The organism is Paenibacillus sp. 32352 (assembly GCF_002042965.1).
GTDB lineage: Bacteria > Bacillota > Bacilli > Paenibacillales > NBRC-103111 > Paenibacillus_S > Paenibacillus_S vulneris.
The window spans coordinates 57,672-115,342 of the sequence record NZ_MZNT01000012.1; the positions used below are offsets into that span (position 1 = coordinate 57,672).

General features: G+C 49.5%; 51 protein-coding genes (2 of these 51 cut by a window edge). 45 read left to right on the forward strand and 6 right to left on the reverse strand.

What is annotated here, in order from left to right:
- The 13 genes from B1728_RS25145 to B1728_RS25205 form a co-directional block, all read left to right on the forward strand.
- A protein-coding gene (locus B1728_RS25145; RefSeq protein WP_179136197.1) for an LLM class flavin-dependent oxidoreductase crosses the window boundary here: on the forward strand, positions 1–120 show its 3' end. 1,254 nt of this gene lie to the left of the window's left edge; the window shows 120 of its 1,374 coding nt (coding positions 1,255–1,374); its start codon lies beyond the left edge, outside the window; its stop codon occupies positions 118–120.
- A 30-nt stretch (positions 121–150) separates the two neighbouring features.
- The gene (locus B1728_RS25150) at positions 151–1,515 is read left to right on the forward strand and encodes an LLM class flavin-dependent oxidoreductase (protein WP_079913182.1); all 1,365 of its coding nucleotides are present in this window, start codon (positions 151–153) and stop codon (positions 1,513–1,515) included.
- Positions 1,516–1,823: 308 nt separating this feature from the next.
- Complete coding sequence (locus B1728_RS25155; RefSeq protein ID WP_256865493.1) at positions 1,824–3,020, forward strand: LLM class flavin-dependent oxidoreductase; 1,197 nt, start codon at positions 1,824–1,826, stop codon at positions 3,018–3,020.
- Between the two features lie 28 nt (positions 3,021–3,048).
- Positions 3,049–4,053, forward strand: coding sequence for an aldo/keto reductase (locus B1728_RS25160; protein ID WP_079913183.1), 1,005 nt, complete (start codon positions 3,049–3,051; stop codon positions 4,051–4,053).
- 96 nt (positions 4,054–4,149) lie between these two features.
- Positions 4,150–5,256 carry an ABC transporter ATP-binding protein gene (locus tag B1728_RS25165; RefSeq protein WP_079913184.1) on the forward strand — a complete coding sequence of 369 codons (1,107 nt, stop codon included), beginning with the start codon at positions 4,150–4,152 and terminating at the stop codon, positions 5,254–5,256.
- Between the two features lie 38 nt (positions 5,257–5,294).
- A complete protein-coding gene (locus B1728_RS25170) occupies positions 5,295–8,285 on the forward strand; it encodes an extracellular solute-binding protein (protein ID WP_256865494.1) in 2,991 nt (996 codons plus the stop codon).
- A complete protein-coding gene (locus B1728_RS25175; protein WP_079913185.1) occupies positions 8,275–9,276 on the forward strand; it encodes a carbohydrate ABC transporter permease in 1,002 nt (333 codons plus the stop codon). The genes B1728_RS25170 and B1728_RS25175 overlap by 11 nt, the downstream gene beginning before the upstream one ends.
- A gap of 80 nt (positions 9,277–9,356) precedes the next feature.
- Positions 9,357–10,193: a carbohydrate ABC transporter permease gene (locus B1728_RS25180; protein ID WP_256865513.1), complete on the forward strand. Its 837-nt coding sequence runs from the start codon at positions 9,357–9,359 to the stop codon at positions 10,191–10,193.
- Positions 10,194–10,213: 20 nt separating this feature from the next.
- The gene (locus tag B1728_RS25185) at positions 10,214–12,355 is read left to right on the forward strand and encodes a YIP1 family protein (protein ID WP_256865495.1); all 2,142 of its coding nucleotides are present in this window, start codon (positions 10,214–10,216) and stop codon (positions 12,353–12,355) included.
- Entirely contained in the window at positions 12,352–14,643 is a 2,292-nt protein-coding gene (locus B1728_RS25190) for a DUF5696 domain-containing protein (protein ID WP_079913187.1), read from the forward strand. Before B1728_RS25185 ends, B1728_RS25190 begins: the two co-directional genes overlap by 4 nt.
- Complete coding sequence (locus B1728_RS25195; RefSeq protein ID WP_079913188.1) at positions 14,640–15,506, forward strand: carbohydrate ABC transporter permease; 867 nt, start codon at positions 14,640–14,642, stop codon at positions 15,504–15,506. Before B1728_RS25190 ends, B1728_RS25195 begins: the two co-directional genes overlap by 4 nt.
- A gap of 40 nt (positions 15,507–15,546) precedes the next feature.
- Positions 15,547–16,518, forward strand: a complete 972-nt coding sequence (locus B1728_RS25200) for a carbohydrate ABC transporter permease (RefSeq protein WP_256865496.1) — start codon at positions 15,547–15,549, stop codon at positions 16,516–16,518.
- A gap of 176 nt (positions 16,519–16,694) precedes the next feature.
- Positions 16,695–18,038, forward strand: coding sequence for an ABC transporter substrate-binding protein (locus B1728_RS25205; protein WP_079913190.1), 1,344 nt, complete (start codon positions 16,695–16,697; stop codon positions 18,036–18,038).
- 49 nt (positions 18,039–18,087) lie between these two features.
- Here the strand turns inward: B1728_RS25205 and B1728_RS25210 are convergent, their stop codons facing one another.
- A complete protein-coding gene (locus tag B1728_RS25210; RefSeq protein ID WP_079913191.1) occupies positions 18,088–19,224 on the reverse strand; it encodes an NAD(P)-binding domain-containing protein in 1,137 nt (378 codons plus the stop codon).
- 18 nt (positions 19,225–19,242) lie between these two features.
- Positions 19,243–19,980, reverse strand: a complete 738-nt coding sequence (gene nfsA, locus B1728_RS25215) for an oxygen-insensitive NADPH nitroreductase (RefSeq protein ID WP_079913192.1) — start codon at positions 19,978–19,980, stop codon at positions 19,243–19,245.
- Positions 19,981–20,531: 551 nt separating this feature from the next.
- Here nfsA and B1728_RS25220 point away from each other — a divergent pair.
- Entirely contained in the window at positions 20,532–21,857 is a 1,326-nt protein-coding gene (locus tag B1728_RS25220) for an ABC transporter substrate-binding protein (protein WP_079913193.1), read from the forward strand.
- A 437-nt stretch (positions 21,858–22,294) separates the two neighbouring features.
- Here the strand turns inward: B1728_RS25220 and B1728_RS25225 are convergent, their stop codons facing one another.
- Positions 22,295–23,161: a helix-turn-helix domain-containing protein gene (locus B1728_RS25225; protein ID WP_079913194.1), complete on the reverse strand. Its 867-nt coding sequence runs from the start codon at positions 23,159–23,161 to the stop codon at positions 22,295–22,297.
- 270 nt (positions 23,162–23,431) lie between these two features.
- Here B1728_RS25225 and B1728_RS25230 point away from each other — a divergent pair, with 270 nt between their 5' ends.
- From B1728_RS25230 to B1728_RS25295, 14 genes are all read left to right on the forward strand, one after another.
- The gene (locus tag B1728_RS25230) at positions 23,432–24,424 is read left to right on the forward strand and encodes an aldose 1-epimerase (RefSeq protein WP_079913195.1); all 993 of its coding nucleotides are present in this window, start codon (positions 23,432–23,434) and stop codon (positions 24,422–24,424) included.
- A 108-nt stretch (positions 24,425–24,532) separates the two neighbouring features.
- Positions 24,533–25,630 carry a Gfo/Idh/MocA family protein gene (locus tag B1728_RS25235; RefSeq protein WP_179136210.1) on the forward strand — a complete coding sequence of 366 codons (1,098 nt, stop codon included), beginning with the start codon at positions 24,533–24,535 and terminating at the stop codon, positions 25,628–25,630.
- A gap of 21 nt (positions 25,631–25,651) precedes the next feature.
- Positions 25,652–26,554, forward strand: coding sequence for a sugar phosphate isomerase/epimerase family protein (locus B1728_RS25240; protein ID WP_079913197.1), 903 nt, complete (start codon positions 25,652–25,654; stop codon positions 26,552–26,554).
- Between the two features lie 88 nt (positions 26,555–26,642).
- Positions 26,643–27,743, forward strand: a complete 1,101-nt coding sequence (locus B1728_RS25245) for a fatty acid desaturase family protein (RefSeq protein WP_079913198.1) — start codon at positions 26,643–26,645, stop codon at positions 27,741–27,743.
- Positions 27,744–27,780: 37 nt separating this feature from the next.
- Positions 27,781–28,098: a MocE family 2Fe-2S type ferredoxin gene (locus B1728_RS25250; RefSeq protein WP_079913199.1), complete on the forward strand. Its 318-nt coding sequence runs from the start codon at positions 27,781–27,783 to the stop codon at positions 28,096–28,098.
- 121 nt (positions 28,099–28,219) lie between these two features.
- Positions 28,220–29,209 (forward strand): aldo/keto reductase, encoded by a 990-nt coding sequence (locus B1728_RS25255; protein ID WP_256865497.1) that lies wholly within the window; start codon positions 28,220–28,222, stop codon positions 29,207–29,209.
- A complete protein-coding gene (locus B1728_RS25260) occupies positions 29,187–30,071 on the forward strand; it encodes a creatininase family protein (protein WP_079913200.1) in 885 nt (294 codons plus the stop codon). Before B1728_RS25255 ends, B1728_RS25260 begins: the two co-directional genes overlap by 23 nt.
- 245 nt (positions 30,072–30,316) lie before the next feature.
- Positions 30,317–30,649: a winged helix-turn-helix transcriptional regulator gene (locus B1728_RS25265; RefSeq protein ID WP_079913201.1), complete on the forward strand. Its 333-nt coding sequence runs from the start codon at positions 30,317–30,319 to the stop codon at positions 30,647–30,649.
- Positions 30,650–30,979: 330 nt separating this feature from the next.
- Complete coding sequence (locus B1728_RS25270; RefSeq protein ID WP_079913202.1) at positions 30,980–31,708, forward strand: NAD(P)-dependent oxidoreductase; 729 nt, start codon at positions 30,980–30,982, stop codon at positions 31,706–31,708.
- A 14-nt stretch (positions 31,709–31,722) separates the two neighbouring features.
- Positions 31,723–32,181 (forward strand): DUF2269 family protein, encoded by a 459-nt coding sequence (locus B1728_RS25275; RefSeq protein ID WP_079913203.1) that lies wholly within the window; start codon positions 31,723–31,725, stop codon positions 32,179–32,181.
- Positions 32,182–32,270: 89 nt separating this feature from the next.
- Positions 32,271–32,669 (forward strand): DUF6843 domain-containing protein, encoded by a 399-nt coding sequence (locus B1728_RS25280; RefSeq protein WP_079913204.1) that lies wholly within the window; start codon positions 32,271–32,273, stop codon positions 32,667–32,669.
- A gap of 164 nt (positions 32,670–32,833) precedes the next feature.
- Complete coding sequence (locus tag B1728_RS25285) at positions 32,834–33,271, forward strand: MarR family winged helix-turn-helix transcriptional regulator (protein ID WP_483310996.1); 438 nt, start codon at positions 32,834–32,836, stop codon at positions 33,269–33,271.
- Positions 33,272–33,374: 103 nt separating this feature from the next.
- The gene (locus B1728_RS25290) at positions 33,375–34,358 is read left to right on the forward strand and encodes an aldo/keto reductase (protein WP_256865498.1); all 984 of its coding nucleotides are present in this window, start codon (positions 33,375–33,377) and stop codon (positions 34,356–34,358) included.
- Positions 34,359–34,392: 34 nt separating this feature from the next.
- Positions 34,393–35,265 carry an SDR family oxidoreductase gene (locus tag B1728_RS25295; protein ID WP_079913207.1) on the forward strand — a complete coding sequence of 291 codons (873 nt, stop codon included), beginning with the start codon at positions 34,393–34,395 and terminating at the stop codon, positions 35,263–35,265.
- A gap of 37 nt (positions 35,266–35,302) precedes the next feature.
- On the opposite strand, the gene B1728_RS25300 is transcribed toward B1728_RS25295, so the two are convergent.
- Positions 35,303–35,941, reverse strand: coding sequence for a hypothetical protein (locus B1728_RS25300; protein WP_079913208.1), 639 nt, complete (start codon positions 35,939–35,941; stop codon positions 35,303–35,305).
- A gap of 364 nt (positions 35,942–36,305) precedes the next feature.
- Between B1728_RS25300 and B1728_RS25305 the strand changes: the two genes are divergently transcribed.
- The 3 genes from B1728_RS25305 (at position 36,306) to B1728_RS25315 (ending at position 39,092) form a co-directional block, all read left to right on the forward strand.
- Complete coding sequence (locus B1728_RS25305) at positions 36,306–37,292, forward strand: S-layer homology domain-containing protein (RefSeq protein ID WP_144028008.1); 987 nt, start codon at positions 36,306–36,308, stop codon at positions 37,290–37,292.
- Between the two features lie 281 nt (positions 37,293–37,573).
- Positions 37,574–38,077 (forward strand): RNA polymerase sigma factor, encoded by a 504-nt coding sequence (locus tag B1728_RS25310; RefSeq protein WP_079913209.1) that lies wholly within the window; start codon positions 37,574–37,576, stop codon positions 38,075–38,077.
- On the forward strand, positions 38,070–39,092 hold the full coding sequence (locus B1728_RS25315) for a hypothetical protein (RefSeq protein WP_079913210.1): 1,023 nt from the start codon (positions 38,070–38,072) through the stop codon (positions 39,090–39,092). The genes B1728_RS25310 and B1728_RS25315 overlap by 8 nt, the downstream gene beginning before the upstream one ends.
- Positions 39,093–39,303: 211 nt before the next feature.
- On the opposite strand, the gene B1728_RS25320 is transcribed toward B1728_RS25315, so the two are convergent.
- Positions 39,304–40,965 carry a S41 family peptidase gene (locus tag B1728_RS25320; protein ID WP_179136199.1) on the reverse strand — a complete coding sequence of 554 codons (1,662 nt, stop codon included), beginning with the start codon at positions 40,963–40,965 and terminating at the stop codon, positions 39,304–39,306.
- A 271-nt stretch (positions 40,966–41,236) separates the two neighbouring features.
- On the opposite strand from B1728_RS25320, the gene B1728_RS25325 reads away from it, so the two are divergent.
- The 3 genes from B1728_RS25325 (at position 41,237) to B1728_RS25335 (ending at position 42,691) form a co-directional block, all read left to right on the forward strand.
- The gene (locus B1728_RS25325) at positions 41,237–41,626 is read left to right on the forward strand and encodes a hypothetical protein (RefSeq protein WP_079913212.1); all 390 of its coding nucleotides are present in this window, start codon (positions 41,237–41,239) and stop codon (positions 41,624–41,626) included.
- Between the two features lie 90 nt (positions 41,627–41,716).
- Positions 41,717–42,106, forward strand: a complete 390-nt coding sequence (locus B1728_RS25330; RefSeq protein ID WP_144028009.1) for a hypothetical protein — start codon at positions 41,717–41,719, stop codon at positions 42,104–42,106.
- Positions 42,107–42,283: 177 nt separating this feature from the next.
- The gene (locus tag B1728_RS25335; protein WP_079913214.1) at positions 42,284–42,691 is read left to right on the forward strand and encodes a hypothetical protein; all 408 of its coding nucleotides are present in this window, start codon (positions 42,284–42,286) and stop codon (positions 42,689–42,691) included.
- 139 nt (positions 42,692–42,830) lie between these two features.
- Here the strand turns inward: B1728_RS25335 and B1728_RS25340 are convergent, their stop codons facing one another.
- Entirely contained in the window at positions 42,831–44,471 is a 1,641-nt protein-coding gene (locus tag B1728_RS25340; protein WP_144028010.1) for an AraC family transcriptional regulator, read from the reverse strand.
- 143 nt (positions 44,472–44,614) lie between these two features.
- Here B1728_RS25340 and B1728_RS25345 point away from each other — a divergent pair, with 143 nt between their 5' ends.
- The 11 genes from B1728_RS25345 to B1728_RS25395 all read left to right on the forward strand — a co-directional run.
- Complete coding sequence (locus B1728_RS25345; protein ID WP_079913216.1) at positions 44,615–45,616, forward strand: ABC transporter substrate-binding protein; 1,002 nt, start codon at positions 44,615–44,617, stop codon at positions 45,614–45,616.
- 119 nt (positions 45,617–45,735) lie between these two features.
- A complete protein-coding gene (locus tag B1728_RS25350; RefSeq protein ID WP_306293548.1) occupies positions 45,736–46,698 on the forward strand; it encodes a FecCD family ABC transporter permease in 963 nt (320 codons plus the stop codon).
- Positions 46,695–47,750 (forward strand): FecCD family ABC transporter permease, encoded by a 1,056-nt coding sequence (locus B1728_RS25355; protein WP_079913217.1) that lies wholly within the window; start codon positions 46,695–46,697, stop codon positions 47,748–47,750. The genes B1728_RS25350 and B1728_RS25355 overlap by 4 nt, the downstream gene beginning before the upstream one ends.
- 20 nt (positions 47,751–47,770) lie before the next feature.
- On the forward strand, positions 47,771–48,613 hold the full coding sequence (locus B1728_RS25360) for an ABC transporter ATP-binding protein (RefSeq protein ID WP_079913218.1): 843 nt from the start codon (positions 47,771–47,773) through the stop codon (positions 48,611–48,613).
- A gap of 213 nt (positions 48,614–48,826) precedes the next feature.
- On the forward strand, positions 48,827–50,080 hold the full coding sequence (locus tag B1728_RS25365; RefSeq protein ID WP_079913219.1) for an MFS transporter: 1,254 nt from the start codon (positions 48,827–48,829) through the stop codon (positions 50,078–50,080).
- A gap of 13 nt (positions 50,081–50,093) precedes the next feature.
- A complete protein-coding gene (locus tag B1728_RS25370) occupies positions 50,094–51,431 on the forward strand; it encodes an LLM class flavin-dependent oxidoreductase (protein ID WP_079913220.1) in 1,338 nt (445 codons plus the stop codon).
- 512 nt (positions 51,432–51,943) lie between these two features.
- Entirely contained in the window at positions 51,944–52,408 is a 465-nt protein-coding gene (locus B1728_RS25375) for a response regulator transcription factor (RefSeq protein WP_079913221.1), read from the forward strand.
- A gap of 185 nt (positions 52,409–52,593) precedes the next feature.
- Positions 52,594–53,586, forward strand: coding sequence for a 2,3-diaminopropionate biosynthesis protein SbnA (sbnA, locus tag B1728_RS25380; RefSeq protein ID WP_306293549.1), 993 nt, complete (start codon positions 52,594–52,596; stop codon positions 53,584–53,586).
- Positions 53,587–53,611: 25 nt separating this feature from the next.
- A complete protein-coding gene (gene sbnB / locus B1728_RS25385; protein ID WP_079913222.1) occupies positions 53,612–54,688 on the forward strand; it encodes a 2,3-diaminopropionate biosynthesis protein SbnB in 1,077 nt (358 codons plus the stop codon).
- A 29-nt stretch (positions 54,689–54,717) separates the two neighbouring features.
- Positions 54,718–56,643 (forward strand): IucA/IucC family protein, encoded by a 1,926-nt coding sequence (locus B1728_RS25390; RefSeq protein ID WP_079913223.1) that lies wholly within the window; start codon positions 54,718–54,720, stop codon positions 56,641–56,643.
- Positions 56,640–57,671 carry the 5' portion of an IucA/IucC family protein gene (locus B1728_RS25395; RefSeq protein WP_079913224.1) on the forward strand. It continues 822 nt past the right edge of the window, so the window shows 1,032 of its 1,854 coding nt (coding positions 1–1,032); the start codon lies at positions 56,640–56,642; its stop codon lies beyond the right edge, outside the window. The genes B1728_RS25390 and B1728_RS25395 overlap by 4 nt, the downstream gene beginning before the upstream one ends.

Consider the following 57,671-nt stretch of genomic DNA (forward strand, 5'->3'; position numbering starts at 1 on the left):
TACGAAGGGACTACCCTTCGCGATCATCTTGGACTTGCGCGACCGGCTAACAGGAATAGAGAGCTGTGGACAGCCAGTCGGCAATCTTCGAAAAGCACCTATTCCGATGCAGCCCATTAATCAAGAATCCTATGCGAGGTGATGTATACAATGTCGAAGCCCAATAAAAAAGCGCATTTTAATGTATTCATACGCGGTACCGGACATCATGCTGCAGCTTCGAGACATCCGTCGGTCAATCCGGATGGCGGGCTTGATTTGGAGCATTTTGCTAACCAGGCGCGCATTGCTGAGAGAGGCTTGCTGGACGCTCTGTTCGTTGCTGACGGTTATTCTGGCGTTTCTCGGCGGCTCGAGCCTTTCACGTTGTTCTCGGCCCTCGCCCCGCTAACCAAGCATCTTGGTTTCATTGCAACGGTTGGAACGACGTATAACGATCCCTACCATGTTGCCCGGCAATTCGCTTCCTTGGACCATATCAGCAAGGGACGAGCGGCATGGAACATCGTTACGACAGCACAATCTGCAGCACATAATTTCGGACGAGGCGAGCATCCCCATGTGGATGAGCGGTACAGAGTGGGCGAGGAATTCGTCGATGTCGTCAAGCAGCTCTGGGACAGCTGGGAGGAGGATGCCCTCGTTTACGATAAAACCTCAGACCAGCGGCTGGACTCAAGCAAGGTGCACCACATTAACTTTACCGGCAATTACTATAAAGTCAAAGGCCCACTGAATATTCCGCGTCCGCCGCAAGGCTACCCGGTACTTGTTCAGGCCGGTTCCTCCGAAGGGGGCAAAGAGCTGGCGGCGAGAACGGCGGATGCCATCTTCACTGCCCAGCAAACATTAGCTGCTGCGCAAGAGTTTTATCGGGATGTAAAGGGCAGATTGGCCAAATTCGGCAGGACGCCGGATCAACTGCTTATTTTGCCTGGTCTATGCCCGATCATTGGGGATACGGAAGCGGAGGCTAGAGAGCTCGAGGAGGAGTTGTTTTCACTTCTCCATTTAGAACGATCGCTCAGCAATTTGTCCCGTTATTTCACCGTCAATCTGGCTGATTATCCGCTGGATGCGCCGGTGCCACTCGATAAGCTAAGGCCGGCAGAGGAGTTTCGTACAGGGATTACGTCACGCCGGGACGTCATTATCGATGCTGCATTCAGAGAGAAGTTCACGATCAAACAATTTGTGAGCCGAAGCGCCGGAGGACACGGTCATATTACGTTTACGGGGTCCGTTCTCCAGGTAGCCGATTTCATCGAGCAATGGATCCGGGAGGGAGGCTCGGACGGCTTCAACATTCTCCCGCCGATCTTCCCTAAGGGGCTGGAGGATTTTGTTGACAAGGTTATCCCTGAACTGCAAAATCGCGGGTTGTTCCGTACGGAATATGAGGGAACAACCCTGCGTGAAAATTATGGTTTAGCCCGTCCTGAGAATCAGCATAGAAAAGTATGGGCTGCTAACGGACAAAGCCTCGCGGCATCGGGAGAGGCGAGTTGGGCATAGCGGAATGCTATAATCGAATGGAAGAATATTGACGATATGGATTATTATTGTTGACAGTATGAAAGCAGCATACTATACTGCACATAAACATAGTTAGTACATCGGAATACTTTAATTTATTTCGAAGGTCTACCGGAAAGCTGGAGACTCCTTTTTGATTCGGATGCGTGCCGAATAGAATAGGGGTCTTTTTTTCTGTAATAGAATGGGTAGATGATAGGACTCCCAGCAAAGTAACGTAATCGGTCTCAAAGCAAAGGCGGCACTTGCGGGATCATCCTATGAATTAACAAGGGGGCGAGATTGCATTGAGATGGCAGCAACCGATCGAGCCGGAGTTCGGCTGGTATATGCCGACAAGAGGAGACGGACCTTATATTGGCGTCAAGCCGGAACGGGTCGTGGACACGGCGTACATGATCCGGGTAGCCCAAGCAGTGGAGAATGCGGGGTATACGTTCGCGCTCATTCCGACAGGAGGCGCCTGCACGGATGCCTGGGTGATGGGAGCTACATTAGCGGCCCATACGAAAATATTCAAGCCGCTGATTGCGATGCGCCCCGGTTTGATTGCACCGGCGCTTGCGGCACGAATGGGGGCATCATTGGATGAAGTCACTGGTGGACGCGCTCTGTTCAACATTGTGACCGGCAGTTCGGCTGAAGATATGAAGGCCATGGGCGATATGCTGGCTTATGACAAGGAAGCACGGTATGAGAGAACTACGGAGTATATCAAGATTGTCCGTCAGCTTTGGATCAATTCCCAGGGGGTCCGAGGCAATCAGCTGCTTGCTAATCACAGCGGGGAAAAGGAGATTGAATTGCTGGATTACTCCGGCAAATATTTCTCCCTTGAAGGCGGAGTAAGCTATCCGTCACCGGTGCAGCGGCCCCATCCGCCATTTTATTTTGGCGGCAGCTCGGCGGCGGCCAAACGCTTGGCGGCGGAAATCGCCGATGTGTACCTGATGTGGGCGGAACCAGTAGATTGGATCCGAGAACAAATCGAGGAGGTGGAGTATCACCGCTTGCGCTTGAAGGCGGAGCAGGGTATCGACCGGACGATCCGCTACGGAATTCGCGCCCAAGTCTTCGTTCGCGATACCGAGGAGGAGGCTTGGGAGGCTGCAAGGGAAATCATCAGCAAGGTCGATCCCGTCACCTTGCGTGAAACGGAAACGCGATTCCAGCATGCTGAATCAGAGGGCCAGCAGCGGCAAAACCGGGTCCGCCAGCTCGCTGCGAATAACGATTACGTGATCGGTCCCAATTTCTGGGCGGGGCTTTCGTCCATACGCGGTGGGGGAGCGATGGCCTTTGTAGGAACCCCTGATCAAGTTGCTGACAGATTCATCGAATTTATCGATATCGGAGTTTCTTCCTTTATCTTATCCGGTTATCCCAATTTGGAAGAGTCATCCCGATCGGGTGCTGTTATTCAAGCCGTAAGGAGCAAGCTGAAGGAAAGAACAGGGTCCGGACACCGGAGCTCTGCATCATAATTTTTCTAACTATGAGGAGCGATTCGAGATGACAATAGGATTAAGGAAATTTGGTAGAACTGGCCTGAAGGTATCGGAAGTGAGCCTGGGAACGATGGCCTTCGGACGGTGGATCGATGAGAAGCAATCGGCTGATGTGCTTGACACCGCACTTGATGCGGGAATTACGCTGCTAGATACCGCCGATGTCTATGGCAAGGGAACAGACCGCAATAATCCGCTGGAGTCCGGTCAATCGGAGACGATTCTCGGCAATTTGCTCGGCGCTCGCAGACACCAAATTATCCTCGCGACAAAAGTACATGGACGGGTAGGACTTGGTGCCAACGATGCGGGGCAGAGCCGTTATCACATTTTTCGCGCCGTCGAGAACAGCCTTCGGCGACTTCAAACGGATTATATCGATTTGTACCAAGTGCATCGCTTCGACGAAAGTACACCGTTGGAGGAAACGCTGAGAGCATTGGACGATTTGGTTCGTCAAGGGAAAATTCGTTACATAGGCTGCTCCAACTACGCCGCATGGCAAATTGCGAAGGCGCACGGCATCTCGGCGCAGCTGAATTTGCACCGGTTCGAAAGCGTACAGCCTGAGTACAGCATCATCAACCGGGATATCGAGCGGGAGCTGCTGCCGTTCGCCGCTTCGGAGCAGGTGGGCGTCATTGTGTACAGTCCGCTTGGTCGCGGGCTATTGGCGGGGAAGTACGCCTTCGAACAAGCTCCTCCTGAGGGAACACGCGGGGCCGCCGGCGAGCAGCGTCTGCAAGTGCTGCTCAAACAGGAGCATCATTTTCATATCGTAGAACGGTTTAAAGCGATTGCAGCTCGGAAGGGCTGGTCTCTAGCGCAGCTTGCGCTTACTTGGGTAGTCAGCAGACCGCACATTACATCTGCCATTCTGGGGGCATCGAATCCAAGACAAGTAATCGAATCCGTTCAATATGTCGGTGAGAAGCTGAGTCCGGAAGAGCTGTCCGAGATCGACGAAATTACGAATAACCCTTATGCAGGGAGGGTTGGGCAGCTGTAAGGCAAAGTTAGCTGTGCATCTAATCCGATTAAACTTATGAGAATAATTGGTTGAACATCACTAATACACTCATAAGAACTGAGAGGCGTTGACTCGATGGCTGGAATTTTAATCAACCACTTATATAAAAGATACGGCAAGGATAAGCATGACGTCGTGAAGGATTTTCATCTCGAGATTCAGGACCGGGAATTCCTGGTCTTCGTCGGACCTTCCGGCTGCGGCAAATCGACAACCCTGCGGATGATCGCCGGGCTGGAGGAGGTTACCGAAGGGGAAATCTATATCGGCGATAAGCTGGTGAACCATCTGCCCCCGAAGGACAGGGATATTGCCATGGTGTTTCAAAACTATGCGTTATATCCAAATCTCACGGTGTATGAAAATATCGCTTTCGGTCTCCGAATGCGGAAGGTACAGAAGCACGTCATCGATCAAAGTGTGAAAAAGGCCGCAAGGGTGCTGGAAATCGAACAATACCTGGACCGTAGACCTAGGGAATTGTCAGGAGGCCAAAGGCAGCGTGTCGCGTTAGGGCGTGCGATCGTCCGCAATCCGAAAGTATTTCTCATGGATGAGCCATTATCCAACCTAGACGCGAAACTGCGCGCGCAAATGCGTACGGAGATCATCAAGCTGCACAAGTCGCTGGACGTTACCTTCATCTATGTAACGCATGATCAGGTGGAGGCCATGACGATGGGGGACCGGATTGTTGTCATGAAGGACGGCATTATCCAGCAGGTGGATACGCCGGAGGTCATTTACCGTTATCCGAGCAATACATTTGTCGCCAGCTTTATCGGATCGCCCCAGATGAATTTTCTCACAGGACGCATCGTTGAGAACGTTCCAGGAAGGCTGGAGTTCTCCACCTCAAGGTTCTCGCTGGAAATTCCGCCTGAGACGGCTAGTATACTGCTCAAGCATAAGCAATTGAACCGGACGGTTACGCTGGGGCTGCGGCCTGAGTATATCAGTCTGGAGGGGCTCTATTCCGACACGCTCCTGGTCGGCCGCTGCAAGCTGAGCGAGTTAATGGGCGCCGATCGTTTCCTGCATTTAGATATCGGACAGGATAAGCTGCTGATTGTCCGCGTGAACTCCCAGTTTCAATACAAGGACAATGAAAGTGTGCGAATTTCACCTGATATGAACAAAGCGCTATTCTTCCACATCGATACTGGCGATAGACTAAAATAGGCGCTCGATCAGCGTATGGAAGAAAGGGGGGTACCATATTGTTCATCAATCGATTTCACCGTTCCCGGACTCTTAGATGCCGGACGCTTCTGCTGCTATCCGCCTTGCTGGCGATCTTGGGCCTTCCACTCTCGATTAGAAGCGGCCTTCCGGTTTACGCTGCCGAGCCTAAGTCAACACAGCCCACGAAGTCGTCTATCCAGCAGGGGCAGGCCGCCGGAAATGACCCGTTAACGGAACCCTATTATGCGTCCGTGTTGAAGACGTGGCAGGAGCAAAATATTCCGAACGCGAAGTCTGACGTCGCCATCCGTGCCACCACGCCTTCTGCCCAGTCGGATCCCGGCTCGACCGCAAGAGGCAGCCTGGAGGGCAAGCCGGATGTGCTGCTGTGGAAAGGAAGCCAGGCAAGCTGGATCGAGTACCAATTCCAGGTTCCCGCCGCAGGCTTGTATGAAATACATGCCTCGTATCATCCGCTACCTGGGAACGGCGTCGGGAATCCGATCGTATGGGATGTTGCGTTGGATGGCAGACGTCCGTTTCGAGAAGCCTCTTCGATCACGTTGTACCGCGAGTGGACTGATGCCCGTCCGATCCTCAAGAATGAAGATGGGGATGAGGTGCGCCCTCGTTCATACGAACTCGCCACGTGGCGCGTCAAGCCGTTCATTGACTCCGAGGGGGCCTATGCCGAGCCGATAAAATGGTATTTTACCGCAGGCTCCCATACGCTGAGGATTAACGGGCTGGAACCGGTCGCGCTGGAAGAGCTTCGGCTTGTTCCCCCGCAGAAAATCTACACTTACCGTGAAGTGTCCGCATCCTATCCATTAACGCCACCCGTTCAGGCACGGGTATTAACACTGCAGGCGGAGGATTTAGCGTATAAAAATGATACATCGATCAAATTATTTTACGATACCGATCCCCGCACCGTTCCTGAGTCCAGGGGAAGGATCACGTATAACACGGTCGGCGGCAGAAGATGGCTGTATCAGAATCAGGAAATAGTCTGGAGCTTCGACGTACCGGAATCCGGCAAATACAAGCTGGCGCTGCGTTCGCTGCAAAATGCCATCGCGCAAAAATCATCCTTCCGGAGTATTCGCATTGACGGGAAGACACCATTTCGCGAGCTGCTGGACTACAGGTTTCCATACAGCTCCGGCTGGAAAGGAACGGTCCTTCAGCAGGAAAACGGAACGCCGTTTGAATTTTATTTGACCAAGGGTACACACGAGCTGTCGATGGCGGTCAACCATGCCCCCATCAAGCCGGTGCTGCTCGGGATTGATGATTTGTCCGGCCAGCTGCGCTTGATCGAGCAGGATCTGCGGCTATTGACCGGTGGATTGGTGGATAGGAACAGGACATGGAAGGTCGCGGAGGACCTTCCCGATTTGCCGGATCGGCTCGAGAAGGCCATAAGTTCGCTGCTGTCTCTATCGGCTGCGCTTCAGCAGATCAACGGGAACAAGGACAGTATTAGTCAGGGGCTGGCTACCTCGGCACAGGACCTTCGCACGCTGCTTGGGAAAATCGATGATGTGCCCTATTACGCGGATCAAATCACAAGCATGAACCAGAAGATTAGCAATTTTATCGATACGTTGCTGCAGCAGCCGCTGCAGCTCGATGAAATCTACATAGCCCCTTCGGAGGAACGTTTTCCAAAAATGGAGGCATCGTGGTTCTCCGAGGCTGTAGGCTCGATCAAAAACTTCTTTTACTCGTTCCAAGATCGAGACAGCCTCAACAACTTAGACGATCGCGTCTTGAACGTTTGGGTTCAGCGGGGGCGGGATTACGTTGACCAGCTGCAGCAGCTGGCGGATGAGCGGTTCACCCCAGATACCGGAATTAAGGTGAAGGTCAATCTACTGCCTACGCCGCAACTGCTGCTGATGTCCAATGCCGCTGGCGTGCAGCCGGATGTGGCACTGGGCCTCACGCAAGATCTGCCGGTTGATTACGCGATCCGCGGGAGTGTAGCTGATTTATCGAAATTTCCGGGCTTTCAGGAGCTTTATAACCAATTCAGTCCAGGGTCCTGGCTTCCGTTTTATTATGACAAGGGCTTCTATGCGATTCCTGAAACGCAGTCGTTTCTAGTGTTGTTTTACCGCAAGGACATTTTGGAGCAGCTTGGGCTGAAGGTACCGCAGACATGGGCGGACGTCACAGCCATGCTGCCGACACTGCAGCGGAATTCGCTTAATTTCTATCTTAACAGTAGGGATTATACGCCCTTCTTTTATCAAAACCATTCCGATTTCTTTGAGCAAACCGGGCTAGGGACAGCACTGGATTCACCGCAAAGCTTCAAATCGTTCAAACAGTGGACCGATTTGTTTACCACTTATGCCCTAGAGAAAGAAGTACCGAGCTTCTACCAGCATTTTCGCAGAGGGACGATGCCGATTGGCGTCTCCGACTACAATATGTACGTTCAGCTGGCCGCAGCTGCTCCAGAGCTGAACGGGAGATGGGGAATAGCCGAGATCCCGGGCATCAAGCAGCCTGACGGCACGATTGAACGGTGGGCCGGAGGCGGTCAGCGAACGGGCGTTATTTTCGAGGCTTCCAAGAAGAAGGATCAGGCTTGGGAGTTCTTAAAATGGTGGGTGTCTGCAGACGTCCAGGCACAATACGGTAATGATATCGAGGCAGTAAACGGCGTTGCTTTCCGCTGGAATACGTCTAACGTCGATGCATTCGCCCGGCTTCCGTGGAAGCGGGAAGACGCGCGCGTCATTCTGGAGCAGTGGCGTTGGTATAAGGACGTTCCCAATCTCCCCGGAGGTTACTTTATGGAGCGCGAGCTTCGGAATGCGTGGCTCAGGTCCGTCGTAGACGGGATAAACTACCGTTCCTCGCTGGAGACAGCGGTACTCGATATCAATCGGGAGCTTCGGCGCAAGCAGCAGGAGTTCGGCTATGTGGACCCCGGAGGACAAACGATTAAAACGCTCGATTTGCCGGTAGTGAGTCAGCCTTGGGAAGGAGTGAACCGTTATGTTCGATAGAACGTCGCGAATTCCGTTGAATACCGCGCCGACATCAGCTGCTGCACCCAAGTCCAAAGCCCGTTCGCGGGTTCGGAACAACGCGCGGGGGCTGCTCGCGCTCCTATGGGCGCACCGTTTTTCTTATTTGTTCGTCGCTCCGTTCATGCTCAGTTTTATCACATTCATTCTAATTCCGGTTCTGGCAGCAATCGGACTCAGCTTCACGTATTTCAATGCGATTCAACGGCCACATTTTATTGGTTGGCAAAACTATCAGTATTTGCTGTCGCAGGATTTGCTCTTCTTGAAATATGCGCTGCCTAACACATTTCAATTCGCATTGCTAGTGGGCCCCGGGGGGTATATTGCCGCATTTTTGCTAGCCTGGCTCATTTCCCAGCTTCCAGGTACACTGCGCAAGTGGTTCGCACTTGCCATGTATACCCCGTCGTTGACTGTTGGAATCGCAATGTCGATTGTTTGGCTGCCGATGCTGACCGGGGACCGGATCGGCTACTTGAACAGCATTCTGCTTCAACTAGGCTTAATCGATGTGCCCAAATTGTGGGTGACCGACAAAGATTACTTGATGAATTCGATGGTCGTCGTGACACTCTGGTCAAGCATGGGGGTCGGTTTTCTTGCGATGCTGGCCGGCATTCTGAACGTGAACAAGGAACTGTATGAAGCGGGCAAGCTTGACGGTATCGGCAGCCGGCTGCAGGAAATCTGGTATATTACGATTCCGTCTATGAAGCCGCAGATGCTGTTTGGGGCAATCATGGCCATTGTATCTACGTTCAAGGCAGGCGCCATCGGAGTAGAGTTGTCGGGCTTGAATCCGACGCCCGAATATGCAGGTCATTTGATAATTAACCATATCGACGACTACGGCTTTATCCGTTTCGAGATGGGCTATGCGGCCGCAATTTCTGTATTCTTGCTCATTCTGATGTATTTGTCCAACCGGCTGAGCTGGAGCTTATTCGGTCCCAAGGAGGGCGAGTAATGAAGCGGATGGTTTTTTCTACAAGCTGGCCCAAGGTCAAAGCCTGGAAGCATGTGAAGCGTCTCACCGGAACGGGTCGAATGGATGCCTTTCAAAAAGTGATTATCACCATCATGGTGCTGCTCTCTCTTTTCATGCTGCTTCCTATCGTGTATATCATCAATCATGCGCTCAAGCCTTATCATGAGCTCTTTGTTTATCCTCCGAATTTCATTGTCAGAGAGCCTACGTTCCAGAATTTTATTGAGTTGTTCCTAGTGGCCGCGAATTCAACCGTTCCGATGTCCCGGTACTTGTTCAACAGCGCGATCATTACGGTGGCCGGGGTTGTGGGCGTAACAATAGTCAGTGCGATGTGCGCGTATCCGATTTCCAAGCTAAAGTTTCCGGGGCATAAAGCGATGTTCTCACTCATTCTGCTGACGCTGATGTTCGCTCCGGAGGTTATGCAGATTCCGCGGTATTTGGTAGTAAGCCATCTAGGTATCATGAATACGTACTGGGGGCATATATTACCACTGCTCGCCATGCCGGTCGGTGTATTTTTACTTAAGCAGTTTATTGATCAGCTGCCAAATGACCTGCTCGAAGCTGCCAGAATAGATGGTGCCAGTGAGTATATTATATTTTTGCGCATCGTCATTCCAGTCTGCATGCCCGCCGTAGCTACAGTAGCTATTTTGACCTTTCAGAGCGCATGGGGTAACGTGGAGACTTCCTCCTTGTTCATGCAGGACGATAATATGAAGAACTTTCCGTTCTTTCTGAGTACCCTAACGAGCAACCAAGCCAATCTCGTGGCCCGTCAGGGGGCGGCAGCTGCGGCGGCGCTCATCATGTTCGTGCCGAACCTGCTCATTTTCTTGTTTTTGCAGGGAAAAGTGATTGCAACCATGGCCCATTCGGGGATCAAATAAAAAGAGAGGAGGACATTCGTTTGCGCTTCATTCATAAGAGACTGCTTCTCTCGATTTCAGTACTATCCGTGCTCTCGGCGTTACTCTTAGGGCCAGGTACCGTTGCGGCCGATACCCCATACAGCACGAATTATAAAGACAGCTACGATCAGCTCGTCTGGACTCAGCCGGCCTACAATCCGGCTGGAGCGCTAGGGCGCGAGATTTACATCCCTGATCCACAGAAGCCCGGACATCTGCTGTTCTCACCACTCAAACAGCCGCAGGATCTTTTTATTGATGTGAAGGATCAAATTTACATTGCGGACACGGGAAACAATCGGATCATTCATCTGGATGAAAAAGGTAAGCTGATCCGCATCATTGACTTGAAAGAAAGCCCATTAAATAAGCCGCAAGGGCTGTATGTTGACGATGAAGGGCAAGTCTATATCGCAGATACTGGGAATAAACGGGTCGTGCTGCTGAATAAGGATGGGAAGCTCATCCGTGAGTACAAGCGGCCAAATTCCAAGTTTTTACCAGATTCCTTCAAGTATGATCCGGTGAAGCTGGTCGTGGACAAACGCGGATATTTGTACATCACAGTGCTTGGCGGCTACCAGGGGCTAATACAGCTGGATTCGGAAGGAGAATTCCAAGGCTTCTTCGGCGCCAACACGACCAGCTTCTCGATGCTCGATATGTTCAAGAGGATAATCTACTCCCGGGAAATGTACCAGAAAGAGATCAGCAAGCTTCCGGGTTCGATTGCTAGTGTCGCGATCGACAAAGATGGATTGATCTATACTACTTCCACCGATGTGGTCAATCGGCAGATCAAGAAGTTGAATATTGCAGGGCAGGATCAGTTGACGAGCAAGGGGGATTTCTCCACAGGGAATGTGAAGACGGAGTATGGCGAAGTGGCCTTCCTTGATTTTAACAACCGGGTACCCGTCCTATCCGATCTAACTGTAGACGGAGACGGCAACATTACCGCGATCGATTCCAAACGCAAGGTCGTAAATCAATACGACAGCTCCGGTAATTTGCTGTTCTTCTGGTGGGGGGATGACACCACGGTAAGCACTCAATTAGGTATGGTTAAGACGCCGACGGCGATCGCCAGCAATTCCCGGGACGAGCTGTTCATTCTGGACGGGGAGAACAATTTGGTACAGCACTTCCAGATATCGGAATTCGGTGCGCTTGTTCATCAAGCAAACCATCTGACACAGGAAGGCAAATACGTGGAAAGTGAAGCCCCGTGGTCCGAGGTGTACCGGCTGAACAACTACTATACACCGGCTATCGTCGGCCTAGCGAAGGCAGCCTATAAGAAAGGAGATTATGAACAGGCGCAGGAGCTGTTCCTGAAAGCCGGCCATGCGCAGGGCTATTCCGATGCCTTCTGGCAGAACCGTCTGCTCTGGTTCCAGCAGCACTTCGGTGCAGTAGCGAATACGGTCTTGATTGCGGTAACTGTGCTTGTACCGGCAGGCAAATGGGTAGGAAGAAGCGGCTGGGCGGACCGCTTACAGCGTCGAAGACGGAGCCGGTTTCCGCTGGCCGGACAGCTTGCCCAAGCCTTTTACATCCTGCGCCATCCGATTGAAGGCTTCAGCGCGATGCGGTACGACGAAAAGGCAGGGTGGCTTAGCAGCTCCATTCTGCTCCTGCTGGGGCTGGGCTCGTTCTGCGTTATGCGAGCGGGAATCAGTTTTATTTTTAACCCCGAGGTATTCCTGGATGTCAACCTTCTAGCGGTGATCGTGCAGTTCCTGGTCATCTGGTTCGGCTGGATCGTTGCCAACTATTTGATCAGCTCGATTTATCGGGGGGAAGGCCGGTTCCGGGATGTCGTCTATGGCAGTGCTTATGCTACCTTTCCGCTGGTCTTGGTGGGCCTGCCCTTGACGATCATTTCGAACGTCATGACATTGAACGAAGGCTCTATTTACCATTTTCTGTACTACGGATTGTTTGTCTGGATCGGCCTTCTGCTGTTTTGGAAGGTACAGAGTCTGCAAAATTATTCGGTAGGCGAGACGGTGATCAACCTCGGCTTATCCGCATTTACGATGCTGGTATGTGGGGTGCTCATCTTTATTACGGTGGGGCTAACGAAAGAGCTTCTAGATTTCTTCTACTCAATTTACCAGGAGGTGTCAGTAAGATGAAGCGCAAACAAGTCGTCATGATTTCCGCCATTCTGCTGGCTATTCTTCTGACGGTAGGACTCCTTACGAATGGCAATACGGGAGGCACGCTACTCGCTGCGGATCCTCCGGCAGGCACAGAAGCTGGGGCGGGTACACAAGCTGCAGCCATTGTCTCCCAGACTGCAACCGGAACCGGTTCGCCGAAGCTGGCGCTGCCGGAAGAAGCCGGCTTCCGGCTCTCGGCGGAATCGGAGGGGCTGAGATTGTGGGTGGATGACAAAACAGCCCATTTTAAGGTGGAGCAGAAAAGCACGGGGCAGGTGTGGCGATCGTATCCAGACCCCGAGCACTGGCCCCGGGAGACTATTACCGGAACCTGGCGTAACAATCTGATGTCGCCGATTATGCTGGAATATATCGATACCTCCAATTCCAAATCGCAAGCGAAGACGATCAGCTGGCTAGAGGATAAAGGTGCTCTTGAGAGCTTTCAGTTGACGCCTGCGGGCTTTAAGGTGACCTTCAACTTTACCGTAACCGGATTCAAAATCCCTATCGAGGTGCGGCTTCGTGAAGATTACGTGGAAACGGCCGTCGACGATAAGAACATCGGGGAAGGCAAGCTCAGCCTGCTGAATGTGAAGCTGTATCCATTATTCGGAGCCGAGCCTTACGAAGAGAAGCAAGAGGGCTACATCCTGCTTCCGGATGGAGCGGGGGCGCTCATCCGGTTCAAGCCGAATCAGGCGAATGATAAATCGGTCTACCGTGCCAGTGTATACGGGAACGACGACGCCTTCTTCAATGAAAAGACCGGCCGCAATGCGCTTCGTCTGCCGGTGTTCGGCATCAAAGCAGGTCCGCAGGCTTTTGTCGGTGTGATGGTATCGGGTGAAGAGTATGGCAAGCTGTTCGCTTCGCCAACGGGAGCGTACGGCCAATACAATTGGGTAACACCCGAGTGGACGTACCGGCTCAAATATTTTCAGAGCACGAGCAAGAAGGGACCCAATGGCTTCTTTACCTACAACAAAGAGCGGTTCACCGCTCCTGAACGGGCAACCCGGTACTATTTGCTCGATCCGGAGAAAAGCGATTATGCCGGGATGGCGGAGAAGTACCGCAATTTCCTGATCAAGGAAAAAGGACTTCAACCACTCACTCCAAAGAACGGTGATGTGCCGTTCTATGCAGATATCATCGGTGCCGACGTTAAGCAGGGTCTCATGTGGGATAAATATCTGAAAGGAACGACGACCACAGAGGCTGCAGAGCTTGTGCAAACACTGCTGAACCAAGGCATCCGTAACCTCACGGTGCAATATGCAGGCTGGCAGACGGGGGGCTACAGTGCGTTCGGCGGGCTGTTCCCGGTCGACTCCCGGCTCGGCGGCAATGAAGGCATGCGCCAATTCATCCAGTTTGCTCATTCCAAGAACGTACCCGTTTATTTAACAGCGAATTACACGCTGAACAATACGGGGAGGGACGGGTTCTGGCCGGCGTTCGACGGCCTGCGCGATTTATCGGGGACCATCGTAGAATATGAGAACCCCTCCAACCACGAGATGACAACGCGAGTAAGCCCGCGCCTAACAGCAAAAACCGCTGAAGAAGATTTGAACCGGTTCAAGTCGCTGGGAGCGGACGGCATCTATTTCAACGAAGGTATAGGGCAGCTGTTGAGCAGCGATTACAACGAACGCTACAAGGCCAATCGCAGTGCTGCACTTCAGCTTCAGCGTGAAGTTCTCCAGCAGACCAAAACGGCGCTTGGCGGAGTCAGCGTAGAGGATGCCAACCTGTACGCATGGGATCAAACTGCTCATATACATAAAATGGCGGATTCGTTCTCTCACGATATTTTCGTAGATGAATCAGTACCGTTCCTGCAGATCGTGCTGCACGGCCTGGTCACCTATTCCTTGGAATGGTCCAACCTGCGGGAGCAATACCGCGCTGACTTCCTACGCAGCATTGAGCTCGGAGCCTATCCCTCGTATGTATTTACGAGCGCACCGTCCGGCAGCTTGAAGGGGGCCTTCTCCATCTGGTACTACAGCATGGATTATAGAGAATGGCTTGCCCATGCGGCAGCAGAATATAAACGCTTTAACGAGGCACTCGGGGATGTTCAGGATCAGGTGATTGTCGGACATCGTACGCTTGCATCCGGAGTCAAGGAAACGGAATATGCCGGAGGCAAAAGAATTATCGTGAATTACAATGCGGAGCCGTATGTTCAAGGGGATCTCCGTGTTCCTGGTAAGGACTTTATCGTGCAGAGAGGAGGGGAGCGTTCATGAGAAGGCTTAATCTGCATGATTCGACGCTGCGCAAATGGGAAGGCGCCTTATTCATCTCGCCGTGGATTCTCGGATTCTACGCGTTCGTCGCCTTCCCCCTCGGCTTTTCGCTTTACATGAGCTTCCACCGAGTGAAAGTGACGGTAGGCGGCATCGAAACGACGCCTAATGGTTTCGATTATTATAAGGAAATCTTATTTGCCGACGGCGGGCTGCTGTATGACGATTTGATTCCATTCCTGAGGGAAGCGGTCATCATGATACCGGTTATTATTATTTTTTCTATGTTGATCGCCATATTACTGAACCAAAAGTTCTGGGGCAGGACACTGTTCCGGATCATCTTCTTTCTACCGGTCATTTTCTCGTCCGGACAGATCGTACTGGAGTTTATCAAGCAGGGTGAAGGCTCGCTGGCCTTCATTGAATCGCTGCGTCTCAGCGCGTATGTGGCGGAGTATGTGCCTAAGAGCTGGGTAGAGCCTATCAATCACGTTATCAGCTCCTTCGTTCTTGTGCTTTGGTACTCGGGTGTGCAGATCCTGATCTTTCTGGCTGGAAGACAGACGATTTCCTCTTCCGTGTATGAGGCGGCTCGGATTGACGGAGCAGATCCGTGGAATACCTTTTGGAAGATTACGCTGCCGGGACTTATTCCGTTTATTTTTTTGAATTTGATTTTTACGGTCGTCGATTTATTTACCTTCCCGAGCAATCCGATTATCAGCAAGGTGACGACGGCCAACTACGGCTTGTCCAGCGCACTCGCGTGGATCTATTTCATGATCGTCCTCACCTTTATCGGACTCGTGCTGTTCCTGTTCAGCAGGGTTGACAAAGCATTCGGAGGAAAGCGCAGATAACAGCAGACCAATACTCGCATGAGCAAAGAGGGAGATGACCATGGAACCTATCTTCGAAAAAAATGGAGGTCGGCGGAGCGGTGAGGGTGTGTTCATAAAAGACCGCACCATGAACACCAAGTACCTGCTGCTTGGCAAGGAAGCGGATCAAGGCTTGCTGTTCCGAATATTTCTATACGTGATTTTGATCGACACCGCATTTATTTATTTGAAGCCGATTCTTTATATGGTCATCACCATGATGAAGGATTCTTCGAATATGCTTGATCCTTCCGTGGTGTGGGTACCGCGATCGATCTTCTTCGGCCATTTGGAGGAGGCACTTCGGCTGCTGAAGTTCAAGACCGGTTTTATCTATAGCATCTCGATTTCGCTGTCTGTGGCGGTTCTCCAGATCATATCGTGCGCTGCTGCCGGCTACGCCTTCGCGAGACTGGAATTTCCATTCAAAAGATTTTGGTTCATCGCCCTGGTGTTTACCTTTATTTTGCCGCCACAGCTAACGATCCTGCCCTCCATCCTGATGTTCAAGCAAATAGGCTGGGCCAATACGGTGCTGCCGATGATCGTTCCGGCAATATTCGGCCATGGGCTGAAAGGAGCCCTATTTGTCATCATTTTCCGGCAATTTTTCTTGACGCTTCCGAAGGAGCTTGAAGAGGCAGCCCGAATCGACGGAGCGAATGCATTCCGCTTTTTCTTCAAGGTTATGCTGCCGCTCTCCAAGTCGGCTATTATCGTTGTCTTCCTATTCTCGTTTGTCTGGAACTGGAACGATTTTTACTTGCCGTCCATGTACATGTCGGGATCTAAGGAGGTTCCACTATCCATTAGTCTGGCGAAGCTGGCGGCCAGCTTATCCGCAGACGAGGCCCAAGGCGGGATCAGCATCTATGCCGAACCGATTAAGATGGCTGCATCGTTCCTGATCATCGCACCGGTGCTTGTCGTATACGCAATAGCCCAGCGTTGGTTCGTCGAGGGAATCGAGCGGACCGGTCTGGTGGAATGAGATAAACCTCTATCCAAGGTCCTTCGAAGATGAGCGACCTTAAAGTTTTGCTAAAGCAAGACTCACTTCGTAAGCAGGGTAGGTTTATTCGCCAATCCGAATGTTCTTCACACTCGCTTTAGCGCTGTAAAGAACTTAAACATTCTGATGTGGTAAAGAAAGGGGTTAACTACACAATGACAAAATCCAGGTCTACTCTATTTTTGACACTAGGCATCATGACTGCATTCTTATCTGCATGCTCCAATCCGGCTAATTCAGGGACAAATGTGTCTGCAGCAGATGGTCCCGCCAAAGATGCCGGGACCGACGCCAAGCCGGTTACACTGAAGTTCTACAACAGCAGCGGCACGTTTACGAACACAGAGTTCAAAACCTTCATTGCCGACCCGGTTCATAAACGGTTCCCGAATATTACCGTGGAACGGATTGAGCCTCCGAGCGGAACGACGCCGGAAGATTTCTTCACCTCCGGTGCAGATCCGGATCTCATTTATGCCAGCTCGACCACGCACAGCAAGCTAATAAACTTGAGCGTGCTTCAGGATTTACGCGAGTATATCAAGAAGTACAGCTTCGACGAGAGCCGGGTCAAGCCGTACTTGTACAACTACGCCAAAGGGCTTTCGAGTAAGGGAGAAATCCTGGCAATTCCGTTCAATTCGAACCAGCATATTTTATATTACAACAAGGACATCTTTGACAAATTCGGCGTACCGTATCCTCCTGATACCCAAATGACCTGGGAGCAAGCCATCGAACTTGGACAGAAACTGACGAGAACGGAGAACGGCGTCAATTACATCGGAATTGATGCAGAAGGCCCAATAGGACTGGCCAAGAGCTTGGCCTTGCCGATTATTGACTTGAAGACGAATAAATCGGTTCTAACCTCGCCGGATTGGGTGCGCGTATTCAACATCGCGAAGCTAAATTATGACATTCAGGGCTATGTAGGGAAGGACGGTAAATATGTGTACGGACGTGACGAGTTCATGAAGGACCGTAATCTTGCAATGCGCCCGACCTGGCTCGCCAACATGGTCGGTCCTTTGGAGGAGCTGCGCCAGCAAGGGCTTGAGGTAAACTGGGATATCGCTCCGATTCCGACCTTCAGCGACCATCTCGGTCAAACCCGGGAATCCCAAGTTCATACGCTGTCGGTCTCAAACAAGAGCAAGCATAAGGATGAAGCATTCCAGGCGATCTCCTTCATTTTGTCCGATGAAGTGCAGAGGACGCTGTCCCGCAACGGACGGGTGCCGGCTATCGTGAACCCTGAGCTGGAGAAGGAATACGGCGCCGATCTTCCGGTGCTGAAGGGCAAGAAAGTACAGAATGTGTTCGTCGGCAGCCCGCTTCAAGAGCACACTTTCCATCCATATGAGATTGATGTGCAGAAGTATGTGAATGAAGCCGCCAAGAGCATTGCCGTAGATAAGGTGGACGTCAATACAGCGCTGCGGAAGGCATCGGAAGAGGTCGACAAAGCAGTGGAGCGGTTCCAAAAGAATAATTAAACTCTAAGTGGTTAATGTGAAAAAAGAAGCTATAAGGAACAAATGTTCCCTATAGCTTCTTTGTACTATCGCTCAAATTTCGGCAAATCATCGGAATAATCGATCGGCACGTTTTTCCGAGTCCGGCAATGAATCGAAACGCCGGCCCATGACTATGGGAAGCGAGCGGACCCGCGAAAAACAGGCCCGGTACACTGCTCTCGAAATGGGCGTTCAAACGAGGGAATCCGCGGCCGTTGTACGTTTCCCGCTCCACATGCATTAGCAGCTCCTCGGAGAGAAACGGGACCCTGTCCAAAGCAATCCGATAGCCTGTTGCAGCAATCAGGTGGTCGACGATACGTTCTTCACCACTGGAGAGGAGCAGATGGAGCTTGTCGCCCGGAAGCGCCTTGGCCTTTTCCACGGAGACGTGAGCCGTCTCAGGTACCTTGCCTTCCACATAAGGACGCAAGAAGGCGGCAATGCTGGCGGAGGAAGTTGTCCATTTTTCCAGCTTGTTCTCAAGCGGAAGGTCATAGAACGCATCGGCAAGCTGTATCAGCTCCATCCCTGAGCCGTTACCGACGCTATAATGAGGCGCTTCCCTGCGGTAAATCAACTCGATGTCACTACCGCTCAAATGGAGAAGTGCAGCCGCCTCCCATGCACTCTGCCCGCTGCCAAGAACCGCGACCCTGCGGCCCGAGAAGGCGCTGAAGTCGGTGTAACGGAACGTGTGAGATACGAGGCTGCCGGGAAGTCCAGCAAAAACCTCCGGTATATAAGCGTAATGCTGCAAACCGGTGGCGACGACAGCATGGCGGGCAGTAAAGATCCTGCCGGTTTCCGTTAAAGCAGAATACCCGCCTGGAATGCCGTCAAGCCGGACCACGAGCTCGGATGTAAACTCGACTCCGGTTTTATCCGCGAACCAGAACGCATAATCTACGAAGACAGGGCGGGGCAGCGGGACAGTAATTTTCGTATGAGTCTCCTGAGCGAAACGCTGAAGGGTATATTCACCACGTTCATCCGATAGCGCGATCACATCCGGCTGGGTGCGGATAAACATATTTTGCGGCATTTGATTCTTCCAAAAATGCATAGGGTAGCCGAGCAGCACATACGATAAGCCGCGTGCAGCCGCATGTGCGGCTAGCGAAATACCGTACGGGCCAGCACCGATAATAAGCAGATCCAGCACAAGAAGCTCTCCCGTCCGTTATTCTAATTTGAATCCCCGATTCTCCAAGAAGCTTCGCATGTGTGTGCGCTGCCTGGACCGGAGACGACCCGTCATTTCCTTAGACCAGTTCGATTCCCTTGTACCCCCGGCCCGGGTAAGCATCCACTGGGACAGCTCCTGGTTATACTGTTCAATCCCTTCGGTATAAGCTTCCGTGGAATAACGTTCGCGGTGAAGCACCGTTGCTAGGGGAAGACGCGGACGTTGTGTAGGCTCTTGATCGGGGTAACCGAGACACATGCCGAATACGGGATACACCAGCTCCGGCAGTCCGATCAGGTCCGATATTTCCTGAGGATGATTGCGGATCCCACCTATAAATACAGTACCGAGACCAAGCGATTCGGCAGCGATGACGGCATTCTGGGCTGCTAGTGCGGCATCGACCGTAGCGATAATGAAGATTTCCGTGCTCGCCGGAATGGTTACTTCTTCTACAGGGGCGCAGGCATACTGCAGCCTGTGCAGATCCGCACACCACAGTAGGAAGACTGGGCATTCATCGATATACTGCTGATCTGCGGCCAAATGGGCGATCTGGCGCTTCACGTCCGGATCGGTTACAGCCACTACGCTGTAAGCCTGCATGTTGCTTGATGTAGGGGCTTTTTGGGCCGCACCGATGATTGCCTTTAGCTGGTCTTCAGTAATCGTGTCCGGTTTGTATTTTCGGATCGAACGATGCTGAAGCAGTTGGTTAATGATATGGTTCATTTACATTCACCTATCCTTTGAGAGGGGTTTGTTCGAAAAGAAAAACCGAAGACCTTGCCCATGGGGAGGTCTCCGGTTATCCGGTAGCAAATTATATTATATTAATCCAATTGGTATACTCAGTTAAATATATCACCGGATTCCAATCGCGTCAATGCAGGATTAATGGCGAACCCCGCACCAGGGATTTAAAAAAAGTATTGAATTTCCTATTATTCCAAGTATAATAGTTGGTATAAATAAGTTGTAACCAACACTATTGTCTACCTGGCAACTGGAGACCGGCATCTTTGAGGGTTCATTCCTCAGCCAAGATGTTGTGTCTCTTTTTATTATCACAAAAAAATTTAAAAGATTCTGTGGTTATCGGATACGAGTATGATTAAAACCCGATAAACCGTCCATAAAGGAGCTGATAACTTTAATTGACGCTGACGAGGACTTCCTGCAACTACATATCATATCTACCGGATAACCGGGGCTAAAGGCAAATGCTGCGGCTCCGGTTTTTTCTGCCTAACGCTCCAAAACTCAAGGGAAGGTGACCAACCATGTTCAAATCCGTTGTTCTGCCTATAAGCGTTATATTGATAATTCTTCCTCTAAGTGCATGCTCACAAAAGCCGGATCCTGGCTCAGTTCATCCCAAGGATACAACGGCGGCCTCCACGGAGCCGGTCAAGCTGCTGCTGTATTCGAACGGAGCCACCTTCACTAACACGGAATTTCAAACTCTTATTGCAGACCCGGTGAAAAAGAAATACCCTAACATTACGATCGAACGGCTGGAGCCTCCGTCGACAGCCACGCCAGAGGAAATTTTTTCTTCAGGAACCGTTCCCGATCTCATCTTTTCAACCTCTACTTCATACTACAGGTTCATCAAAATGGGTGCTTTAGAAGATGTACGTGAGTTAATTAAAAAATATAATTTCGACGCGAGTAGGCTGAAGCTGTTCCTATACGATGCGGTGAAGCAAATCGCGGATAGCGGGGAAATCTACGGGATCCCGTTTAACTCCAATCAGCACATTTTGTACTACAACAAAGATATTTTTGATAAATTCGGCGTTCCTTATCCGCCGGATCAACAGCTGACTTGGGATCAGGCGCTCGATTTGGCACGTCAACTGACTCGGACCGAAGGAGGAGTTAATTATATAGGAATTGATGTTCAAGGTCCGCTGGGCTTTGCCCGGAGTTTAGCCTTGCCCGTGATTGATCCGAAGACTGGCAAGTCCCTCCTTAGCTCTCCAGATTGGGTACGCACCTTTACCTATTCCCAGAAAAACTTCGAGATCCCTGGCTTTATCGGGAAAAATAACACCTACAACTATGATAGGGATCAGTTCATGAAGGATCGGACCTTGGCCATGCGCCCTGCGTGGCTTGCCAATATGGTCGGGCCGATGGAGGAGCTGAGGCAGCAGGGGATTGAAGTGAACTGGGATATCGCCCCGATCCCGCAATTCAGCGATCATCTGGGGGAAACCAGAGAGGCACAGGTGCATTCATTATCGATATCCAGCCAAAGCAAGCACAAGGATGAAGCGTTCCAAGTGATAGCCCATATTTTGTCCGATGAAACTCAGCGCATTTTGGCTCGCAACGGCCGGGTTCCGGCAATCATCAACCCGGAACTGGAGAAGGAATATGGCGCTGATGTCCCCGTTCTCAAAGGGAAAAAGGTACAAAATGTGTTCGCCGGCAAACCGCTCAAAACCCATGCGACCAACGAGTATGAAAGTGACATTACAAAGTACGTATCGGATGCGTACAGGGATATGGTCTTGAACAACATTGATGTCAATACCGCCATACGTAAAGCTTCGGAGAACATTGATAAAGAAGTTGAGCGTTTGCGAAAGAATCAATAACCTGAACAGCGTTACTATTCCAAAGATGAGGTGTATAAAAACTATCTATATGGAGCTGGCCCAATCCGCCTAACTCAGCCTGCTCGATTTGCACAGCGTGCAAAGTAAAATGCTAATAGAGTGAATAACAAAGAGCATCTTGTCCTATGAAACCAGTAGCTGAGTTACATCCCTATGCTCTATGCAGAGCCCAAAAATTCTGGTAGATCAAGCAGCCGTCCTTTCATGCCTGACTGATTCCACCATCTATCTCAATGCCAAACGCAACCTCTATCCTTTATGGACGGAGGTTGCATTCTTTGTGTTACCCACTTTAATGGGAGCATATCACTATACCGTCGTCTTATGGAGCATGCCGTTCAGTCAGAAGCGTTCAAAGATACCAGGATAGGGAGGGAGCTATTAGGTCCGCCGCATAGCTAATTCTACTATTTTATTTATTTAATACTGGAGCTGAACTGCGTCAGGCTCATTCCGGTCTCGGCTTTGAACATCCTGCCGAATGTATGAACATCGGCGTAGCCTACCCGAATGGCGATTTCATTGACCGAGAGACTCGTGTTGGCCGCCAGCTCTTTGGCCCGCTGGATGCGAATCCACCTCAGATACTTCATGGGAGACAGATTATAGAACTGTTTGAATTTGCTCAGCAAATAATTGCGGCTTAATTCAGACACGGATTCCAGCTGCTCCAAGGTAATATTCTCCGCATAATGCTGCTCCAAATAACGCCTAGCCAACTCGACCCTTGCTCCCGAACGGGTTTGATTCAAGGCGAACGGCGCCGCAGAGGTCAGCAGCTGCAGCAGAATGCCGATCAAAATATGCTGGCACCTCAACTGATTGACCCAATGGGGGTCCTGATAATTATGGACAAGCTGGTGAAGCTGGTCTTCTAGCGGCAAGCCGCGAATCGATCCGAGATACGTCTCTTTCGGAAGCAAATCCGATAGCGGAAAGTTTTTGCTTTGTCCGAAATGAAACAAGATGCTAATGCACTTGTAAGGACTTCCGGCTTTCCCATGGATGGTGTGGGGATGATCGGGCCGGATCAGAAAGAGATCCCCTTGTTTTACCGGCATGGGCTTATCTCCGAGCATGAAATCTGCGCTTCCATCCTCTACGTACTCTAATAAATATTGCTTCAAGCGACGGTTTTTGTACAAGTCTTCTTCTCCATGCAAAAAATCGAAGCGGCTGGCCAACGTAATATAGGGAGGAAAGTAATAGTTAAACAGCCTGAGTATCGTCTCTTCAGGGCTTAGAGCGAAGTATTCCTGATCCTCATGCGGAGCACGTTCCATACCGATCACTCCTCACTGATGCGATAGATTCATTGTAATCAAAAAATAATGATTCTAGCAACTCGTTAAAGATAAGAAGCTGAATAGCCTACTCTCGGCTCTAATCCTTTAGGGCTAACTGGCTACTTGAAAGATATAACGAGGCGCTATCCAAATTTTTTTCAAAAAAGTGATTTCGGCAACTGAAATGTTGCTTTTAGCTAAATACAAGGGAGAGGACTTTTCCTATAATGATTTCTAGAAAGCGTTACCAACTGGGAGGGATTTGCTTTGACAAGTGATTCGGCATCGGTAGAACGGGTCGTCAAAGAAGGATTGGATATCGTTGTTCTCAGCGAACCGGCTACCGGCTCCACAGCAGAGATCATTACTGGCATCGGGAACAATCTTATTCGTTTTGAAAGCGGAGGCCATCCGGTCATCGAGCCGCCGGCCCGTCTGCAGATGCTGCAAACGGAGGCGTTTGCGCCATTCCAATACGGCATGCCTATCTTGTTTCCCCCCAATCGCGTACATAAGGGAAGGTTCAGCTATCGGGGAAGGGAATACGGATTGCCCATTAACGAGCCTCCGGATTTTCATCTGCATGGGGAACTGTGTAAAAGGGCGTGGGAGGTAGTGAAAATGGGGGTATCGGACGATGGCGGAGCGTATGTAACAAGCCGTTTTAGCTACGCTTCCCATCCGGACCTAATGGCTTATTTTCCTCACTCACTGACCTTTACGATGACGTTCCGGTTATTGAAGGGACGTCTATATTTGGAAGGCACCATTGTAAATGAGGGAGAGGAAGAGTCGCCTTTTGCATTCGGGCTTCACCCTTATTTTTCCCTGCCTTTCCATCGTGGAGGAGAAATCATTCTCCACGCTCCTGCCTTGGAGGAGTGGCCTGTAACTTCTCAGGCAATGGTTAAGGGCCTGCCTTCGCAGACCGAGTTCAGCCAAAGTCTTAACGAAGGCATCTCGATCGTGGAGTATCCCGAACTGGGCTGTTCGCTGATTACCCTTAAGGAAGGCGGGGCCGCCTGCCGAATCGACGTGCCTGATAACGCGTATTCCATCCTCTTTCGTCCCGGCCCGGAGTTCCCTTATCTGGTGCTGTTCCGACCGGACTGGTCCTCGGCTTATTCTCTGGAGCCTTATACGTATGTGACCGACGCGTTTAATTTGCCTTATGAATCGGAACGGACTGGAGCCAGAGGCCTCTTGCCGGGAGAAACATTCCGCTTTGAGACTTCCATGTGGACCGAGAAGCTGGGTTGACGGTTTCGTTTTGCAAGATGCTGCCGCAGTTGGCGAAGGAAGCGTGTTGAGCTGTTTTTTGCATGTCATTCGCTAATTTGACTATAAGGAGGAATCGGCTTGAATTCGATGGATTTGGATTTATCTATACGACCGCAGCTGCCCAATCGGAAAGATTTCAGAATCGGCTGTATCGGTTCCGGGTTTATTATGAGGGACTGTCACCTGGTTGCATATCGGGATGCGGGATTTACTCCAGCAGCCATAGCCTCAAGAACTTTTGAAAATGCCAAAGCGGTGGCTGACCTGCGGGGTATTGGGAAGGTGTACGAAAAGTGGGAAGAGCTAATAAGCGATCCCGAGATCGAGATTTTGGACATTGCCATCCCGCCGGATAAACAGCTTGAGGTGGTAAAAAAGGCCGTGAAGCAAAAGCACATCAGAGGCATTTTGTGCCAGAAGCCGTTGGCCATGAATTCACGTGAAGCTTCCGAAATCGTCCAGCTTTGTGAAGAGGCAGGCATCAAACTAGGGGTCAATTCGAATATGCGTTACGATCAATCGATCCGTGCCCTCAAGGCGCTGCTGGACCGGGGAGATCTTGGAATGCCCGTCTTGGCCACAATCGAAATGCGCGCGATTCCCCACTGGCAGGATTTTCTGCATCAGTACGAGAACGTCGAAATTTTGAACATGGGGATCCACCATATCGATACGTTCCGGTACTTATTCGGAAACCCGTTGAAAATCACGGCTGTCGCAAGACGAGACCCGCGAACGGCATTCCGGCATATTGACGGTATTTCCCAATATTCGTTCCAGTACGCTAACGAGCTGTTGGCGACAAGTCTTGATGATGTCTGGGCATGGCCGGGCGAAGGCACCGAGAAGGACATCTACATCAAGTGGAGAGTGGTTGGACTGGACGGTCTGGCACAAGGGACAATTGGATGGCCCTCCTATCCGGAGCGGGTACCCAGTACGATCGAATATACGACCAAAACATCGCCGAATGAGTGGCATCGTCCAACCTGGGATGAGGTATGGTTTCCGGATGCTTTTCAAGGGACGATGGCTCAATTGCTTCGGGCGGTAGAGACGGACAGCGAACCTGAGATTAGCGGCAGGGACAATCTGCTGACGATGGCTGCCGTGGATGGATGCTACCGATCGATTGCAGAAGGGCGCACGATTTTGTTTGAGGAAGTGGCTAGTCCATTCAAATAACGTTTTGGGAGGCGATGATTCATGATTTCAGTAGGTATTTTTAACGGATACTACCCGTATACATTGGCGGAAACGATTTCACGAATTCAGAAGGACGGCTTTTCCTGTGTTCAACTGGATCTATCCTTCAAAGATCTGGATGTAACCGCTCATAATTTGGATAGGAACAAGGCACAATTCATTCAGCATGCATTCCGCGATGCTAACCTGCCGATAGTGGCCATCTCGGGATATACCAATATTATTCATCCTAACCCGGATATTCGGGAACAGAACATCGCAGGGTTAAAGAATCTCCTGCGCTATGCCCGCGACCTGGGAACTCCGTATGTCATCAGCGAAACCGGTACATATAACCAAGAAAGCGATTGGGTCTGGGATTCGAAGAACGGAACAGAGGAAGCTTATGAAGAGATATGCAGACAGATTGAAGACCTGGCAAAATTCGCTTACGAGCATGGTTCGGTGTTCCTGGTTGAGAACTATGTGAATAATATCATTGGTTCGGTCGATCAACTGACCCGGCTGTTCTCCGATGTGAATCATCCGGGGCTCGGCTTGCTAATGGACCCAACCAACTATTTTACGGACACGAACATTCATCATGTGGATGAAGAGATTCACCGCATCTTCAATGCATTGGGTGACAGAATCAAGATTGCCCACGCCAAGGACTGTAAGCCGGCGGAGGATACAGGGGAAAAGCACGCCAATATCGACGCTGCCGAATCCCATACATTCCGAGGAGCGGGGGCTGTCGAGCTTCCGGCGCCGGGACTGGGCATACTGAACTACGATCTGTACTTGGCCCGGTTGGCGAAGCTGCACCCGAATATTCCGATCATTATTGAGCACCTCGACGAGGCCGACATTCCCCGTGCCAAGCGGTTTCTGGACGGCAAGCTGAAGCGACTGGGCGTCTAAACCAACCCTTGAACGTTTGATTGGTGGATAAGCGTGCAAAGAAGCGCGCTTATCCGTTACCAATTGACCGATAGAAAGGAGCTTTGAGATGGAAGTACAGATCAAGAGAAGGGATTACAGTATTACAGGACCGGAGGGCAAACGTGCGGAGGAACGGGGACTGGTAGCAGCCGAATGGTACACAAGCCCGATTCCCCGGCAGAAAATGAAGGAATTGATGAAGAGAAAGGATGGTCCTGCGATACGGGATACGATAATATGGTTCGGCGGACTTGTTCTCTTAGGTTATCTGGCCTTTCTTTCCTGGGGGACCTGGTGGGCGGTACCGGCCTTTCTGGCGTATGGAATTCTCTACGCTACGCCAGGCGATTCCAGATGGCATGAATGCGGACACGGTACGGCATTCAAAACGCCTTGGATGAACGAGGTTCTATATCAGATCGCTTCCTTTATGGTGCTTCGCTCGGCTACTCCGTGGCGTTGGAGCCATGCACGGCATCATACGGATACGATTATCGTAGGACGCGACCCGGAAATCATTACGGAGAGACCGCCCATTTGGAAGCAGCTTCTGCTGGAGGTTTTCCATTTATACGGTGGTCCCATAGAAATCAAGCGGTTCCTTCTGCATACTTTCGGCAAATTGGAGGCTCAAGAGAAGGAATATATCCCTGAATCCCAGTATAAGAAAACGTTCTGGGAAGCACGTGTGTACATGTTGATCATACTGGGGGTTATTGGAGCTTGTCTCTACGCCGGAAGCCTGCTGCCGGCCATGTTTGTATTCCTACCCTCGTTCTATGGTGGTATCGTCGTCATTACCTTCGGCATCACCCAGCATCTCGGCTTATACGAAGACGTCCTGGATCATCGGCTGAATACCCGTACGATCTATATGAATCCGGTGTTTCGGTTCTTGTACTGGAACATGAATTATCATACGGAACACCATATGTTCCCGATGGTTCCCTATCATGCGCTCCCGAAGCTGCACGAGGAGATGAAGGCGGACTGCCCGGCTGCGCGAACCAGTCTTTGGGCGGCTCTGGTAGAGGTCATTACAGCGCTGCGCAAGCAGAAGCAGGATCCGGCTTATGTGGTTGTCAAACCGCTGCCAAGCACGGCACGCCCCTATATGTATGGGATCCCCAACGAATTGGATCTCGAATTACAATTATCGAGGTCTTAGCGTTAAAGAGCGTCGTAAACAAAGGAGTGAAGCCGGCATGAAGGTAACAGAATGGCTGGAAGTCTGCCATATGGAGGATATTGAACTGGAAGATGTCATAAGATTTGACCATGACGACCGCACTTTTGCCGTGTATCGTACCGATAAAGGTGAATATTTTGCAACCGACGGATACTGCACCCATGAGAAAATTCATCTTTCGAACGGGCTCGTTATGGGGAGTGTTATTGAATGCCCGAAGCACAACGGCCGTTTCGATATAAAGACCGGTGCAGCCAAACGAGCGCCCGTGTGTGTCGATCTTAAGACGTATCCGGTAAAGATAGAGAATGACAAAGTATTTATTCAGCTTTAAAAAGTGTTGTGAAAAACCAGAATCAGGAAATCTGGGGACAACAGCGGTTGGAAGCTGCTTTCGCATGCGCAGTTATCGTTTTTCACCACCCATTTAAAGATCAGGAGGTCTAGGGAGCCATATGATACAAAAGAATCCATTCGGGAAGCTGGAAACATCCGTTTCCCGCTTAGGCTTTGGAGCTATGGGTCTGGGCGGCGTGTTTGGGCAATATGGAGAAAAAGAACTGATCCGGTCCGTCTTGAACTGTCTGGAGCAAGGCGTCAACTTTATTGATACGGCCCGTAATTACGGGGAATCGGAAAGAATTCTCGGGCTAGCTCTGAGAGAATGGACCGGTGAGAAGCCGTTCATCGCTTCCAAAATCCAGTCCCGAGGCCCCGGCAATCTAGGGTGGGGCCAGCCGATTCCTATAGAGACAGCCTACCCCAAGGGCTGGCTTAGAGAAAGCACAGAAATTTCGCTCAAGCTGCTTGGTGTAGAGACGATTGATTTAATGCAGCTTCACCAATATTGGCCCCAATGGGATCGCGTTGATTATTGGATGGAGGAGCTGCTCCAGCTAAAGCAGGAGGGGAAGATCCGCGGAATCGGAATTTCGCTTCCCGATCAGCGCCATGACCTTGCCTTATCACTCGTACAGAGCGGAAAGATTGATTCGGTGCAGACGGTATTTCATCTATTCGATCCTCTTCCTCTGGATTGCCTGATTCCATTTTGCGTTGAGAACCATGTTGCCGTCATCGCACGCTGTATTCTGGACGAAGGGGGATTGACGGGTTTTCTACGGGAAGACACTCCATTCGAAGAAGGGGATTTCCGCAAATCATACTTCGATTATTTGCCCCGTTCTATCTATATAGAGCGAGTGAACCGCTTGAAGGAGGCTTTCGTCCTCCAATATGCCGATAGCTTAGCCGAGCTGGCCATCCGGTTTGTTCTCCAACATCCGGGAGTGACGACGGCAATCAGCTCGATGCATGTGATGAAGTATGCCGATGAAAACATTGCAGCCGCCGGTAAACCGCCTTTGCCAGAGGACGTATTTGAAGATATTCGCCGTCATTATAGATGGGTGAGGAATTTCTATGAAACCAAATATTGGGCCTAAAGTGTTATGGTCCGAGCTGCTGCCGTATGAATTCAGAGCCAGGTTGGCGGAGTGCCCGGCTGTTTATCTGCCGCTTGGGATTTGTGAGCCGCATGGGCAGGTTAGTGCCTTTGGACTCGATTTATTTAAAGCGGAATGGCTCTGTATCGAAGCGGCTCGTCGTACAGGAGGGATCGTAGCACCCTCTATGGGCTATCACATTCATGAAACCGGATACCACGCCAGATGGCTGGAGGAGGAAGTAGGGGAAACCGATCCTCTCCTAACCGGCATTCCTCCCGCGGTGATGATTCATTTATTTCTATACCAGCTTAGGTCCTTCGTCAACGCGGGATTCCGAACCATTGTCGTCGTTTCAGGACATAGCGGAGGCAATCAAGCGGATTTGCGCCAAGCAGCTGCTGTCTTTATGGAGCATGTTCCGGTTACCGTATGGGTCCAAAGCGATCCTGAGCTTGTGGATGGACTGTACACAGGGGATCATGCGGGAAAGTACGAGCTTTCCCAGCAAATGTACCTTCGTCCTGATCTGGTGGATATGGAGGCGAGGGCATGGGAGAATGTGCCGGGCTCCGGAGGGAAGATGGCGCTCGGTGACGATGCGGATGAAGCAACGGCTGAGCTGGGACAAAGCATTATGAATGCTTGTCTGGACCGTCTTTGTGCCGCAGTTTGTTCATTAAACAGGGCTAGAGACACCAAGACCATTCCGCCGCTAACGTACGCAAGCATCGAAGAAATATGGCGCCGAGTATTATCCGGCTCTAAGTCCTGGGTTACGGCTCTGCCGTGGCCGGATCAAAAACCGGTATCCTCCCATTCGCGGTGGAAAACGTACGAGTATTACAGGTTGGACAGTTAGTTTTGATTACTAGATGGTTGTGCTCTGCGGCCGTGGCCGAAATTCGTTTGTGCCACCGATGGCTATCGGTTGAACTTGTCCGATGCCAACAAACTATTGGAGCCGCTGGGCGTAACCCGTTTGCAAAATTTTACGGAATGTTGGGGGAAATATTCCTAATTGACTTGATAGCAGCGCTATCGTAAAATTTTGTTATGTTAATTTCAGGTAATGCACTTAACTGAAAGTAAGGGGATGATTTATCCATGATTCATCAGCGTGAATGTCCAATTGAGACACTCATTCATGTTTTAAGCGGCAAATGGAAGCCATTGATTTTATGGCATTTGATTGAATCCAAAAAGAGATTCAACGATCTGGAAAAGCTTATACCTGATGTTTCACAAAAAATGCTTTCGCAACATCTCCGAGATTTGGAACGAGAGGGCATCGTCGATAGAACGGTCTACCCTACTGTCCCTCCAAAAGTAGAATATTCTCTTAGCGAATACGGCAGAACTTTGATTCCTGTAGCAGAAGTTATGTGCGCTTGGGGAGAAAATCACAATAAGCGGAAATATGAAGAGCCAGCGTCATAAAGCTGCTTCAATGAACTTGTGCACTGATTCAATCAAACTTAAAGCAATAACTGCCATGGGATTCCGGGCAGTTTTTTGTTTACCTGCAGCTGGACTCCTGATACGAACTAATTTTCGGGTTGGTGATAATAAAACCCCTTATCATGTGGAATTGCCGCCAATCTGTCGTTAAAATCTTCCCGTCCTCCGCGTGTAACTAGGGTATCCCTTTTTACCATGCTTACTTTTAAGTAAGTACCCTACTAAAAAGTGGGTTCTTAACATCATTCTGAAGCGATGATAAGCTTGAGCTAACCAAATATTGGGGTCCATTCAGAGGAGGAAAGAATAATGAAAATTATTGTTTTTGGAGCGACGGGGAACACAGGGAAAAGAGTGTTGGCACAAGGGATACAAATGGGCCATGAAATGACCGCATTTGTGCGAAATTCTGAGAAACTTTACGATCAACTAGGTGAGCATTCCATTAAGCATGTGAAGGTGATCGTGGACGATATGATGGACCCGGTGAGAGTCGGTGAGGCGCTCGCGCATCAAGGCGCCGCTATTATTGCAGCTGGCCATGCGGGCCAGGGTGAAGAGTTTGTTCGTCTCGTTGATAACATTATAAGCCAATGTGAAGCTCAATCTAGTTTCTCTGGGCGGGTATGGATCATGGGAGGAGCCGGACTGCTGGATATTCCCTATACGGATCTAATTGGCAACAATTTACCCGGTTTCCCACCTGAGTTTAGAAATCACAACCGGAATTTCGAAAGGCTGCAGCAGACAGGGCTCGATTGGTCCATTATGTGTCCGGGAACAATGATGGATTCGCGAGAGTATCCAGCTCCGGTTCATCTGCATGTAACAACGGAAACCTTGCCTATTCCAATTCCGGAGACGATCAAGGAATATTCCGAGGCAGATATAGCCGGTCACTTGTTCAGCCGACTTCAAGAGATGAATGTAACTTATGACGACGTCGCAAAATGTATGTTGGACCATCTTGAGCTCGAAGGAGCATTTAAAAGAAAAAGGATCGGTCTAGCCTATCAAAGCAATACTACGGCGCGCTAAGGAGAAGGGGGATAATGGGTTTGTTTGGATTCCTGCTCGTTTTGCATATAGTGGCTTCAATCGCCATAATGGGCCCTGCTTTCGTGATGCCCTTCATTCGAAGATCCGCTAAAACCGCAAATCAGCTGCACTTTACTTTTGGGATAACGACCAAGCTTGCCATAATGCCTAAAATTGGCGGAACCGTACTTATAGTAACCGGGGTTTGGCTTATGATCATAACCAAGATGGGGTTAGCCCAAATATGGCTGAATGTATCCATTCTTTTATCGCTGCTTCTGATCGTCATGATCGACGGATGGATCGAGCCGCGTATGAAAAAGATCATAAAGCTCATATCTGAAAGTCAAAACCAGGGTAATGAAATACCCGCCGAGTTCGGCCAGTTAATAAAAAAGATCGTACCAATCGAGACGGCAGCACAGCTGCTCATGATTGCCATATTGGTGCTTATGGTCATTAAGCCATTTTAATGAAGCTGATGGGAGCTTCCTAACCACATTTTGATCGCTAACGAATCCGTAAACATCAGTAAAAGGACTTACATGGGAGGAGGGAATCAATGAAAAAATATGTAGTTGCAGCCCTAACATTCTTCGTTATAGGTATAGTCTTTCTAATTGCTACAACAAATAAGAATCCGCTCCATGTTTACCAAGTACCCGAAAATTTTACTGGACAAGTAGAAGTTACTTTTGAACAATCGGATAGCCCACCACTTCAAAAAGAAAGAAATGCTTACATTTATACCATACCTCAATCAGGTAAGTTGAAAACATCGTCTACATTGAAAAGTGGACCTGTAGAGGTGTACTATATTGACAATCAGGGTACGCGAAAAAAAGTAAGCCATGAACAACTTCACAATGTAGCGTCTACGCATAGCAGCGACAGAGGTACGACTTCTACATTTTTTATCGGCTCTAAAGAACAGTACGAGAATTATTTGAAACAACAATGATATTATGTATCAGCTTGGATGCAAACACCATTGTCTGGAATGTTATCGATAGATCAACAGCACAATGGTACATCTGACACTTCAATTGACAAATCAATAAAAACCATATATAGTGTAGACATCTACACGAATTTAAGGAGAAATTTATGCCAAGCGTTTTCGACATGTACCCCTATAGCCTATACATTAAGCTTATCGCGCAACGGGTCCGGGAAATTATCGACCAGCTTCTGAAGGAGCATGGCTTGAACAGCTCACAAGCGATTCTTCTCTCACATATTTATCAATCCATAGAGGAGCATAAAGAGATCAATCGAAAGTATCTTGAAAAAACAATGGCTTTAAGCGGTCCGTCTGTGACAAATTTATTGAACGGTCTAGAAAAATCCGGATTTATCACGCGCAGCAGCAACCCTGACGACGGACGCAACCTCCGTATCGATATAACGGCCAAAGCCAAACAATTTCTTAGCGAGAGGAGTGATGCCTTCTCGAAATCTGAAGAATTGATCACTCAAGGGATGTCTGATGCCGAAAAAGCCATGTTTGCTTCTTTGCTGACCCGTGCTTTTGAAAATGTCGAAAAACAGCCGCCGAAATAATGAATTTGCCATGTGAAGTAATGAATTTGCCATGTATTATTATATTTTTTTAAACAATTAGGTAGACGACTACATATTATATTTTAAAGTTTAGGAGATGGTCATGATGAAAGATCAACAAAACGGACTGGAGCTATCCAGAATCGGACTCGGCTGCGGCCATATGTCAAATGTCAATGAAGCTGTCAAAAGTGCTGGCATTTCCGCCATTCATGCCGCTTTTGGGAGTGGAATCAATCATCTCAACACAGGGGATTTTTACGGTGCAGGCCGAAGCGAGATGGTCATAGCCGAAGCGTTGAAGGGGTACAAAAGGGATGACTATTTTATATCGCTGAAGTTTGGGGCATTAAATACGATCGACGGTTCCTTGTACGGGCTGGATGTCTCTCCTCATCATGTTACGAACTATCTCGCCTATTCGCTCAAACGACTCAATCTTGATTATATTGATCTTTATCAGCCCGCGAGAATCGATCTGGGTATCCCTGTTGAAGAAACGATCGGTGCCATTTCTGAATTGGTTAAGGCCGGCTATGTCAGGCAGATCGGAGTCAGCCAGGTTGACGCAGAGACGCTGAGAAGAGCGCATGCCACGCATCCGATCAGCTGGGTCGAAGTCGAATATTCACTTTTTAACCGAAGCATCGAGAAAGATATTTTGCCGACTGCGAGGGAATTAGGCATCGGCGTTGTTGCTTTTGGGGCGCTAGCTCATGGTCTTCTTGCCGGTCATTGGACAGACGAACGAATCCAAAAGAGCAAAGGCGGCTACATTCCGTTATTTTTTGAAGAGAATATAGAGAAAAACGTTTCTTTGGCCAAAAAGCTGGGTGGGATCGCCGCAAAAAAACAAATGACGTTATCCCAACTAGCGTTTGCATGGATATTATCCAAAGGCGAAGACATCATACCGCTCATTGGTACCGTATCGAAGGCTCATCTTCAAGAAGCTTTGCAGTCACTTGATATTCATTTGACTGAAGATGATATCAGGGAAATCGAAGATGCGATACCAGAACAGGAGATCGCCGGCGCTTCTTTCCCCAATATGCAATTTAGAAACGGGAAGACTGTTCGCGTATAAGCATTATCATACAAATGAAAGGATGTTGTTTGCCATGATTATCGTTACCGGAGCCAACGGGAAATTAGGGCGGGCCGTGGTAGAACAGTTGCTTAAGCGTGTACCTGCCGAGCAGATCGGTGTCAGCGTCCGCGATCCGTATCAAGCACATGAGCTTCGGGAACGTGGAGTTCGTGTCCGTCGGGGCGACTTCAACGATGCCGAGAGTTTGCACCATGCCTTTGAAGGGGCATCGCAGGTTCTCATCGTTTCGTCCGGCATCATGAGCGAGGCTGATATCCCGCATGGTATTCAGCAGCATCAAACCGCGATTAACACGGCAAAGAAGGCAGGGGTCAGTCGAGTGCTATACACAAGTCATATGGGCTCTTCCCCGACATCTCACTTCGCCCCCATGATTCATCATGCGGCTACCGAAAAACTGCTGGAAGCTTCAGGTATAGCCTTCACATCGCTCCGTAATGGCTACTACACTGCATCGGCACTAATGATGATTGGCGGAGCAATAAAAACAGGGGAATTGATTGCTCCTGAGGACGGTCCAGTTGCCTGGACAGCCCACTCCGACTTGGCCGAGGCTGCGGCGGCGATCATAAGCGAGCAGAAACTGGATGGCATGACCCCCAATCTTACGGGATCCGAGGCCATTGACATGGAAGGGATTGCGACAATCGTTTCCGAGGTCTTGGGGCGAACCATCCGCCGGATCGTTGTGTCGGACGAAGAATTTCGGGACCGCATGATGTCACGAGGCGTGACGGAAACGAGTATAAATATGCGGATGGGTATGTTTCTGGCGAGTCGTCAGGGAGACTTTGCACAAGCCGATCCTGCTCTAGCTAATTTGATCGGCCGTCCTCCGAAAAGTTTTAGAGAGGTCCTGAAAGAGTCGATTTCTCATTTATAAGGTTTGATTGAGTACATGCAGTGACTATAGAAAAATTTCAAATAACAACACCCAGTTTCGAAAGAACCTGATCCATTTCATCAAAATGTTCTTTGTCGCTTGAAGCATAAATCAAATTAAAACTATCGTCATTTCTCATTACCGTTATGATACTGTCATCGTAATTCCCATAAAATTCGATACCGATCCAATGCCGAAAGGAGAAACCTTTGTTTTTAAAATTCTCACGAATAAAATCCAAGTCCGTTTGTTCTATGGAATAGAACGATTCACAGCCGTATTCAAGAGCGAATACAGTTTGCAAAAAGGCCATCGCATGAAAAAAATCGGTCAATGCTTCAAATTCCTTATGCCATACCTTTTCATCGTAACTCATATAGACAGGGGGATTAGTCCTTGATAGATCGTTCTTATGGATTCCCCAAACACAGACACGCTGGTTTTCGCAATAAAAAATTAAGTATTCGCTATGTTTGAAATAGTCGAATTGCTCGGGCTTAATCAAACTATCTTGCGTATGATTCAGTCGCTCGTCTTTACCGAGTTCCAAATAATAATCTATAAACACCTGAGGCAATTCACCAAAAATAGTTTTAATGATTTGTATCTCGTCATGACTAAACCCGTTTCGTTCTGTAATATGAAACAGGTTTTTAATCATTTTAAAATCTGTCATCTGCAACACACCTTATTTCATTTTTTTTGATCCTTATTCCGAAATGCTATCATACTACCTTATATAAAAACAAACGGAACAGCTGACCAAAGGGGCATGCATTCAAAGGAAGGTTAACAAAGCCATTTCTCAAGGCTGCGGCCCAAAGGTACCGCTTTTTCACATTGTGAGCTTGCCTGCAGTAAAAGCAACAGTAACTTTTTTCTTGCTTAATTTCGATTTGCTCCTGTACTTAGATGGGTTGGAGAGGCCCCCAAAGGAGAAAGAAAAAATCACACATTTCATTCCTGTTTGGATGTAACAAAACACCTCAGAATAGCGTTTATATTGTAGAGATAAAGTTACCTCCAAAGGAGTGGAACATGTGAAAAAGTACAAGGTCATGCTTGCAACCGCGTTAATAGCTTCCACTATAACCAGCTTTACCAGTCAATCGTCATATGCTCAGGATATCGCATTTCACGATATAACGACAACGTTCTGGGGTTATTCAAACATCGAATGGGCTCTAAATAATCACATCATCGAGGGGTATCCAGACGGGACATTTAAACCCGACCAGCATGTTGGGGAAGCTGAATTTTTGGCGATGCTAATCAGAGCTTACCAGCCAGCGGAGTTTATTCCGGACCCTAATGCCTCTGATTGGAGTATCCCATATTTTACCTTTTCATCCAAGATGGGCTGGGAGGTTACCAATCCAACATCAGAGGAAACCCCTGTTCCTCTGTCAAGAGGTAAAGCTGCACAGTATCTGGCCAATGCCTCAGGTGAAAAATTAACGATCGACCAATCTATCGAATACTTACTTGGAATCGGCATAATCGAAGGAAAAACAGCAAAGACGGTTGAAGGATATCAGGGTGGCGATAGGGTAACAAGGGCGGAGGCCGTAGCTCTTATTCAGCGTTTCAAGTCTAAACGAGATCGTTTGTTGCCGGCAGGAAAAAAGGAAGAAGCAGGAAAGGAAACGGAACGAGATCAATTAATCATGAAACAGGTTCACGAAATTAAAGAGAAGCTTAAAGTAGGATTATCACAAGAAGAAGTGCAAAAATTATTTAAAGAAGAACATGAAATAGCACATGATAACGGTGATTTAGAAAATGGAAGCGATTCGTATTGGAAATATAGCTTTTTTAAGGAACCAGGTTATTTGCGTAAAGATATACCAGATCACGTTATTGACGAAGAAGGACTTAAGAACAAGAAACTGGGGGCCTATTTATTTATCGGATGGAAAAACAAAACATTACACATGTATTCCGTTTCCTACGTTAATCCAAATGATAATAAAATTTATTTGCTTGTTATGAGCCCTGACGGAAAAATGACAGATGAACCTTTGTAGCATCTAAGTATTGATTCACAAGTTTTGTTGACGTTTCTAGGAAGCTACTGTATTTTCATATATTGTACACACATATGTGGACATCCGTTTCACGGGAACGGAAATGTCCTCTTTTTTTTGTGTAAATAAAGGTGATGGAAGCGGGAAACTTGTGAGACATCAACTTCCTTGAACGCTAAATGTGACTAAGCATGCCTATTCACGATACTTTATTATAAAAAAAACAATGATAATGGGATATTTTCGAGTCACCAATCGTGTTGTATGTAGGAGGCGAAAAAATGAATAACAATTCTTTATTGCGTACGGATAAAGAATTAGCCGAACTATATCAACGGCATGCAGATCTAGTTTACAGACTGTGCTATATATATTTGAAAAATCCCGTTGATGCAGAAGACGCTGTTCAGTCTGTATTTCTAAAACTGATCAAATCTCAACCGGTTTTCAACGACCACGAGCATGAAAAAGCTTGGTTGATTGCAACCACCCAAAACTACTGTAAAGACATTCTTAAACATTGGTGGAAAACCCGTCGTGTGGCTTTAGACGCTTTACCGGAAGTTTCTTCTTGGAATGGAGAGGATCCGCCGAGGAAGGTTCTTTCAAAGATGCTTTCGCTTCCCGAAAAATACAAAACCGTTTTATATCTTTACTATTTCGAGGAGTACTCGGTAAAAGAAATATCAGCTATGTTAGGGCAAAAAGAAAGCACGATCCAAACACAACTATCTCGAGGCCGCAAACGACTTAAAATTGACTTGGGAGGGACTTACCTTGAGTAACATACATATTAATCGGATTTTTGAAGCTCTTACGCCAAAACCCGAACAAAAAGAAAAGATGTTTGAAAACATTTTAGTGCAAAGCCAGAATGAAAATACAAGTTACAGAGGATTTACTCCCGTGAAACGTTTAAGATCTGCAATACTGGCTGCCGTGCTGATGGTTTGTTTGACTACAACAGCTATTGCAGCGGCATATATGGGATTAGATGAAGCTTTATTAAAATTTCTTAATCCAGTAAATAAGGAGCAGGCGCAATATTTGTCAAATGGCGCTTATATGGTTGACAAACAAGTGGCAAATGAGAACGGATCGCTTACTATTAAGCAAGTTATCGGCGACAGCAATCTGACCTATCTCTTAATGGACTTCACTGCTCCAGAAGGCACTGTTCTAAATGCAGCGCGATACCGTTTTGAGGAACCTATGATTAATACAAATCAGAGTTTTAGTACAGGATTTAAGGTGCTAGATGACGGGAACCCAAATGATAATAAAATTCGCTTGGTCATGAGTATCATGACCAAAAATTCAATCGCGGGCCAAACCCTGCATTTCGAATTCAAAAACGTACAAGCAGCGGAACCATTTCCTGGGATTTTTGAAACGGTCATACCGGGTTCTTGGGAAACCACATTTAAGTTGGATTTCAAGGAGTACTCTACCCTTTATCAGATCAATCAAGACATGGACATGTCTGGTTATCCAGCAGTATTAAAAACGATCTCCGTCTCGCCAATTTCGATTTCTTTAAAGATTGAAAGCAGTTCGTTGAAAGAGATTAACGAAGCCGCCGGCCGATTAAAGGAAATTGGCAAAAATGAATATTTGGATAATTACCCTATCACGATAAAGTATAAAGATGGTACCTCAGAAACGACTAGCATTTTTACCGGAATGCATTTGCTGGATTATCTAAATGACCAAATGCTTACGATCAAAACTTTTGAAAATGTTATCAATGATAAGGAAATCGCATCTATCGTATTTTTTGATAAAGAAATTCAGCTATGAAACAGAATCTACAAGAAAAGGGAATACTATGAATGGCCCTTGCACGACCGATGTAAAGGAGCGGGGGAAGGGGAACGGCTGATTTCCAATGCCTGGGGCAATTTAATTACTATTATTTTTAATTAATTGCAGCAGGTAAAGGTTCAGAGTTTATTCCCCATTCCACTAAAGACTCGGAACCTTTTTTAGGCAGAAATGGGCAATAATCACATTAGTTGGCCAACCAACGGAGCCCTTCGTTCAACAAGACGTCTTGCCCGTCAATGTAGACTTGTTTAAACGTTTCCCTTGTCAGGGGAACTCGGATGTCGGGGGCCACGCCGCCTTGCCCAGTATAGTTGCTGTCGACTTGAATTTGTTTGTCTTTATTCAGCGACCGTCCATCCGGAAAGTTGGCTGAATATCCTTCCGGCATGTTGATCGTAATGCGGCTCGACACTATTCCGAACGAGCCGTTCGTACCAGTAAACCCGATCAATTTGACGTTAGGCATCCCTTTCATCACAAGAGGGAGTCCTTCGCCGGAGCTAACCGTCCGACTGTTGATCAAAACCGCTATTTTCCCGGTAAACACATTGCTGGCAGGCTTGATCATGCGCGTTTCGTTGCGGTTGATCTCGAATTTCTTCATATAACGGTTATAATAGCTCGTGTATTCGTACAGTTTCTTTTCCGGGACGAAATATCCCGCTATTATGGCGACGAGATCATCCTCGCCGCCTTTATTGTCGCGAAGATCGAGAATCAGTCCTTTGGCTTGCTCCTTCTGAAACAGCTTCAGCAGATCCTCCAGCGGTTTCTCCGGTTTTCCGATTGGGTCAGACGGGAAGGCGGTGATTTTGACATAGCCATAGCCGTTATCCAGCAGCTTGCCGGTAATCGGCTCGCTGTCAGACGCGCTTGATCTGAGCGATTTGAATTGATCGTCGAAAGCGGTCAGGGTGGCCGTTTTCGCTTCTTTCTCGCCCCAATTTTTGAACCCGACTTCTATTGTTTTTCCGACTGGCCCTCGAGTCATAAACAGCTCTTGATTATTAATTTTGCCTTGCTCCGTTGCCGTAGAGGTCATGGTGCAACCGAGGTCATGCAAAGCGTCTTTGCCGTTCTTCCGATCCCAATTCACAATTTCCGCCCCGACTTTGATCCCGTTCTGGGCAGCCGTACTGTCCGAAACAACGGAACGGACGAACACCGAGCCGTCGTCCAGGCGAATGATGCCGATCCCGAAGCTGCCTCCGACTTCTTTTTTCATGTCCTCTTCATTGTTAAGAGTAACGTGTCCGTCATGAATGGAACAAACATATTCTTTCAGTGTCTTCACGTACAAGGCTCTGTCTTTGTTGCTGTCGGCTTGCTGGAAGATCGGCTCGTATTTTTGCCTGAGAGCGTTCCAATCGATCTTCTTCCATTCCCCGAACGGGTATTCGGCCGACAAACGCTCGTTCATTTTGACAAAAGCCGAAGCGTAGCTCATATTGCCTAAATGGCTTGCCGGGTTGTACCTGAGTTCCCCTGCCACCGTAAGCCCGAGGCCGATCGGCGCCGCCGCGCATACACATAGGATGACCCGAAGCGCCCGGTACTTCGGAACCCTTATCGTGTGTGTCGGTTTAAACACTTTCTTCACCGTGCATAAGAAGACGATCACGGCCGGCAAATAGATCAGGTTCGACAAAGTAAAAAAATCAAGGTCTCCGCTGATAATGCTGGCCGCAACGAGCAGCATTCCGACGCTAGGCATAAAATCGAGCCATCTGTAATGGACTCGAATCGGCACGGCGTACCAGATTAAAACGCCGATCGTGATGATGGAAATTAGCAGGTCATAAACGGTGAACCACTTGACGGAATCAATCATCCCCCATAAGCTCATATGTAAAGCCCTCCAATCGAAGTTGACTCCCGGGATGGGGCGGATGTAATGCACAGATTTCATCATAGCAGAGGAACATGAACAAAACGGAAAGATAAGCTAAGTTTTACCTGAACTTTATCTGAATTTTACCTGAATTTTACCTTTCCGAACCGATAGGGGGATTGGAATCGGGTGACTGTTGATTGGAATTATTGGGGCAGAGGCTGCTAAAAGGAACGATAAAAAGATAGTTTTTATGAGAAGTAATAATAAATAGGTTGGTGATGAGATGATTGCTATAGAAGATTTTACTCGTTATGGAAATTGCTTTTTTACATTTATTTATATCGTTGGTAATATACAATATCGTTCAGGTGTCATGTTTAAAACAGCTTGTTCGGATGAAGATTTTAAAAAAACCTTCCCTATGACTCAAAATACCCTGCTCTGGTTAGAACAAAATATAGAGAGTATCAATATGTTGGTGGAAAACAATCTACCACCTCAGGCAGATCTTGCAGTATTTAAGGAACAGCAAGTAGTGTCATTTTCTCTTATTATTAATGAAAATCATGACCCACCAGAAATACATCTTGCATATGGCGGCGATGGCGTGTATCTCACCGCAACGATAATAGATAAGCAATTAGATTTCGTGGGATTGAATGAGTATTCATAGATTCCATAGGGTAAAGTAACTCCGAGCAGTTATGTAACCGTAAGGAAATCGTTAAGATAAAATGGAAGTTTCATGGAGAGGGGATTTTCCGTGATTAAGCATAGTGATATGGAACTTATACAACGAAGGATTGAAGTTGGAGACGCATCCTTGGTTGATAACGAAATCGTCAAAAAGTTTCTTACGTGGCTTCCGAGTTACAATTGCGAATCAGCTGCAGAAGGATATTTCTCCATTCTTTCGTCAATTGCGAAATACAAACCCCAAATCATTGAGCCGCTGTTAAAGAAAGCAATCGAACCAATATATTTTTTGGGTTATGATAGTTCAAAGGATATTATTGGTTGGGCATCCCATTTCGCCAATAGCTCGAATGTTGCTTATAAACCATCTGAATCAGGAAGAGTTTGGTTGACTCATGAATTACCTAATTACGAGGAATTCATTGAACGCTGCCTGAAAGAATATATGTCTGAATGAAATTAAGATTTCATGTGAAGGTTCTGATTATATACAGATTTGGGGATAGTGGATTACAAGGAACTACAGGAAAGAATGATAAAAACAAAGTAAAAAAATACTGTGTTTTTTGTTGCGCGATAAATTTATAAAATGGACATTTCAACGGATGCTAGATAATTAGAACGGAGGGTAAAAATGGAGGATGAAAGTCCATTATACATCACGGGAGCAGCGATTAAAAGTCTTACAAGTAAATTAGATTTACCTACTCTTGAGCCGATTAGGCAAGATTGGGAACTCGAAATAACTGATTCGTCGAGAGTACTGGAATTTATCATTTTTTATGAAAAGCATGTCCTTAATGAAAATGAACGGTTCGCACTTATGGCATTGATTATCGCTTCATATGATGACTATTTATCTGGCGGGAATGTACCAGATTTTGTATGGACAAAAATTAAATATTTTCTGTTAAAACACTTCGCTATTCATAAAAATAAAATCATTTATTGGGCACTTGAAGAAGAAAATGATATAGAGAATTGTTTTGCTATAACTCCATTAATGAGGGAGGTTCTAGAAAATAAAACAACTATTGGCTGAATTGGCTCCATTAAGAGAAGCCAATTACCACCTTGTTTATTGATGGAATTCATGAGAATTATGATACATTCGATGATGTTGAGCTGTACCAGATAGTTTCCCTTCGATCTCTACTGAATGAAACCCGGCAAGATAGATGTTAATTCTTAGACAAGCTGTTAACCAGCTCTTCGGCGATGCATCTTCTTCCCTGGGGGGTCCAACTCATGACAAGCCAATTCGGAATGAGATGGATTTTCCGATTATGACCGGGCGGATTCAAATCGAATGGTATCGCTTGCGGCGGCTGCGTTCCGGATTCCCCGCTCATGAGGGGAGGAGTATCCAGCTTGATGACGAATAGGTGATCCGATTCCAGTCTGGGCACCTCTCCCAAAAGCCTCTCATCCCGCATTTTATTCCTCGGTACCCCGGACCCGGGCAGCAGCCCGAGTTCCTGATAAATCAAGTCGTTCAACGGATGGAGGACCGTCCCTTGAACACGGATCCGCTGCGGCAAAAGTTGAACAACAGCAACGCTGCTGTTATTCCCGGGGGATGCCATCAGAAGCCCCTTCGCTTCATTTATACTCACATCCAGTCGAGCCATGCTTTGCTCGGCTTCTTTCTCGCGTCCGACCAGCTCGGCAAGCTGGCGGTATGTCGCCCGCCAATCCAGCCCATGTTCGATAAACGCCGTTGGAGCAATCCGCTTGAACTCTTCATAGCACGACCGCTGGGCGAAATCCGCGATAATCAAATCCGGTTTGGCCAGACGCAGCTGCTCCAACTGAGATAATAACTGGCGGCTGTATTCATGGTCGTTCATCCACGGATATCTGTAGCAATCTACTGCAGCTACCGCCTCCATGCCCATGGAGGAGAGGTTCTCATGAAAGCCGCAACGAGATGCAGTCGCCACTCTCAATCGCTCTCTTTTAATAAAGTGAGAGGGGGACAAGCCCACTGTTTCTTTGAAGATGCGGCTGAAATAGTACTCACTTCCGTAACCGACGGCAACGGCTACTTCTTTGATAGAGACGGATGGCGAGAGGAGCTGCTTGGCCTTCTCAATCCGAAGGCTGTTTAAATAATCGGTAGGCGATTGTCCTGTGGTGCGTTTAAAGCTGCGGCAAAAAGCATTAGGCGTCAGCTTCGCCAGGCCTGCCAGCGTATTGCGGCTGATCTTTTCCTGAAAATGCTCGTGCATATAGGCTATACATACATCCAAACCAGGATCGGGGGTCCGGTTCGCATGCTGAAGCGGGGCTGAACGGAGAACCAGCTCAACAAGAGATTGAAGCAGCAGGTTTGAATCGACAGGAGACGACCGCACCAAGGCTGCGTCATCGGAGCTCGCCGAATCCATCTGGTACTTCCTGCCAAGGGCATACATCTGCTCGATTTTGCGCTCCACCTCTTGGGGATTCTGAAGTGGCTGAGGGCCAGGAGGGAGAAGGGACGATGGGGAAGTACCGCCGCTTAATGGGGTTAACTCCCATTGTCCCCGCCGCCTCTCTGCCTGCAATGCTTCGAACAGCACCACATAATACACGGATTCTTGGCTTGTAACGGACACGTCCAAATGACTGCCTGCAGGCAGGAACCACAGCTGCTGCGGCTGTACAGAATAAGCCGTCCCGTCGATAGCTGCGGTCCCGCTCCCTTTGGCGATCCAGCAAAGCATGGGCACGGGGAGAGGACTTCGACGCAAGCGAACCGCATGGGCCCGCTCGTATTTTCGCACGGAGGAAAGCAGATACATTGTATAGGGTCTCTTATGGTGAATGGATAAGGCCAAAACACGTCAGCTCCTATCTAAAAGAGGTAGATTTGTACAATAAAACGGATACTTCAGGACATGGACGATTCTTCCAGTACGTATTACACTATACCAATAATGATAACAAGAATCATTATCAACAAACAAGGGGAGAGAACTTCATGATTCAGAAATATCCGCAACGCACATTTTTTACGATGCTGTTTCTGTCGCTGATACTGATCGTTTCTGCATGCGGCTCTACAACAGCGAACACACCTGCTGCAGACAGTGCCACCAAAACGGTAGGGCAAGCAGGCGGTCAGCAGCCTGATGCCAGTGCACCCTACACCGTAAAGCATGCGATGGGGGAAACCACGGTAAAAGGAACGCCAAAGAGAGTGGTCGTACTGGTTAATGATGCGGTGGAAGCATCGCTGGCGCTAGGCTTTAAGCCCGTCGGTATGGTCAAAGCCTGGGGTGTGCAGCCGTACTACGATCATTTAAAGAGTCAGCTCGAGGGAGTGCAGATCGTAGGGGATGAGAATCAGCCAAACCTGGAAGCTATAGCTGCCTTGAAGCCGGATTTGATTATAGGCAACAAGCTTCGTCAGGAAAAAGTATACGACCAGCTAACAAGTATCGCGCCGACCATTTTCTCCGAGCGGACGAATTCGGATGCGCTGATCAATTTCAAAATATATGCGGAAGCATTGAACAAGAAGGCTGAAGGCGATAAGCAGCTTGCTGATTTTGATAATAAGATCAAGGATCTGCGTGCGAAGCTGGGTGATAAAATCAACACCAAAATTTCGCTTGTCCGGTTCTATATTGGTGATAAAGTGCGCATCTATTATAACGATACGTTTGCAGGCGGTATTTTGAAGCAAGTGGGTCTGAAGCGTCCAGAAATTCAAGATAAGCCTACATTCGCCGACATTATCGGCAAAGAGCGCATACCGGATTTGGAAGGGGACATCTTATTCTACTTTACACTGGAAGACGAGAAGGGAGAAACAACCAAAACCGAAAAAGCATGGCAGGAAGAAACATTGTGGAAAAACCTGGATGTCGTTAAAAAAGGTAAAGCGTTTAAAGTGAACGATGGGATTTGGAATTCCTCCGGCGGCATCATTTCAGCAAACTTACTGTTGGATGATCTGGCGAAATATATATTGAATTAATGCAGCTTACCCGCATCCGGAAACGGATTCCTATGCGGGTTTCTAGCTTTTCATTTTATAAAGAAGGGTTTCGTAGGATGATACTTCAAAGTACAGGATCCAAAATGATAGGAATCGTTGTGAGTTTACTACTCCTCGTCGTGCTATTTGCGGCAAGCATTGTATACGGTTATGCGGATACGACTTGGTCCATGGTTTGGCGAGCGTTCCAGCAGGCTGATGGATCGAACGCTCAGGTCATTATTCGGGATATTCGTGTGCCTCGCGCTATCGTTGCTTTATTGGTCGGTGCGGCATTAGCGGTGTCCGGGGCGATGATGCAGGCGCTGACCCGCAATCCGATGGCTTCTCCCGGTATACTGGGCGTGAATGCAGGCGCTGGTTTTTTTGTCGTTATGGGCGTGACGTTCTTGTCGTTATCCAGCCAAGGGGAGCTGATCTGGTTCGCCTTAACAGGAGCGGCTGTCGCGGCTGTATCGGTGTATACGGTCAGTTCGGTGGGGCGCGAAGGTATCACGCCACTCAAGCTCACGTTGGCCGGAGCGACCATGGCCGCCCTGTTCTCTTCGTTTACGTCAGCAATGCTAATCTCGGATGAGAAGACGCTGGACAGCGTCTTTTTCTGGCTGGCCGGCTCCGTAGAGGGGAGGAAGATGGAGCAGATCCTCACGATGCTTCCGTTTTGCCTAATCGGGCTGTTAAGTGCATTCCTGCTAAGCAAAGCCATGAATGTGATAGCAGTAGGGGAAGAGGTAGCTACCGGTCTTGGTCAAAATACGTTTCGCGTGAAGCTGGTTTCCTTGCTGGTCATCGTACTCCTGGCAGGAGGAGCGGTTTCATTGGCGGGACCGATCGGCTTTGTCGGACTCGTCATCCCGCATTTGGTGCGAGGGCTGGTTGGTAACGACTACCGCTTCGTTCTCCCGTATTGTGCCATTCTTGGTTCGGTGCTCCTGCTTGCGGCGGATGTCGGTGCGCGATTCATTGCTTTTCCCAAGGAAGTACCTGTCGGTGTCATGACAGCTATTGTTGGAGCTCCCTTCTTTATTCATCTGGCCCGAAAGGAGCTGTTAACTAAATGAGCAGCCGGTATGCTACGATTCGATGGCCGCGGCCAAAGCTATCCTTTATTTTTGAGAAAAAAAGCGGCTGGATGTCCTTACTCCTGCTTCTTGTGCTAGCATTGCTTGCTGTCTTTAGCGTAGGCATAGGCACGCTCTATATCTCACCGCTGCGGACGATCCAAGTCATGCTCGGGATGGGCACGGGCACGATGGAAGCGAACATCATTCTGAACTTTCGACTGCCGAGGATTTTGCTGGCTGGAATGGCAGGGATGGCGTTAGCCCTGGCTGGCACCATTCTGCAAGCGGTCGTCCGCAACCCGCTGGCCTCTCCCGACGTGATTGGCGTCACCAGCGGGGCGGCGATGATGGCGGTACTCTATTTGGCAGTTTTTCAGGTCAAGACGAGTATTGTCTGGATGCCGCTATTTGCTTTTGCCGGTGCGGCTGTGGTATCGGCGATTATTTATTTTGGAGCCTGGAAAAAGGGCGTATCACCGCTGCGCATGATTCTGGTCGGATTGGGTGTGAGCGCGCTGCTTGAAGCGCTTAAGACACTTTTTCTCGTATTCAGTCCGATATTTGTCACGAGTCAGGCAAAAATTTGGATCACAGGAACCGTGTATGGCGCCACCTGGACCTCCGTGAAGTTCTTCGCTCCCTGGCTCTTGCTGTTCATTCCGCTGTTGTTTGTTCTGGCAGGCCGGATGAACATCCAAGTTCTCGGCAATGAGCTGCCGGTTGTGCTGGGAGGCCGAATCCAGCTGCAGCGATTCGCGCTCCTCGTGACGGCCGCGGCTCTGTCGGGCTCTGCCGTTGCTTTTGTCGGTGGAATCGGCTTTGTTGGGCTGATGGCGCCGCATCTGTCCCGCAAGCTGGTAGGTGGCTCTCACGGCCTTCTCTTGATTTGCTCGGCTATCGTCGGAGCTATACTGCTGATTGCCGCCGATCTTATCGGTCGCACGGTGTTTGCGCCTCGCGACGTACCTGCTGGGGTGTTCACGGCCGTGATCGGCGCGCCCTTGCTTTTGTACCTGCTGATCAAGACAAAGAAAAAACAGACGGAATAGAAAGGGGATATGCATCCATTATGAATAAGCTTGCCGCTCAATCGTTATCGCTTTCTTATGGCGCTGCGCTCATTATCGATCAGCTTGATTTGCAAATTCCGCAAGGAAAAATCAGCATCTTGATCGGAAGTAACGGGTGCGGGAAATCGACGCTGCTCCGTTCCTTCGCCCGCCTGCTGAAGCCTGAGCAGGGCGCTATACTGCTCAATGGCCGGGGCATTTCCCAGATGTCTACCAAGGAGATCGCCAGGCAAATGGCGGTTTTACCGCAGGGACCTGTGTTGCCCGAGGCATTAACTGTGCTGCAGTTAGTTCGGCTTGGCCGTTATCCGCACCAGAAGCTGTTCCAGCAATGGTCGGAGGAGGATGAGCGCCAAGTGGACAAAGCACTTCGGATGACGCATCTGGAGTCGCTGCAGGACCGGGCGGTTGACTCCCTCTCGGGAGGGCAGCGGCAGCGGGCCTGGATCGCTATGACGCTGGCGCAAAATACGGAGGTGCTGCTGTTGGACGAACCGACCACCTATCTGGATATGGCGCATCAAGTGGAGATCTTGGATCTGCTGTACGATCTTAATCAGGAAGAGCAGCGAACGATCGTCATGGTGCTCCACGACTTGAACCTCGCCTGCCGGTATGCGCATCATATCGTTGCTGTACATAACAAAGGAATCCATTCGCAAGGGCTGCCGGAGGAGATTATGACGAAGCAGATGATTAAGGACGTATTCGGCATGGATTGCGAGATCGGCACGGATCCTCTTTTTGGTACGCCTGTATGTGTTCCGCATGGCAAAGGCCGAAAGATCATTGCCCGGCATGACTTTAAGGCAAAACAGGAATTGCGTACGGCACAAGGATGAAGGGGACATGAAAAGGATGTCTGTCCCCGGGCACGTTGCCTGCGGAGGGACGCGTACTCCGATTGGATAATCCAAAACTATACGATTAGAGCATACTCGTCCCACATTAACCATGATAAGATAATTCACGGGGAGGGATAAAAATGATAATCATTATCAATGTAGAGGGGGCGGGGTGACGAAGGACAGCTGCCTTAAGCAGTTTCCAGTGATATGACCAATTCGTTGCGATGCAATTTTGGATTGCTATGGGGCAGCCATTTTTTGTCTGTTTTAAGCTCGATGGTGATTGCTCCTTTAATGCCGTTCTATATGGAGCAGTTAGGCGCAGGTGACCAGGCCGCGGTTTTGCTGTGGAGCGGCTTGGGCTTGACGGCTCCTGCAGTATCGGCCGCATTGACGGCCCCGTTATGGGGCAGGCTTGGCGACATCACCAGCCGCAAATGGATGGTGATTCGGGCACTGGGAGCCTCCGCCTGCGTACTGGCAGCGATGGGCTTGGCCAACACACCGTTTCAGCTGTTTCTTCTCCGTTTTCTTCAAGGGGCCTTAGGAGGGGTTGTCGATGCCGTAGGAGCTTTCGCAGCCTCCCAAGCAGGCAAAGAGGAACAGGGGAAGGCACGCGGGAAGTTGGAGGGAGCTCTTGCTGCTGGCTCAATGCTCGGACCGTTGCTCGGGGGGGGGCTGATGGGCGCCATCGGGTTCCGTTATATCCTGCACTCCTTAGCCATCCTGCTAGCACTATGGACGATACTATGCGCGTTTTGGTTGAAGGAGAGGCAGTCGGAGAAAAGAACAGCTGCCGTGACACAAACCGGCATAACAGCCCCATTGCGAGGGCTGCTTCATAAACGTGAGCTGCGTCTGTTTCTCTTGGCAGGAATCACAGCTAACTTCGGCATCTTCGGGCTGCTCCCCGTTCTGCCGCTGCATCTGAAGCCTTATATCGGCACATCAGCTCAGACGGCCGTATGGGTAGGTATTTTACAAGCCGTACTTTGGGCTGCCGTATGGCTCACCTCTTCCTGGTGGGGGCGTCGTAACGATGTAAGCCCGGTTCATCGCAATTATGCCCTCGCCGCTGCATTATGCGGAGTCGCGATTGTCCTTCAAGCGTTAGCACCGGGAATGGAATGGCTAGTGTCCACCCGGGTTGTGCAAGGAGCGGCCTCCAGCGCGCTTGTACAATCGGTTTTTCTCGTAGTCACAAGATCTGCGCCGGAGGGGGAGCTGGGAACGAGATTAGGTTTTACGCGCAGTATTTTATTTACAGGACAAATCGCAGGTCCTATGACTAGCGGTCTACTGGGAACCATGTTGACCACCTCCGGTTTGTTCGTTTTGCACGGAGCTGCTATCGCCGCAGGTGGCCTGCTGGTCGGGCTGTTCGCTTCCCCGAAGCTTGCACGGCGCGGAGTAGAAGATATTCCGGGCTGCGGTCACCGCCCTCTGCCCAACGAAAAGTAAAGGAGCCAAACGAATGAGCGAACCCTTCAATACGATGCACTTGAACCTATTTGTACTGAATACAGGCCATCATGAAGCTTCCTGGCGGCATCCTGACACTACGCCTGAAGCTGTAGCGGACATTCATTATTATACCCGGCTCGCCCGGATGGCGGAGCAGGCGAAGATGGACTCCTTGTTCATCGCTGACGCTCTTGTCCTGACACCCGCCATTGAACACAAAATCGGGGGAGGACTGGAGCCGCTTACCATGTTATCTGCACTTGCAATGAACACAGAGCGGATCGGTCTAATCGGCACCGTCTCCACAACTTATACGGAGCCGTACAATGCCGCACGCATGTTTGCTTCGCTGGATCATATCAGTGGAGGCAGAGCGGGCTGGAACAGCGTTACATCGGTAGGCGACGTGACGGCCGTTAATTTCGGAAGGGAGCGTCATCCTGAGCACAGTGAGCGTTATGAGCAAGCAAGGGAATTTCTTGACGTGGTTAAAGGCTTATGGAACGGCTGGGAAAAGGACGCGTTACTAGCAGACAAGGAGCGCGGCTTATTCACCGATTATCGTAAAATTCACCCGCTAAACCATAAAGGAAGATATTATTCCGTACAAGGTCCTTTGAACGTTACTAGATCGCCTCAGGTGTTTCCAGTCCTGGTACAAGCGGGGTCCTCCGATGCGGGCAAGGAATTAGCTGCAGAGACTGCAGAGCTGGTATTTACGGCTCAGGACACCATAGAGCATGCCAGGGCTTTCTATGCGGATTTGAAAGGGAGAATGGCGAAATTCGGCAGAGATGCGGATGAATTAAAAATATTGCCTGGCTTCAGCCCCATTATCGGGGCGACGGAATCGGAAGCTCGAGAGAAAGAGGCGATGCTCACAAGTCTCATTAAACCGGATTTTGGGCTTATCCGCTTGTCGAACTCTCTTGAAATCGATTTGCACCACTACCCGCTTGACGGGCCCGTACCTTTGCACGACTTACCCGCTCTCAACGAAGTTAAGGGACAGAAAGCACGATTCGAGATGCTCGTGGATATGGTTAAAGCGGAGAACTTGACAATCCGGGAGTTAATTCACCGCACTGCCGCTGCGAGGGGGCATTTTACGACGGTGGGAACTCCGAAGCAAGTTGCCGATGTGATGGAAGAGTGGGTTAGAAGCGGGGCGGCCGACGGGTTCAATGTGATGCCCCCGTATTTCCCTGGCGGTTTGGAAGACTTTGTTACTGGTGTCGTGCCGGAGCTCCAGAGACGGGGATTGTTTCGTACCGAATACAGCGGCCGTACGCTTAGGGAGCATTTTGGCTTGAAGCACCCGGACGTACAACGGATTAATGCAACCTAGTCTTAAGCTGGAGGAGACGGCTGAAGGCTGCTTGTATTGGCTGCGGGCGGCATGTGACGATTTTACAACATCAAAATGTTTAAGTTCTTTACAGTACTAAAGCGCGTATGAAGAGCATTCCGATTGGCGAATAAACCTACCATGCTTACGAAGTGAGTTTTGCTTTAGCAAAACTTTAAGGTCGCTCATCTTTGAAAGACCTCGATAGAGTTTTATCTCAGTACCCCCTTGCCCAACATCAAAGACGCCGAGAGGCGTTTTTGTTGGTAAATAACCAACCTTACCTATCTTCACGCTAGACGCCGAAACTGTATGCTTGCATTGCCTCATTGAAACACCAGGCTAGAGATGATCCCAAGTAAAACAAAAGTGAAGCAAACGGTCTCGGGAATGGCGCAGCCATATCCTTTTATTCTTAAAAATCAAAATCAATGAAGTCCGGGAGATACCTTTAGGAATTAATACCCGCTGTGAACGGGCGATGATGACCGGACTTCCATGGGAGAGATGAAATGATGGCTGTTAGAAACTTGAAGCTTACGGTAGATTCTCACATTCAAAATGCGGGCGAACAGGAAAAACTAGCTCGTTTACATAGCTTGATCGTCAGAGCCGTATCGGCCATGAACATTGGCGAGCAAGTAAAAATTACGCTGGAGTATGCCGCACCGGTTGGAGGGTTCAAGGAAGAGCCATTAAGTTCGAACGCCTACGGGCCGGTTTCGAGAAACCAGGTTTCGGTTCGTCCGTACATGCACGGTTCGAAGCTGAGCGAGCGGCAGCACCAGATTGCCGTCATGTTGTGCAATCACTATTCCATTAAAAAAATTGCAAATGAGTGCTGCGTTTCAGAGAATACGGTCAAAAAACATATGCAAAACATCAAAAAAACATTGGAGATCGAATGCTCCGGCGCAGACTTTATTTATACTCTCAAGCAAATGCTTTTCCCCGAGACAGTAATACGAAACGGATGATCGTTCCGTTCATGCTAATTTCTATCCCTTAAATCACAAAATTACTCCAATCGAATCATTAGGATTATCTGTTCGGAGAATTTACGCTCATTTCTCCGGTATGCTACGATAAAGCCACAAATAATGATAATGATTATCATAATCATTGTCATTCTTTTGTAAGTAGCGGTTCAGGAGGAGGAATAATGATGTCATCTATACTGCATGCGGACGCAAAGACGGCTTCAGTGAAAGGCTCCGTTGCCGAATGTGTAGGGCGGACTCCGCTCGTACATTTAAGCAGGCTGTTTCCGGAAAAGCACGTGCAGGTTATTGCCAAGCTGGAATATATGAACCCGGGAGGCAGCATGAAGGATAGGCCAGCCAGGTACATTATCGAGCAGGGACTGAGGACCGGTGCGATTGATTCCAGGACACATATTATCGAGAGTACCTCAGGCAATCTAGGCGTGGCTCTCGCTATGATGGCGCGCATCTACGGATTGTCCGTGACCTGCGTGGTTGATCCTAAAATCGCAAACACGAACCTGAACATTTTACGCCAGATGGGCGCACAGATTGAAATGGTCGAGGAACGTGACGATCAAGGCGGGTATTTGATGACCCGAATTCGAAGGGTAAACGAACTTCTGAGGCAGGTACCGCACGCATTCTGGATTAATCAATATGCAAACGAGAATAACTGGAAAGCTCACTACGAAGGCACGGGAACAGAAATTACAGAAGCTCTTGACCGCGCAGATCTATTGATTGCCGGTGTCAGCACCTCAGGCAGTATTATGGGGACCAGCCGAAAAATGCGCGAGAAATTTCCTCATCTGAAGGTTATTGCCGTCGATGCAGTCGGTTCGATCCTGTTTGGAGGGGCTCCAGGCAAGCGGGAGCTTCCGGGAATCGGCGCAAGCCGTGTCCCCGAAATATTGAACCGCACTGAAATCGACGGCGTGATTCACGTAAATGACAGGGAATCCGCGGAGGGATGCCGTGAGCTTCTTTTAAAGGAAGGCATATTCGCCGGCGGTTCATCGGGCTCCGTCATGGCGGCCATTCGCAAGCTGCTTCCTTCACTGGAAGCTCTGCCCGATCGTCCGCTGCGGCTTGTTACGCTCCTGCCTGATCGCGGGGACCGCTATTTGGATTTAGTGTACGATGACGAGTGGGTTGCCCAATTACCATAATATAGATAAAAGGAGAATGCATTTTATGATCTACCAAGCTGGAGTACAGCATCCTCTTGCCGCCGGGACGCTCTTAACCGCACCGGGCTCAAATGGGCCGGAGCTGCTCTATCTGAACCGGGAGGCGATCGCCGTGCTGGGCGGTGGTTCATCCCGCATGTATGTGGAGGCATTGGAGGAGGCGCTGGCGCTTCACGCCAATGGAGACTTCGTACAGCCGCTTAAGCCGTATCTACGCTCGTCTGGGAAAGAAGGGCATATCGCTGACCGGATTATTGCAATGCCGGCGCATATTGGCGGGGAGATACCCTTATCGGGTATCAAATGGATCGGGAGCAAGCACGACAACCCACAGGTGCGGGGATTGGAGCGGGCGAGCGGCATTCTAGTGCTCAATGACGCTGCAAGCCATTACCCCTTAGCCGTTATGGAGGCTGGGCTGATCAGCAGCATGCGGACGGCAGCGGTTACCGTCGTGGCGGCAAAACGGCTGGCAAAGCATGGATTCCATTCTGTCGCTTGCGTCGGCTGCGGGCTGATTGCCAAGGCACAGCTGACCTCGATTCTGGAGCACTATCCTCTTATTAAAGAGGTTCATCTGTTCGACCAGTCGGAGACGGCTGCAGAACGGCTGGCAGAGGTGCTCCGTGTGCTCTCCCCACAAGTTAGAACAGTGATCTCTGGCAGCGCGGAGCAAGCGGTACGCCAAGGGGAAGTTGTCATTACCTGCACAGTAACGGATACGCCGTATATTCCGTTCGAGTGGCTTCGCAAAGGAGCTTTTGTCAGCAATATATCGATCATGGATGTGCATAAAGAAGCCTATCTACAAGCTGACAAAGTAGTTGTTGATGATTGGGAACAGTCCAACCGGGAGAAAAAGGTGCTGAACCAGCTCGTTCTGGAGGGAAAGTTCTCAAGGGAGCAGCTGCATGCCGAGCTGGGAGAGATCGTGATCGGTACTAAGCCGGGGCGCGAAACTGATGACGAAATCATTATTTTAAATCCGATGGGCATGGCGATTGAAGATATCGCTTGCGCCCGCCGCATTTATTTGCAGGCACTACAGGAGGGTGCGGGACAGCGGCTGCCTTTATATTAATAGATCGGTTCACGAAAGGAGTATAGGGGATGCTACACCAACAACATGTCCCGTTAAAAGCAGCTTCAGACCGATGCAGAGAGCTGGCGGAGCGCTCGGCACTCCGGGGACTGCTAAACAGCTTTTTGCGGGAGACAGGCATACAGGACCCGCGAATCGGAGAAGCATGGCCAGCTTTTATAGAAAGTTCAAATGCCGCAGCTGTAGAGGCAGACATACTGCGGCAGCGCTCCGCTGATCGCGGGGAAGTCTTCGTTCTGGCACTGGATCGGTCTGAAGCATGGATTGCGGGGACTGTAACCTATTTTTCGATGATCGGCCAGCATGTGTACGGGGAAGCATTGTACACATCGACTACCATCTTGCAAAACGATTCTTGCCAGACCGCGGATACTGAACAAGTCGTCGAAGCACTGCTGCTTGAGTTGAGCTATAGGGAGCCAGAGGCATCACGCAAGCAGCGAGTTGCGGAGCTCCGTGCGCAGATTTACAACAGTATCCGCAGGACAGTTCTTTATCTGGAGCGAGCGATGGATAATGCGGGGCGGGAAGTGGCTTGCTTGGATTACATCCGCTCCGAGCAAGCGCTATTGTACGGTCATCCGTTTCATCCGACACCTAAAAGCTCAGAGGGCTTCAGCGACGAAGACTTGACCGCCTATGCGCCTGAGCTGGGGTCAGCCTTTCCGCTGCATTACTTTGCTGTGGCCTCGGAGCTTCTCAGTGAGGAGTGGATCGGTGAAAGCCGTCCACCATCCCCGGCGGCAGCGGAGGCAGCACGCCGAAGACTAGGGGAGCGGGCAATCAATTATCGTCTGCTGCCGGTACATCCATGGCAGGCGGAATACATATCGCAGCTAAGTACCGTACGCCGGCTGATCGACAACGGCAGGCTGGTTCCGCTTGGTGTAGTTGGTGAAAAGGTTTATCCGACATCTTCGGTAAGGACCGTATGGGACCCGAAGGCCGGCATCTTTTATAAGCTGCCCATTCACGTTCGGATTACGAACTTTATCCGCGAGAATACGTCGGAGCAGCTTCGGCGTACGATGGATGCGGCGGCTGTGCTGAACCGTGCGCAGCTGGAAGGTTATTATACAGCAGGAGGACAAGCAGGTAGGGAGGGGGCGGTCAGAGAAAAGTCCGGAGTAGAGGGAATGCAAATTTTGCAGGAAACCGGCTACCAGACGGTATTGCTGCCGAACGAAGAAGCAGACGATGCGGAGCGGGAGATGGTGAGTTCGGCACTTGCTGTCGTCTACCGTCATGCCGTAGCGCTGGATGTGGAAGAGCAGAGCCGCTGCTTCGTCGTTGCATCGCTGGTTGAGGTGCCACCAGGCCTCAAGGAGCCCTTGCTGTTCGAGGCCGTCCGGCAGTCCGGAGACGGCAAGCTTCCTGATTGGCGCGCATGGCTGTCAGCTTACTTGAGACTGTCGCTGCTGCCGCTTCTCCGCTTGTTTGCTGATAAGGGAATCAGTATGGAAGCCCATGTGCAAAATTCGCTGCTGACGCTTGCAGACGGCATGCCGGTCCGCTATTACGTCCGCGATCTCGAAGGCATTAGCGTGAGCAGGGAGCAGGCTATAGCTCATGGTTGGACGCCGGACACCGTACCGGAGACCAGTCCGGTGTTGTATACACAAGCCGAGGCGTGGCTAAGGCTGCAGTATTATTTGATCGTTAACCATTTGGGGGCGCTGATTCATACTGTGGCACGATTCGATCAAAAAAGCGAAGCGGTCTATTGGCGGACGGTCCGGCAGGTTCTGCTCGATGATCGTGCTAATTTGGGGCGATCCGCCGGATTAGTCGTGTGTATCGATGATCTGCTGAACAAACGGAGTCTGCCTGCCAAAGCGAATTTGATCAGCCGGTTTCAAGGACGTGGAGAAACACCCGATTTTGTAGAGATTCCGAATCCGATTTACTATTGCGGAGGTGAGTTCAGGTCATGAACGGGCCGAATATATTGCAAAATGAATACTTCACGCCCACAGCCCCAAAGGACGTCGATTGGGCAAAGGCACTAAGCTCACCGCAATATGCACAGGTAGAGCGAAGAATCCTTCGTCAGCTGGCGGAAGCACTGCTGTATGAAAACATTGCCCCCTACAGCCGATCCTCTTCCGAAGGAGCGGTGGACACGTTCCTTATCCAGGCTGTTGATACGAAGGGGCAAGCTGTCGCTTACATGATCCGTGGACGCACTACAGCAAGCTTCGACCGGATTCGTTTGAGCCGCATAGAACCAATCGTACGCAGGGACGCGGACGGTGTGAGGAGCGAGGCCCGGTTGGAGCAATTCGTTATTGAAGTCCTCGGACCGCATGTTCCTGGGGAACGATTGGGCGGGTTTCTTGAAGAATTGGTGCAGACGCTGCTGAAGGATACGCAGTCCCAGTATGTGAATCGGCATCGGGAGCTATCCGGAGAAGAGCGGATGTACGATGCGCTGGAAGGGAATATAATGGACGGCCATCCGTACCATCCGTGCTACAAATCCAGAATCGGCTTTAACGGGCCTGATAATGCAGCGTATGGGCCGGAGTTTCAACCCTTGCTGAAGCCGCTCTGGTTGGCATTGCCAGCCGAGGACAGTGTTCACGCGATTTCAGCCTCACTGCAGTCCTATGAATCCTTCATGGAAGCGGAGCTGGGTACGCAAACGATCGCTGATTTTATCGCCAGGCTCGAAGCCGCCGGGATCAATCCGCAACAGGTTCGTTACCTCCCCGTTCATCCCTGGCAATGGAGGGAAACGGCGCTGCGCGTATTGTACCGCCAGCTGGCCGATGGGCAGGTAGTTGTACTTGGAGAAGGGCAGGATGGTTATCGGCCACAGCAGTCCATCCGCACGCTGGCCAACGCGACTTCGCGGCATAAACCGTATGTAAAGCTGCCGATGAATCTGGTGAATACGTCCACAGGACGGATGCTGGCCAAGCATACGATTTTGAATGCGCCATTGATTTCCGATTGGCTA

Excerpts from the sequence above, each read along its gene's own strand:
- B1728_RS25245 (WP_079913198.1), top strand. The coding sequence starts at position 26,643 with ATGGAAGTACAGATCAAGAGAAGGGATTACAGTATTACAGGACCGGAG.
- B1728_RS25300 (WP_079913208.1), bottom strand. The coding sequence starts at position 35,941 with ATGACAGATTTTAAAATGATTAAAAACCTGTTTCATATTACAGAACGA.
- B1728_RS25365 (WP_079913219.1), top strand. The coding sequence starts at position 48,827 with ATGACCAATTCGTTGCGATGCAATTTTGGATTGCTATGGGGCAGCCAT.
- B1728_RS25265 (WP_079913201.1), top strand. The coding sequence starts at position 30,317 with ATGATTCATCAGCGTGAATGTCCAATTGAGACACTCATTCATGTTTTA.
- B1728_RS25255 (WP_256865497.1), top strand. The coding sequence starts at position 28,220 with ATGATACAAAAGAATCCATTCGGGAAGCTGGAAACATCCGTTTCCCGC.
- B1728_RS25225 (WP_079913194.1), bottom strand. The coding sequence starts at position 23,161 with ATGGAACGTGCTCCGCATGAGGATCAGGAATACTTCGCTCTAAGCCCT.
- B1728_RS25240 (WP_079913197.1), top strand. The coding sequence starts at position 25,652 with ATGATTTCAGTAGGTATTTTTAACGGATACTACCCGTATACATTGGCG.
- nfsA (WP_079913192.1), bottom strand. The coding sequence starts at position 19,980 with ATGAACCATATCATTAACCAACTGCTTCAGCATCGTTCGATCCGAAAA.
- B1728_RS25285 (WP_483310996.1), top strand. The coding sequence starts at position 32,834 with ATGTACCCCTATAGCCTATACATTAAGCTTATCGCGCAACGGGTCCGG.
- B1728_RS25280 (WP_079913204.1), top strand. The coding sequence starts at position 32,271 with ATGAAAAAATATGTAGTTGCAGCCCTAACATTCTTCGTTATAGGTATA.
- B1728_RS25195 (WP_079913188.1), top strand. The coding sequence starts at position 14,640 with ATGAGAAGGCTTAATCTGCATGATTCGACGCTGCGCAAATGGGAAGGC.
- B1728_RS25260 (WP_079913200.1), top strand. The coding sequence starts at position 29,187 with ATGAAACCAAATATTGGGCCTAAAGTGTTATGGTCCGAGCTGCTGCCG.
- B1728_RS25160 (WP_079913183.1), top strand. The coding sequence starts at position 3,049 with ATGACAATAGGATTAAGGAAATTTGGTAGAACTGGCCTGAAGGTATCG.
- B1728_RS25205 (WP_079913190.1), top strand. The coding sequence starts at position 16,695 with ATGACAAAATCCAGGTCTACTCTATTTTTGACACTAGGCATCATGACT.
- B1728_RS25295 (WP_079913207.1), top strand. The coding sequence starts at position 34,393 with ATGATTATCGTTACCGGAGCCAACGGGAAATTAGGGCGGGCCGTGGTA.
- B1728_RS25370 (WP_079913220.1), top strand. The coding sequence starts at position 50,094 with ATGAGCGAACCCTTCAATACGATGCACTTGAACCTATTTGTACTGAAT.
- B1728_RS25320 (WP_179136199.1), bottom strand. The coding sequence starts at position 40,965 with ATGAGCTTATGGGGGATGATTGATTCCGTCAAGTGGTTCACCGTTTAT.
- B1728_RS25180 (WP_256865513.1), top strand. The coding sequence starts at position 9,357 with ATGGATGCCTTTCAAAAAGTGATTATCACCATCATGGTGCTGCTCTCT.
- B1728_RS25200 (WP_256865496.1), top strand. The coding sequence starts at position 15,547 with ATGGAACCTATCTTCGAAAAAAATGGAGGTCGGCGGAGCGGTGAGGGT.
- B1728_RS25360 (WP_079913218.1), top strand. The coding sequence starts at position 47,771 with ATGAATAAGCTTGCCGCTCAATCGTTATCGCTTTCTTATGGCGCTGCG.
- B1728_RS25310 (WP_079913209.1), top strand. The coding sequence starts at position 37,574 with ATGAATAACAATTCTTTATTGCGTACGGATAAAGAATTAGCCGAACTA.
- B1728_RS25375 (WP_079913221.1), top strand. The coding sequence starts at position 51,944 with ATGATGGCTGTTAGAAACTTGAAGCTTACGGTAGATTCTCACATTCAA.
- B1728_RS25390 (WP_079913223.1), top strand. The coding sequence starts at position 54,718 with ATGCTACACCAACAACATGTCCCGTTAAAAGCAGCTTCAGACCGATGC.
- B1728_RS25270 (WP_079913202.1), top strand. The coding sequence starts at position 30,980 with ATGAAAATTATTGTTTTTGGAGCGACGGGGAACACAGGGAAAAGAGTG.
- B1728_RS25335 (WP_079913214.1), top strand. The coding sequence starts at position 42,284 with ATGGAGGATGAAAGTCCATTATACATCACGGGAGCAGCGATTAAAAGT.
- B1728_RS25220 (WP_079913193.1), top strand. The coding sequence starts at position 20,532 with ATGTTCAAATCCGTTGTTCTGCCTATAAGCGTTATATTGATAATTCTT.
- B1728_RS25235 (WP_179136210.1), top strand. The coding sequence starts at position 24,533 with ATGGATTTGGATTTATCTATACGACCGCAGCTGCCCAATCGGAAAGAT.
- B1728_RS25275 (WP_079913203.1), top strand. The coding sequence starts at position 31,723 with ATGGGTTTGTTTGGATTCCTGCTCGTTTTGCATATAGTGGCTTCAATC.
- B1728_RS25190 (WP_079913187.1), top strand. The coding sequence starts at position 12,352 with ATGAAGCGCAAACAAGTCGTCATGATTTCCGCCATTCTGCTGGCTATT.
- B1728_RS25250 (WP_079913199.1), top strand. The coding sequence starts at position 27,781 with ATGAAGGTAACAGAATGGCTGGAAGTCTGCCATATGGAGGATATTGAA.
- B1728_RS25355 (WP_079913217.1), top strand. The coding sequence starts at position 46,695 with ATGAGCAGCCGGTATGCTACGATTCGATGGCCGCGGCCAAAGCTATCC.
- B1728_RS25290 (WP_256865498.1), top strand. The coding sequence starts at position 33,375 with ATGATGAAAGATCAACAAAACGGACTGGAGCTATCCAGAATCGGACTC.
- B1728_RS25325 (WP_079913212.1), top strand. The coding sequence starts at position 41,237 with ATGATTGCTATAGAAGATTTTACTCGTTATGGAAATTGCTTTTTTACA.
- B1728_RS25175 (WP_079913185.1), top strand. The coding sequence starts at position 8,275 with ATGTTCGATAGAACGTCGCGAATTCCGTTGAATACCGCGCCGACATCA.
- B1728_RS25165 (WP_079913184.1), top strand. The coding sequence starts at position 4,150 with ATGGCTGGAATTTTAATCAACCACTTATATAAAAGATACGGCAAGGAT.
- sbnA (WP_306293549.1), top strand. The coding sequence starts at position 52,594 with ATGATGTCATCTATACTGCATGCGGACGCAAAGACGGCTTCAGTGAAA.
- sbnB (WP_079913222.1), top strand. The coding sequence starts at position 53,612 with ATGATCTACCAAGCTGGAGTACAGCATCCTCTTGCCGCCGGGACGCTC.
- B1728_RS25150 (WP_079913182.1), top strand. The coding sequence starts at position 151 with ATGTCGAAGCCCAATAAAAAAGCGCATTTTAATGTATTCATACGCGGT.
- B1728_RS25345 (WP_079913216.1), top strand. The coding sequence starts at position 44,615 with ATGATTCAGAAATATCCGCAACGCACATTTTTTACGATGCTGTTTCTG.